Raw genomic sequence first — 55,204 nt, 5'->3', positions numbered from 1 at the left:
GTCCCCGGCGTCGGCGAGCGTGACCTCGCCACGGCTGTGGGTCGTCACGAGCCCGGCCATGAGCGTGAACCCGGTGCCCTCGAACGACATGTCGGGTTCGAGCATCGGCACGCTGAACGTGATCGGCTGGGTGTCGGGCACCTCGAGGGCGGGATCCGACTTCCAGAACCAATGACTCTGCGTGACCGAGCGATGGGGGGCGGGCGCCTCGACCGGCCGCTCGGTGCCGAAGATGACGGGCACCAGATAGTGGTCGTGGAGATTCTTGCCTACGGGAAGGTCGGCGACCAGCGGGATGCCGTGGTCGGCGAGCTGCTCGGCCGGGCCGATGCCGCTGCGCAGCAGCACCTCGGCCGAGCCGAACGTTCCCCCGGCCAGCACGATCTCATCCGCCGTCAGAACCTCGAGCTGACCGTCGAACTCGATCTCGAGCCCCGTGGCACGGCCGTCCGCCACGATGACCCGCCGCACGACGACCCCGGTGCGCACATCGAGCGTTCCGGCAGCGACGGCCGGGTGCGCGTAGGCGTCCCACGTGCTCACCCGGTCGCCGTCTTCGACCGTCACCTGCTGACGGGAGACACCCTCGATCGACCCCGAGTTGTAGTCGGGGTTGCGCTCGAGCCCCCACTCCACGGCGGCGTCGATGATCGACTCCTGAATCGGATGCATCGGCTGGTTTTCTTCGATCGGGAGCAACCCCTCTGTGCCGCGCGCGGGATCCGGCGCGCCGCGCCAGCCCTCGATGCGCCGGTAGACCGGTTCGACGTCCGCCCAGGCCCAGCCGGGGCATCCGTCTGCCGCCCAGCCATCGAAGTCGGACGGCAGGCAGCGCACCCAGATCGCGGCGTTCAGGGAATGGGACCCGCCGAGCACCCGCCCGCGCGGCAGATGGATGCGGCGGCCCGCCGCGTGCGCCTGCGGTGCCGTGTAGTAGTCCCAGTCACGCTCGGTGTGCCAGAGGTCGGGGATGTGACTGAGGTCCTGCACGAGCTCGGTGCGGTTGGAGGGGCCCGCCTCGACGATCAGCACCCGCTTGCCGGCGTCGGCGAGTCGGCGGGCGACGATCGATCCGGACGTCCCCGCGCCCACGACGATGTAGGGGTAGTGGGTCATGATTGCTCCTCTGCTTCGGTGAGTCGGTAGGCGGCCGCGAGCTGCTCGGGCTGATCACGCAGCGTCGCCGCGCTCTCACGGAGGGTGACCTCCCCCTGCGCGAGCACGACGGCCGAGGTCGCGAGATCGAGCGCGACATGGGTGAACTGCTCGATGAGAAGGATGCCGACGCCGCGCGCGGCGACGCTGCGCAGGACCGGTACGAGACGCGCGACGATCACCGGCGCCAGTCCGAGCGACATCTCGTCGATGACGAGGTATTCGGGGCGGGCGGCGAGCGCGCTTGCGAGCGCGAGCATCTGCTGCTGTCCGCCCGAGAGCGAGCCCGCCGCACGGTCGGCGAACCCGTGCATCTCGGGGAAGATGTCGAGCATCTCCTCGACGGCGGCACCGCGGTCGCGCCGCGGCAGGAGGAGAGCCGCGATCTTCAGGTTGTCGGCGACCGAGATGTCGGTGAAGACGCGGTGGCCCTCCTGCATGGTCGCGAGACCCGCCCGCCGCACCCGGTTCGGACGCAGCCCGCGGATCGCCCTGCCGTCGAGCTCGATGTCGCCGCGGATGTCGCGCAGCAGCCCCGCGACCGCCAGCACGAGCGAGGACTTCCCCGCCCCGTTCGCCCCGAGCAGCGCCGTCACCTCGCCGCGCGGGACGGTGAGATCGACACCGCGCACCACCTCGCGCCCGCCACGACGGATCGTGAGGTCGCGGATCGCCAGCTGCTCGCTCATGCCTTCTCCTCCTCGATACCGAGATACGCCTTGCGGACGTCGGGGGACGTGAGCACCTCGGCCGTTGACCCGGCCGCGATGCGGCGCCCGAAGTCGAGCACCGCGACGGTCGCGCACGCGGCACGCACGAGATCCATGTCGTGGTCGACGAGGAGGACCAGCGCGCCGGTCGTCGCCGGAATCCCGGTGATCACCCCGAGGAGCATCTCCGACTCGGCCGGATCGAGACCGGCGGCGGGCTCGTCGAGCAGCACGAGACGCGGCTCGCCGACGACGCAGCGGGCGATCTCGACGAGACGCCGTTCGAGGATCGTGAGGTCGCTCCCGAGCCGGTCCCGCCCATCCAGGCCCACGTAGTCGAGCGCGGCGTCGACCGACGCTCGGGTCGCGCCCGAGTTCTCCGCCGCGAGGAGGAGGTTCTCACGCACGGTCAACGACCGGATCACCTGCTCTTGCTGGAACGATCGGCGCAGCCCCCAGCGAGCGCGACGATGCCGCGGCACGGCCAGCAGCGACTCCCCGTCGAGGTGCACGCTCCCCTCCGCGGGGATGGCGAACCCGGAGAGCACGTTGAAGGTCGTGGTCTTGCCGGCACCGTTCGGTCCGATGATCCCGCAGACCCCGTCCTCGAACTCGAGGCTGACCGCGTCGAGCGGGGTGACGCCGCCGTAGCGCACGGTGACGCGATCGATGACGAGGCGGCTCATGCGGTCACCTCGCGTGCACGTGAGGCACGGCGCGGTGTTCGCCATCGACGCGCCAGCGCGGCGACCGAGCCGGCGATGCCGATCGGATTGGTCGTGATGGCCTGGATCGTGCCGAGGCCCAGGATGATGAACACGAGATCGCCGCTCACGCCCCACGCCTGGAGCAGCACGGGCACGCCGTAGAAGAAGATGCCGCCGATCACGGCGCCGCTCAGTGAGAACGTGCCGCCGATGAGCACCGTCGCGAACAGCAGCACGGACTGCTGCGCGCTGAAGGTCGTGCCGGTGGAGTCGAGCACCCCCGTGTTGGCCGCGAGGAGCGCCCCCGACAGACCGGTGATGAAGCTGGTGATCAGGAGGGCCAGAATGCGATAGCGCGTCACCGGGATACCGAGGGTGATGGCGCCCGCCTCACCCTGCCGGATCGCCGCCCAGGCGCGTCCCACCCGGGAGGACAGGAGCCACCAGACCGCGAGGAACACGACCGCGACGACCACCGCGACATACCGGAAGTAGGCATCGTCCGAGGCACCCCAGGTCGGCCGCGGCATGGTGTCGGGAACCGTGCCGGCGGGGAGACGCCCGAGGAGCCCGGTTCCGCCGTTCGGGAACCCGGTCGCCGTGATGACGACCTGGATGCCGCCCGCGATCATGAGGGTGACGATCGCGAGGGAGAGTCCCGAGAGCTTGAGAGCGGGAAGGCTCAGGAGCGTTCCGATGAGCGCCGTGACGACGGCCGCCGCCACCGCGACCAGCTCGAACGGCAGATCGGTCGCGTAGTAGAGGCGCAGCGTCACCCATCCGCCGACAGCGACGAGGGCGATCTGCATGAGCGACACGAGTCCGAGGCGCCCGTAGAGGATGCCGGCGGCGAGGGCGGCGAGCGAGTAGATCGCGCATGCGGTGAGCGCGAAGAGGCCGGACCCCTGGCCGATACCGGGGAGGAACGGGATGACCACCGCCAGCGCGAGGCCCACGAGGAGGCCGATCGCGCCGACACGGGTGTTTCGGCGGGCGAGGAAGGACATCATGAGCGCACCACTCCGATGGTCAGCACGCGACGTCGGCCGATGAGGATGACGACGGTGGCGATGAGGAAGGGGACGATCGTCGCGTAGGCGGTGATCGGCTCCCACGCCGACGCGAGGGTCTGCAGGACACCGATCACGAGTCCGCCGACCAGCGTGAGCCACAGTGAGGAGAAGCGTCCGATCACGACGGCCGCGAGCTCGGGGATGATGAGGAAGGTCAGGAAGGCGGGCTCCAGGCGGGTCTGGTTGGCGAGCAGGATGCCGGAGGCTCCGGCGATCGCGCCCGACAGCGCCCAGGCGACGTTCTCGACGAGTCGCACGTTCGTGCCGACGACCGAGGCGAGCTCGCGGTCGCTGGCGAGCGCTCGCATCGACATGCCGATGCTCGTGTAGCGGAAGGCCAGCACCGTGGCGACGACGACGAGCACGGCGAGCAGGAGGCAGATGATCTGCGTGAGGTTCACGCGGGTGCCGCCGACGTTGATCGCGATCGAGCTGGTGTCGAGCCGCAGAGTGCGGGCCTTGTCGTTCCAGGTGAACAGCAGCACGCCGATGATGACGAGGGCGAAACCGAGGGTGGCGATCGCCTTGCGCAGCTCGTCGATGCGCGCGAGATAGGGGCCGGCGAGCAGCCCGAACAGCAGGGCGGCCGCAGCCGCGATCAGGATGCACACGGCGATCCCGATCGCGGGCTGCAGACGTCCTTGGGTGGGAATCAGCTGCCACAGCAGCATCGCGGCCAACGCACCGATGGCGCCGTGGGCGAAGTTGAGGACGCCGGTCGTGCGGTAGAGCACGAGCACCCCGACTCCGGACAGGGCGTACACCGAACCGATCACGAGGCCGGCGACGAGGAAGGGCAGCAGATTCATGGTGTGATCAGTTCCCCGTCAGAAGACCCTGGGACTGCTCGGCCTGTTCGATCGAGTTCAGTTCGGGGTCCGTCACGTTCTGGCAGCCTTCGAGCTCCTGCCACTCGCCGTTGACGAGCTTTGCCATGCGGGTCGCGTGGTTGGCGTGATGCTGGTCGGCGACGCCGTAGTACCACGGGGCGCACAGGAGGTCGGAGGAGAAGCCCTTGATTCCGAGGAGCGCCTGCGAGACGGTGTCGCGGGTGATCTTCGACGGATCCGGGAACTGCTTGATGAGGGTGTCGGTGAAGATCTTGGCGGCGAGGAAGCCGGCCTGGCTGAACGTGTCGCGCGGCGCGTCGGCGGCCGCGTACTTGTCCATCACGGCCTTCCAGAGGGTCTGGTCGGCGCCGGTCGTGGTCGTGACGAGCTGCAGCTCGGAGTTGGCGACGAAGCCGTCCCAGTACTGGCCGATCTGTTGCCCGAACTGCTTGTCGTAGCAGGATGCCGTGCACGACCACTGGATCGACCCCTTCGCGTCCTGCTGCTCGGCCGCGGTGAGGATCGACGCGGTGATCGGCGCCGGGTCCGCGATGACGAGGCTCGTCGCGCCGCTCGAGGAGATCTGGCTCACGAGCGGAAGCCAGTTGCTCTCGTTCGGGTCGGAGAGCACATTGCCGACGAGGTCGATACCCTTCGACTTCGCGTAGGCCGAGATTCCGGATGCCACCCAGTCGCCGTTGCCCGGGGTGTTGATGCCGATCGCGAAGAACTTGCCGGCCTGCCCGGCGCGCTCGAAGTACTGCAGCGTGGCGAGGGCGGAGATGCGGGGTCCGGCGTTGACGGGCGCGAGGTTCGACGACGAGAAGCAGGACTGCGGAACCCCGACGCCGAGGATCGAGTAGAGCCCCGCCGCTTTGTAGGCGTCGTTCTGCTGCTGGCAGCCGACGAACGAGGCGTCGCCCACCGAGGCCACGATCGAGGAGTCGGACGCATAGCCGGTCGCGATCTGCGCCGTCTTGGTGGGGTCGAGGGCGTCGTCTCCGACCTGGTAGGAGATCGGGCGGCCGTTGATCCCGCCGTTGTCGTTGATGCAGTCGAAGTAGGCCTTGGCCGAATTCGGGGAGGACGAGAAGTCGACGCCGCCGGATTCGGTGGCGATGGCGACGACCTTGATCGGGGTTCCGGTGGCCTTCTGGCCGTTGCCGAGGCCGCACGCGGCCGCCCCGGCGGCCGCCGAGCCGCCGGATGTGGGGGACGCAGAGGTGTCGGCAACACATCCCGCGAGAGCGATGACAGCTGTTGTCGCCGCTACCGCGAGCAGTGCCCGCATGGTGCGATTCATGGGTGTACTCCTTCGTACGAGATGCGACGCGAGGGACAGCTGCGTCGCGGACAGCCTCGCAATACCGGCGCGGGGGCCGTTGAACGGCGAGGCACCCGCATTGCACGTGCGTGCACAACGTCTTCCAGGCGCCGTAGCCGCGACGTCGTCGGTCATATACGATGCAGACCACGCGGTCACCGGCGACCGCGACTCGTTGGAGGTAACCCCGAATGCTCCACGCCACCCCGAGCCCGCTCCACCACATCGACTCGTTCACGGCCTTCCGTGAGAACGTGCGCGATACGTTCGTCCCCCTGCAGGTTTCCAGTCGGCGCCCGCACCATTTCCACGCCGCGGCGCGCAGCGCCGAGCTGCGCGACCTGAAGATCGTCGAGATCGCCGCCGATCCGCATGTGGTCGAGCGCACACGCCGCCTCGTCGCCGAGTCGGAGTCCGAACCGAGCTACAAGGTGAGCCTGATGGTCGAAGGCTCCGGCTTCATCTGCCAGGACGGCCGCGACGTCGTGCTGTCACCGGGCGACATCGCCGTCTATGACACGACTCGTCCGTACACGCTCGCGTTCGACGACTCATCGATCCGCACGATCGTCGCCATGTTCCCCAAGCGGCTCGTCGACCTGTCCGACGATCGCATCGCCCGGCTGACGGCGACTGCGCTGGGCAAGGACGACCACCTGGGGAGCATGGTCGGCGGCGTGCTCCTGCAACTGGCCGGGCGACTCGAGGCGGTCAGCACCGCGACAGGCTGGCGATTGGCGCGCAATGCGGTCGACCTCGTCAACATCCTGCTGCGAGACTCGCTGCCGGCGACGGAGGGCGCTGGCGGCGAACGGCTGATCGATCGGATCTACTCGTACATCGACGCAGTGCTCGAAGACCCGGGCGTCACGCCGTCGCTCATCGCGGACGCCCATTTCATCTCGGTGCGCTATCTGCATTCGCTGTTCCAGTCCGAGGGGATGAGCGTCGGCTCCTACATCCGGCTGCGCCGCATCGAGCGATGCCGCGACGAACTCGCCGACCCGGACTTCGCGGACATGACCGTGACGGCGATCGCCGCCCGCTGGTCGTTCGCCGACGTGGCCCATTTCTCGCGCACGTTCAAGTCTGTCTACGGCGAGACCCCGTCCGAGTTCCGGTCCCGGATGACCCGCCGCTGACGTCGCCCCCGGGAGGGGCACACTGCGCGCCGATTCAACATCTGCGCGCTCCGACGCAACCGCCCCGCGTCCGGGCACGCGAGCCTTCACACAGCGGCACGACGATGCGCCGCGGGGAAGGACACTCGCATGAACGACGCGACCGGCACGGCGACGCAGGTCCTGTTCGTCGCTCCCGGCCTGATCGACACGGTCACCGGCCCGGCACCCGTGCCCGCGGCATCCGATGTCGTGGTCGCCGTCGACCGCGTCGGCATCTGCGGAACCGATCTGCACCTGCTCGACGGCGAGATCGGTGACCCGTTCCCGCTGGTGCCCGGTCACGAGTTCGTCGGAACGGTGATCTCGATCGGCACCGAGGCGGCCCGCCCGGGGTTGCGCGTCGGTGATCGCGTCGTGGTGGAGATGCTGCTGGCCTGCGGGCGGTGCGCGCGATGCCGCGAGGGTCGGCGCAACCTCTGTGAGCGGGACGATCCCGCGGTCTCACCTGCGGCGGGGCGCCAGATGGGCGTGAACATCCCCCGCACGCTCTCGCCCTTCACCGGCGGCTACGGCACCCACCTGGTGGTTCCCCCTGAGGGCGTCATCCACGTGCTTCCGCCCACACTCCAGAACGACGTCGCGGTGCTCACCGAGCCTCTCGCGGTCGCGGTGCGGGCGGTCGAGCGCGGTCGCGTCGGCCTCGGCGACGACGTCGTGATCATCGGCCCGGGCCCGATCGGTCTGCTCGTCGCAGCGGTGGCGTCGGCGGCCGGCGCCCGGCACGTCATCGTCGTCGGCGGTCGCCCCGAGCGGCGGGTGCTCGCACGCTCGTTCGGCGCGACGGACACCCTCGCAGAGCGCGGGGCCGAGCTCCACTCGCGGATTCGCCACCTGCTCCCCGGCGGTCCGGACGTGGTCATCGAGTGCGCCGGGAATCCCACGGCGCAGCAGGACGCGATCCGTCTGGTCCGGCGCGGCGGTCGGGTTGTGCTCGCCGGCGCATGTGGCGGCGGCGCGGCGCTCACGATCGCACCGGATGAGGACCTCCTCACCCGGGAGATCGACATCCTGCCGTCGTTCCTTGCCGCGGGGGGCTATGAACGCGCCATCACACTGCTCGATCAGGCGCGATTCCCGTTCGCCTCGCTCATCACCCACATCTTCCCGCTCGATGAGGCGAGCACCGCGCTCGCCGCCGTTCGCGGTCGTACGGAGGGGCTGATCAAGGCCGTACTCCTCATCCCCTCCCCCTCACCCACTCTCACCGGAGGTCACTGATGTCCCATTCCGAGAACGTCACCGTCTCGCGCACGACCCACGATGCCGACCAGGGCACGTGGAAGTCATACGACGACTTCGCGACCGGAATCGACACTTATCGGATGCCGCAGGCCGACCTCGCCGGACGATCGATCGCCTGGGAGTTCGACGGCGGCATCGGTCTCGCCGTGGACGTCCTGGCCGATGGCACCGCCCGGTGGCGGTCGGCAGCCCTTCTGAGCGCACCGGATGGCACGGTGGACCCGTACGACGCCGTGCGTGTGCGCGACGACGTGGTGTTCTTCAACCTGCCCCTCGCGTCGCGGTCTCAGGACGCGATCACGGTGTTCTGGTCGGAGACGACCGGTCGCGCACTGATCATCCACTCCGTGATCGGCGAGCCGCGACCGGGAATGCCGCAGGTGCAGCAGACGATCGCCGCGGGGCGTGTCGTCGGACAAGATGTGACGGGGGTGAAGCCCGCGCCCTCTCGTGACCTGATCGGTTTCCGCGAGCTCGTGCGCTACAGCCCTGTGCACCTGTACGAGCACGTGTTCCTCTCGAGCGAACGCTACTGCTGGCAGTGCCTCCACGGCGAGCAGCGCGGGCACGGCGACGTCGACATGTCGACGGTGTGGAAGTTCGACGACTCCGGCCTCTACCTGTTCACGTTCCGCGAGTTCGTGATCCCGGTCGCGAGCGTCTGGCTGCACGACCTGGGCTACGCCTTGCGAACGACGGGGATCTTCCTCGGCACCGCACCCGACGGCGGCGCCGATCACCGGCGCGCGGGCGGCCACATCTATCCGCTCGGCAACGTCGTGTACCCCGACGTCCAGCCCGTCTGACCCACCGAAAGGACACCGCCATGACTCGCGCTCATGACATCATCACGCGCCACTACGAGGCGAGCGCCGGCGGCGATCTCGCCGGGATGCTCGCGCCGATCGAGGCCGACACCACGTGGACCGAGGCGGCCGGATTCCCACGCGCGGGGACGTACATCGGCCCCGATGCCGTGCGCGTCAACGTCTTCGAAGCCCTCGCCCGCGATTTCGACGGCTATCGCTTCGACCTCGATGAGCTCGTCGATGCCGGCGATGTCCAGATCGGCATCGGCACCTACTCGGGTACCTTCCGCCAGACCGGGCGCCCGTTCACCGCGCGGGTCGCGCACGTCTGGCGACTGGCATCCGACCGGGTGGTCAGCTTCGAGCAGATCGTCGACAGCGCGCAGGTTCGGACAGCGATGACGCCATGAGCGCACCCGCCCGTCCCGCCTCGGCGAGCATCCCCCCGATCGGACTGGCGGTCGCGGGTGTGCGGGGCAGCGGCGGCATCCATATCGTCTCAGCGGCGATCGACGACGGCTTCCGCCTGATCGTCACCGACCCTGACTACGACAACGACGGCACGGTCGGCGCGGCGATTGCCGCGGCAGCCGTCCCGCGTGATCTCGTCACGGTCGCGACCCGGCTGCCCGCGAGTCGCACGAGCGCGAACGAGGCGACGAAATTCGTCGAGGAGTTCCTTCTACGCACCCAGCTGGAGCACATCGATCTCATGCTGGTGCCGTGGATCGGGGCGGCGCGCTCGGTGGCGGCCTGGCACTCGCTCGCGAAGGCCCGGGTGCGAGGCCTCGTCAGCCGCGTGGGTGTCGCGGGGTTCGGCGCGGCGGAGAGTGACGCCCTTCTCGAGGCGACCGGAGAACTGCCGGCCGTCGACAAGATCGTCGTGCACCCGCTCGCTCCCCAGCGCGAGTTGCGGCGCGACCTCGATGGCCGAGGCGTCAGGGTGCTCGCTGCGCATCCGACGGGCCTCGGAGACGGGGTGCTGCGGCATCCGGTGCTCGTGCGCGCCGCACGCGAGGAGGGTCTCACCCCGGCGCAGCTGGCGATCGCCTGGTCGGCGGCTCGGGGGATGATCCCGCTGCCGACGGCGAGATTCCCGGCCCGGCAACGCGAGAACCTCGCCGCGCTCGATCGACCGCTGGCGGAGTCGACGCTCGCCGTCATCGACCGCGTGTGCCCCGACGGCCCGTCGCGGATCGAGACAATCGCCGGGTGAGCTGCGCCGGGGTAGTCGCGTAGTGAGGGTTCGCATCGCAACCTCGCTGGTGGACCCGCCGCAGCGCGCGAGGTATGCGGCATCCCTATGGCGGATGCCGCGGCCCCGCGTCAGCCGCCGAGAGCCGTGATGACGGCGAGCGAGTCCATGTAGTCGCGCCAGCCGACGATGCGCCGATCGACGAGGGTGACGACGGAGCAGAACCGATTGTCGTACGCGCGGCCCGCGACCGTGCGTCCGTGCACCTCGTATTCGAGCGTCACGACGCCACGGTCGGCGTCGTGCGCGACCTGCAGCCCGTCGGCCCGCTCGATCTGCATGTCGTAGCCGGCGAACCAGTCCATGTAGGCCGCGCGCCCGCGGATCACAGGCCCGAACCCGGCGAAGACGTAACGGAACTCGAACTCGGCGTCCTCCGCCACGGCGTCCCAGAAGTGCTCACCGTCGACGAGATCACCCAGCCCCTCCCGCACGATCGCGTAGAACGGCTCGGCGTTCGGCCGGAACGCAGGGTGCGAGCGGTCGACGGGTTCGGGGTGGAGCGGCAGGGTCATGCGGACCTCGTTTCGGCGGTGCCCCTGCTGGGACGCTACTTGAATTCTGGCCAGGATGTGTTGAAGATACACAATCTGATCAAGAAAGCCCGGTCAGAGCATGTTTCTCGGGACCCGACGACGACGTCTGCTCGCGGACCGAGACGGCTCACGAAGGCCGTGAACGAGGAGATTGCTCGGCTCTACGTGGCCGGGATGCGTCCAGTGCAGATCGCCCGCGAGGTTGGCACCACAGAGTGGACCGTGCATCATCGGCTGAACCGAATGGGCATAGAACGTCGCCCGACCGGCCTCTCCCCCAACCATGTGCGTGAAGCATCGCGACTGTACGAGGAGGGTGAGTCGATCCGGCAGATCCGGCTGAAGATCGGGTTCAGTGACAAGACGATCAAGAAGGCTCTCCTCGAAGCGGGTGTCGATGTACGGGACGGGAGGCGGAATCACTAACGGAGTCTCTTCGTCCGCTTCGTCTTCGTACCCCCTCGCGATCCGCATACACGGCCGATCAAGGCCCGCAACCAAACCGTCCGGATTGATACGTGGATCGATCTCGACTGCCGAGAAGCATGCACGCGAAGTCCTATTCGCGGGAAGCCGAGGTCTGGAAATGAACGGGACGAGAGATCAATGAGCGCGGCGTGGTAGCCTGCCTCGAGCCGAGTCACGGCTCCTCTTGCGTCCCGCCAGTTCCGCCTCGATGTGGAGAAGCAGAACCTCTGACGCCCCGCCGACTCGGTGACGTTACTCCTCCGCTCGCGCTTCTTTTGCGTCTCATGCAGTCACGCGCCCCCCCTAGATCGACATGCACCCCCACACATCTGCCCCCGACCATCGCATCGTCTGGCGTCAAGCCGCGGACGACGTGCACGTCGCCACCGACGCCGGAGAGTACGCCGGCTTCGTCGCTGCGACACCGGACGGCTTCGAGGCTTTCGGCGCTCTCGGAGAGGACCTCGGCCTGCATCCAGCCCGGCGCATCGCTCTCGCGACGGTGGCCACGCATGTCGAGCACTCTCAGGGAACGACCATCCAGCCAAAGGTTCTCGCAGCCCCTCGGCCCCGGTCGCGCCCCACGCGTCCGTTCCGCGCACGCCGGAACGGCACACCCGGTCGCTCACACGGCCCCCGCACAAGAAGGAAGAACACGATGGCCACTGGCACCGTGAAATGGTTCAACTCCGAGAAGGGCTACGGCTTCATCGCCCCAGATGACGGCTCCGCCGACCTGTTCGCGCACTTCAGCGCGATCACAGGCGGGGGGTTCAAGGATCTCCGTGAGGATCAGAAGGTCGAGTTCGACGCGGAGCGCGGGCCCAAGGGCATGCAGGCAGCGAACATCCGCGCGCTCTGAGCCCGCAGGTCTCGCGCCCGGGGCATCGAGCCGGTCGCACGAGCGCGAGACGTTCCACACGACGCCCGAGCGAACCCGAGAAGCATGTTGCCTGTCCAGCGCCTGGGAGGTCTCGATGCATTCCGGTGCTGCCATGCGCACTGGCGTAGCCTGTGAGGAGCGATCGGCACCCGCCCTTGGCTTAGCCAGGCCCGAAGCGGTCACGATCGAAACCAGGTGTTCTCATCTCTTCCACCGCTCTGGAGCCGCGGCTCGGACCCATCCGGCAGACCTACGCGGGGACGACGGAGTTCCCGCCGTTGACCCGCGCATACACAGAAGTCGCACAAGTCGTCCGAGAGACCGGGCTGATGCGCCGTTCCCCGTGGTTCTACCTCACCGTGGCGGCTGCTCTCGCCCTCGGCTTTGGTGGCGTGGTGACCGGCTTCATCCTGCTCGGAGACAGCTGGTTCCAGCTGCTGATGGCCGGCGCGCTCGGGATCCTGTTCACCCAGGTCGCGTTCCTGTCGCATGAGGCCGCGCACCGGCAGATCCTCTCCTCCGGTCCGGCGAACGACCGTTTGGCGCGGGTCCTGGGCAACGGTGTGGTCGGGATGAGCTACTCGTGGTGGTCAAACAAGCACACCCGCCACCACGCGAACCCGAACCGTGTCGGCAAAGACCCCGACATCGAGATCGACACGATCTCGTTCCTCGACGTCGACGCCGCCTCCGCGCGAGGCATCCGCCGTTTCATCACCCGCCGGCAGGGCTGGTTGTTCTTCCCGCTACTCACACTGGAAGGGCTGAACCTCCACTACCTCGCATTCCGCCACTTGCTCGGCCGCGAGACGGTCAAAGAGCGCTGGCTCGAATTGAGTCTGCTCGCCGCCCGGTTCGCCGTGTTCGTCGTTCCCGTGTTCGTGTTCCTGCCCGTGGGGATGGCGTTCGCGTTCCTCGGCGTGCAGCTCGCGATCTTCGGCATCTACATGGGAGCAGCGTTCGCACCCAACCATAAGGGGATGCCCGTCATCGCCCCCAACGCGAAACTGGACTTCTTCAGCAAGCAGGTCCGCACCTCACGGAACATCGGCGGAGGCTGGTGGGCGACCTGGCTCATGGGCGGACTGAACTACCAGATCGAGCACCACCTGTTCCCCAGCATGTCCCGGCCCCACCTCGCCAAGGCGCGTGAGATCGTCCGTGACCAGTGCGACCGTCTCAATGTCCCCTACGCGGAGACGACGTTGTGGCGGTCATACGGCATCGTGATCGCCTACCTGAACCGGGTCGGGCTCGCCGCACGCGACCCGTTCGACTGCCCCCTCACAGCCCAGTACCGGCCCGTCTAGACGCGAAGGTCAGGCTGCGGGAGCCTGCGAAGCGATGTGCGTGGGCTTCTCCGACCGGGCCCGCTGCTCCACATCCCTGGTCGCCGTCTCCGGCGACGACGGAGAACCGTGCCAATGCGCCGCTCGCGCCGAGTCCCACTCCGAGGTGGCCGGTTCCCTATTCAATGTCATCATCCGACAGTAGACCCCCAACATGCGAGCCGACACAGGTACACCACGGGACCCGTCAAAAAGGGAGAGTGGCGCCCGACCGGCTTCCGGACGTCGCCCTGCTCCGCCTAAACGAATCCCGGCAGATCGCTACGCGTCGGGCCTGGTATCGGATTGGGGCTAGCGGTTGCCTCACATGGCGCGGTTCATCGGCGCATCAGTGGTCGTGGCCGTCGCAGTCGTGGTGTTCACGTGGACCGCCACCGCGAACGAGTCGGTCGCCAGCGAGTCCACTCAGTGAGGCGTCCGACATGATGAGCGCAGCCGAAGCGCTCAATGGCGTGGATTCGGATTGCAGCAACCCTCTCAACGTGTCGACTCAGTGCCCCTGGAGGGACTCGAACCCCCAACCGTTTCCTTAGGACGGAACTGCTCTTCCATTGAGCTACAGAGGCTGGCCCTCCGAGTCTAGCGGCGCCTCACCCGCCGGATTCGGATGCCGCGGCCCCCTGTGCGGCCGCGACGACGCCTTCCACGCTCTGCTCCAGGAACGCCACGATCTGCTCGACCGGGGTGCCGGTGCCGAGGGCGAGGTCGAGGAGCACTTCCTGGGCGAACACGACCCAGGAGTGGAGGGCGACCCGCAGCATCCGGGTGTCGCGATAGCCGAGCTCGCCGTAGACCTCCAGCAGGCGGGCGGCCTGCGCATCGCGGGCTTCGTCGACCACCCGGCTCGCCTCGGCGTCGCGGCTCGACGACCCGCGCACCAGGGAGGCGAAGACGCCGCTGTGCTCGCGCACGAACATGACGATGCGGGTGAGGGTGTCGTGCAGGCGCTCCCGCGGGGCGAGGTCGCGGCGCGGGGTGGTCGCGTGCAGCATGCCGTCGCGGGCGAGGGTGACGACGTCGCGGTGCAGGCCCTGCTTCGAGCCGAAGTAGTGGAAGACGAGGCCGCGGGAGACGCCGGCCTGCTCCGAGAGCACCTCGATGGTCAGCTCGTCGAGGGGGCGCGTGGCGAGGAATGCCACACCGAGGGCGGTGAGCTGCTCCCGTCGCTCCTCGGGCGTCAACCGCGTACGACGCACCCCGACCATGGCTATGACCATACTGTCGACACCTCCCCTCCTCCGGGCGTGGCATCGGCGTCGCACCCGGACTGTGAGGACTTTCTCACCAACGCGTCCACCTTATTGACAATTAGTCAATGGTGTCTATCATCGTGTCAGAACCACCCGCAGCACAGCCGCTGCACCCCGCAGCAATGACGCTGCACCTCACCCCCCGGAGGACACAATGAAGTTCCGCAACATCGCGCGCTCGCGCGCAGGACGTATCGCCATCGTCGCCGTCCCGGTCGCCGTCGTCACCTCGGTGCTCGCCGGCGGCGTCGCCCAGGGACAGGTGCCCGTCTCGTTCTCGGTCTCGGGCAGCTCGTTCCAGATCTCCGCCACCGAGCTCGCCGGCACTGGCTTCTCCCAGTACTCGGGCGTCGCCACCGACGCGAAGGGCGGCCAGCACAGCGTCGCGATCGCCAACATCAAGTCGGCGTCGCTCACGGCGCTCTGCCAGGCCGTCATCACCGACACCCCGCTCGGCAAGGTGGGCCTGCTGGTCACCGCCGGCGGCGAGGGCACCCCTGCCACCGCGACCGACCTGCAGATCGGCATGACCGACCTCAAGGGCGACTCGTCGTTCGGCAACATCCGCATCGGCGTCGACGCCTCGCAGGTGAACACGAACGCGAAGGGCACGGCGGGCGAGTTCGCCCAGGACGCCGACACCATCACGATCAAGAACCTGCAGCAGATCGCGTGGAGCACCCAGGCGGGCGTCTTCAACCTCGCCAACATGCACGTGCAGATCACCGACGGGTCGAAGGGCTGCTTCTGAGCAGCCCCATGACCACCGTTCCTCGAACCCGATCGGAGGCTGCTGCCATGTCCACTCGACGTGCCCGCTTCGCCGCCTGGTCCCGCCGGCGACCCCTCGTCGGCGCGATCCTCATCGCTGTCGGCGGCGTGGAGATGTTCTTCTCCGGTCAGCTCGACCTCGGCAACATCCAGGTGCAGCTCGGCTTCTCGGGGCTGCAGGCGACCATCATCCCGGTCGCCCTGGTGCTGTTGGGCGTGCTGATCGTCGCGATGCCCATGCATCGCATCTTCTACGGTGTGATCGCTCTGGCGATCTCGATCTACTCACTCGTCGGCGTCAACCTCGGCGGCTTCATCATCGGGATGGTGGTCTCCACCGTCGGTGGCGTGATCGCCGTGTCATGGGTGCCCGCCGACGGTGAGCGTCGCCTGCGCCGCCGCGAGGCGAAGCGGGCCGCCCGTCACTCCGAGGAGGCTGCGGCGGAGGAGGGCGATGCGGACGGCGCCACCGCCGATCTGACGATCGACGAGATCACGGCGGCGAGCCCATCATGATCCGCCATCGCCTTGCCATCGCGGCCGCCGCGGTGGTCGGATGCCTCGTGGTCGGCGCCGCGACCGTCGGTGCCGCCCGCTCCCCCGAGGCCCCGACCGGCCTGTGCATCCCACTGCTGATGAACTGCAGCACGCCGACGCCGACGCCGACGCCGACGCCGACGCCGACCCCGTCGCCGTCGCAGACCTCGGGTAGCTTGCTGCCGGGTCTGCCGTCACTGCCGGGTCTCGGCGGCGGATCCACCTCACCGACGACGCCGACCTCCCCGGGCACACCCACCACCCCGACGCAGACCAACGCGTCATGGGGACAGGCGATCTACGACCAGGGCGCACCGACCCTCACGAAGTACCCGGCGCAGCTGGGCGCGCAGGGTCTCTCGTTCACGGGGCTCAAGGGCATCGCACTCGTCACGGTGCGCACGGTCGACGGCACGCTCGAGCCGGCCATCCGCATCAGCGCCGACTCGGTGACGGTGCAGGGCTTTTCGCTCACGGTGCGCCAGTTCACCGGCCCGTCGCTCGCGACCACCGCCGACAGCATGACGCTCAGCGGCGACGCCCAGGTCTACCTGAGCTCACTGACGGCCGTGCTGCCGACGGGTCAGGCCATCACGATCGGGCAGGACACGCCGCCCCCGGCCGACGGCATCGCCTCGCTGCTGCGGGTGACGTTCGGTCTGCTGGGCGCCACGGCGCACAACATCACCTACCCCAACACCCACCAGTCGTTGACCGACGGCTGAGTCGCCCCGGGAGGGACGCGAGGGGGCGGATGCCGCGGCATCCGCCCCCTCGTGGTGTCACCGGAAGTCGCGGGACCGATGCTCGACGCCGACTCTCAGGTCTTCGAAACGGTCGGCGAGAATGTTCGCGACGCCCTCGGGCGACCGTTCGAGCATGCCCCGCACGATGAGGGCGGGAGCGTCGCGCGCGAGCGTGCGGTGACGGTTCCAGACGCCGACCGAGCAGATGACGTTGACGAGGCCGTGCTCGTCCTCGAGGTTGAGGAAGGTCACCCCCGACGCTGTCGCGGGACGCTGCCGGTGGGTCACGAGCCCCGCCACCTCGACCCGGCGACCGTCTTCGTGGGTGCGCAGCTCGGCGGAGGTGAGCACTCCGCGCGCGTCGAGTCCGGAACGGTAGTGGGTCATCGGGTGGTCGTCGGTCGAGATGCCCGTCGCCCACAGGTCGGCGGCGAGCGTCTCGTAGCTCGACGGGTCGGAGAACAGCGGCGGCTGCACGGCGACGATCGAGTCGGGCAGGTACTCGGGGCGATCCTGCGCGGCGGCGCCCGCACTCCACAGGGCGTCGCGCCGCGACATCCCGAAGCAGGCGAACACGTCGGCGGTGGCGAGTGCCTCGACCTGCGCCTCGGTGATGCTCGTGCGGCGCACCAGGTCGCGCATGTCGCGGAACAGCCCCCCGGCGTCGCGGGCGGCCACGATGCGCCCGGCGACGTCGGCGCCGATCCCGCGGATCGCCGCGAGCCCGAGCCGCACCGCGAACCCGCCGTCGCGACGGTGGGCGGCGCTCTCATCGGGGGCCGCCGGGTCGAAGGGCGCCACCGGCGGCTGGTCGCGGTGGGCGCACACGGGGCGCCCGGTCGGCGCGGGACGCGCGGCCGGTGCGGCGGGCACGCGATCGTCGGCGGGTGCGGGGCGGGGCGCGGCATCCGCCCCGGTGTCACCCGGGGGCGAGGCATCCGCCCCGGCGAGCGGCTCGAGCCCTGCCTCGACGCCCGAGAGCTGCAGGTCGGGCTTACGCACCTCGACGCCATGACGCCGGGCGTCGGCGGTGAGGGTCGCAGGCGAGTAGAACCCCATCGGCTGGGCGCGCAGCAGCCCGGCGAGGAACGCCCCCGGGTAGTGCAGCTTGATCCACGAGCTGGCGTAGACCAGCAGCCCGAACGACAGCGAGTGCGACTCGGCGAACCCGAAGTTCGCGAACGCCTGGATCTTCGCGTAGATCGCATCGGCATCGTCGCCCACGAGCCCGTGCTCGGCCATGCCGGCGTAGAGCTTCTCCCGCAGCGAGTCGATGCGCTCGAGACCCCGCTTCGACCCCATCGCCCGCCGCATGAGGTCGGCGTCCTCGCCGGTGAGCCCGCCGACGGCCATGGCCATCTGCATGAGCTGCTCCTGGAAGATCGGGATCCCGAGCGTGCGCGCGAGCACCGGCTCGAGCTTCGGGTGCGGGTAGGTCACTTTCTCGCGGCCCAGCTTGCGGCGCACGAACGGATGCACCGCCCCGCCCTGGATCGGCCCCGGCCGGATGAGCGCGATCTCGACGACGAGGTCGTAGAACGAGCGCGGCTGCAGCCGCGGGAGCAGCCCCATCTGCGCCCGCGACTCCACCTGGAACACTCCGATCGAGTCGGCCCGGCACAGCATGTCGTAGACCGCCGCCTCTTCTTTCGGCAGGGTCGCGAGCGTCCACTCCTCCCCCGTCGAGGCGCGGATCAGATCGAAGCAGTACTGCAGGGCCGCGAGCATGCCGAGCCCCAGCAGGTCGAACTTGACGAGCCCCATCCACGCGGCGTCGTCCTTGTCCCACTGGATGACGGTGCGCCCCGGCATCCGCGCATGCTCGATCGGCACGACCTCGCCCACCGGACGGTCGGTGAGCACCATGCCGCCCGAGTGGATGCCGAGATGGCGCGGCGCCTTCAGCAGCGCCGAGGCGTACTCGATGACCTGATCGGGGATGTCGTGCCCCTCCCCACTGTCGAGCGACGCACCCCACCGCTCGACCTGCTTCGACCAGGCGTCCTGCTGCCCCGGCGAGTAGCCGAGGGCGCGGGCCATGTCGCGCACCGCGTTCTTCGGCCGGTACTGGATGACGTTCGCGACCTGGGCGGCGTTGTGACGCCCGTAGGTGGAGTAGACCCACTGGATGATCTCCTCGCGCCGATCGGAGTCGAAGTCGACGTCGATGTCGGGCTCCTCGTCGCGCAGGCTCGACAGGAACCGTTCGAACGGCAGCCGGTAGAAGATCGCGTCGACGGCGGTGATGCCGAGCAGATAGCAGACGGCGCTGTTGGCCGCGGAGCCGCGACCCTGGCAGAGGATGCCGCGGCGACGCGCCTCCTGCACAATGCCGTGCACGATGAGGAAGTAGCCCGGGAAGTCCTTCCGCTCGATGACCGCCAGCTCGTTCTCGATGCGGCGGCGGTCGTCGTCGCCGAGCCGGGGATAGATGACGGGCACCGCATCCCACACCAGCTGCCGCAGCCACGACATGGGGGTGTGCCCGGGCGGCACCGGCAGCTTCGGCAGCGCCGGCTTCGCGCGACGCAGCGGGAACGCCAGCTCGTCGGCGAGCACGACCGAGCGGGCGACCGCACCGGGGTACCGGGCGAACCGGGTCGCCATCTCGGCGCCCGACCGCAGGAACGCGCCGCCGTGCGCCGGCAGCCAGCCGTCGAGCTCGTCCATGCTGCGATTCGCCCGCACCGCCGCGACGGCGGCCGCGAGGGTGCGGGTGCGAGGGTCGGCGTAGTGCACGTTGCCGGTCGCGACCGTCGCGAGCGACCGGTCGGCGGCGAGCGCGGCGAGCAGGTCGTTGTCGGCGCTGTCGCGCACCCCGCCCTGGTCGAGCAGCTCGACGACGACCTGGTCGGCGCCGAACAGGTCGACCAGCGCGTCGAGGGCGTCGGCCGCCGCCCGCGCACCGCCCGCGGCGAGTGCGGAGCGCACGGCGCCCTTGCGGCATCCGGTCAGAATCGTCCAGGCGCCGTCCGCCTGCTCGGCCAGGGTCGGCAGGTCGTAGACGGGCTTGCCCTTCTCGGCCCCGATGAGCTGACCATGGGTGAGGGCGGCGGCGAGCCGGTGGTAGCCCTCCTGTCCGCGCGCGAGCACCAGCAGGTGGGTGCCCTCGGGGTCGGCGCGACCGTTCTGCACCGCGGTGAGCTCGAGCGACAGCTCGGCCCCGAACACGGTGCGCACGCTGCGCTGCTCGGCGGCCTCGGCGAACCGCACGATGCCGTAGAAGCCGTCGTGGTCGGTGATCGCCAGCGCGTGCAGCCCCAGCCGCTCCGCCTCCTCGACGAGCTCCTCGGGCGATGAGGCGCCGTCGAGGAAGGAGTAGGAGGAGTGCGCGTGCAGCTCGGCGTAGGGCACGACCGTCTCAGGCCGCTCGATCGGCGGGGCGACGTAGGGTCCGCGCTTGTGCGACCAGGCCGGGCTGTCACCGCCGTCGGCGCCGGGCGGGGTGCCGCGGGGGCGCCGCCGGTCGCTCAGCGCCCGCTCGAGCTCCGACCATGGCACGGCCGGGTTGTGCCAGCCCATCAGTCGTACCGCCCCTCGACCGACCAGACCCCCGCCTCGCACACCAGCAGCCACGCGCTCTGGCGGGCGTCGACGATCTGGAACCGGTGCGCGATGCGGCGGCGTGCGGCATCCCATTCGCGTTCGATCACCGGCCACGGCCCCGCCCACGACGTCACTCCGAGTCGGCGCCCCTCGACCGTGAGCTGGTGGGGAACGGCGGAGAGGATGCCGCGCTCGTCGACGCCGACCGTCTCACCGTCGACGTCGACGACGGCCGCCGCCCGCTCGGGACGATAGACCGTCGCCGGCAGCGGCGAGGGCAGCGACCCCGGCCAGGGGCGCCCCCGTTCACGGGCGAGCACCACCCGGTCGCCCCACGGCACGAGCACCTCGCGCTCGGCGAGCCAGCGCCCGCCGCCGAGCGTCGGGGTGAGCACGCCGCGGTGGCCGAGCATGGCCTGCACGCGCGAGAGCGCGTGGTGCACCCGTTCGTCGGGACCCGAGCCGAACCCGGCGAGGCGCGGCGCATGGTGGGAGGCCTGTTCGACGGCGGCGGGCTCGAGCCGCACGAGCGCGACCCCGCTCGCGAGGGCGTCGTCTTCGGCGAGCTGCCAGCGCACCCGGTCGATGACCGCCGCGGCGTCGAACGACCCCGGGTGCAGCCACACCCGCTCGCCGTGCTCGCCGCGGTCGCCGGTGAGCGCGACCCGCAGCTCGGTGCAGACGAGACGCTGGTCGTCGAGGCGGGCGATGAACGCGTCGGCGGTGCGGCGCAGCGCGAAGCCGACCTGCTCGGCGATCTCGAGCGGCGGGTCGAAGGCGATCTCGGCGTGCAGCTCGGCGGGCGGTGTGCGCGGCTGCACGACCCGGGAGTCGAGCCCGGCGGCGAGCGCGTGCAGCCTCTCGCCGACGGGACCGAGGCGTGCCGCGACCCGCTCGACCTCGAGCGCGGCGAACTCTCCGAGCGTGTGCACCCCGAGGCGTGCGAGCAGGTGCACGATCTCGGCGCCCGTGTCGGCGGCGTCGGCGAGCACCGTCGCGGGCAGCGGGGCGAGGAAGGCGGCGGCGGCCCCGGCGGCGACCACCCGCACCGGGTCGCGCGCCGTGGTCGCCGCGCGGGCCGCCCGCTCAGCGGTGAAGGGACCGTCGGCGACCCCGGCGCGCACGTCGGCGACGCCCGCCTCACCGAGGGCCGCGCGCAGCACCTGCGCGGCCCGTTCCTCGCCCTCGTAGTAGCGTGCGGGGCCCCGGGCGCGCAGCGCGCACAGCCCCGCCCGCACGATCTGCACTCCGGGGGCGAGCTGCTCGACGCGGCTCACGAGGGGCAGGAACAGCCGGTTGTCGCGGGCGTCGTCGGCGGCGACCACCCGCAGCGCGGGGCACCGCGCCTGGGCGTCGCGCCGTTTCATCCCCCGACGCACCCCGTCGGCGCGGGCCGCCGCCGAGCAGGCGACGACGAGGTTGCCGGCGACGATCGCGACGGCCCCTTCCTCCCCGGGCGGAGTGCCCTCCTCGCGGGCGAGCGCGGCGACGGGCCAGTCGGGGACCCACAGGACGAGGCTGCGCGCGGGGGCCGCCATCATCCCACCGCCCGCAGCAGCGGCACCGCCGCCGGCTCCCGCTCTGCGACCACCCCGTCGGGTGCGGCCACCGCCCGTTCGGGCGCGATGCCGGCGAGCGCGCCGGCGGGGTCGGGCAGCAACAGCCGCGCCCGCCGCGGCACGCCCGCCTGCCGGGTCTGCACCGACACGGTGAGCGCACGCGAGCGCAGATAGCCGTCACCGGCACCGAGCCCGCTCCACTCGGGGGATTCGAGACCGATGGATGCCGCGGCCTGCGGCCACACCCCCTGCACGAGCAGCACCGCGTTGCGTTCGCGCAGCCGGGCGCCGAACCGCGACGCGTCGGCGTCGGACACCCTCCCGATAGGACGCACCGCGACGACCGGCAGCACGTCGGCGAGGGTGGCCGCGACGGCGAGCCAGCGGGGCCCCGGATCGGGCACGAGCACGAGTCGCGACAGGTCGACGCCGAGGTCGGATGCCGCCTCCGCCCCCAATTCGGGAACCCCCACCACCGCGCACCATGACCCTGTCTGCGAGGGCGCGGCCAGCAGGGAGAGCAGGAGTGAGGTGGAGGGGCCGAGCGCATAGGCTGCGCCGGCACGGAGTCCGCCGCCGGGCAGGAGCCCGGCGAGGGCGGAATGCGTGGGCAGGATCGGGGCGTCGAGCGAGCGACCCTGCATGCGGTCGAGTTGCGCGCGGAGCCGCAGCACCTCGGCGGCGGCGTCTTCTCGCACGATGACCTTCACTCCGACAGATTAGAACGTATGTTCCATTCCTTCAACGTCGTTTTCGAAGATATGAGCGACCAACGACATCCGCTCGCCCCACCACGTCGCGCCCCGAGGAGACCCCGAAGTGGGCGGCTCGACCCTACGTCAGAGCCGGGACACGACGGCGTCTCGGCGGGAGCGACCCCATCACGACCCCGCCCAGCACGAGCACGAGACCGGCGATCTGCGCGAGGCCGAAGGCCTCGCCGGCGAGCGCCACGCCGAGCACGACCCCGGTCACCGGGTTGAGCAGTCCCACGACCCCGACGACGCTGCCGGGCAGGCGGGCGAGCCCCGTGAACCAGGCGGCGTACGCGAGCACGGTGGCCACCACGATGACGTAGGCGAAGCCCGCGATGGCGGGCGGGTCGAGCACCGGCGGCGCCCCCTCGACGAGGATCGCGAACGGCAGCACGACGATGGATCCCGCCACGAGCTGCCAGGCGGTCATCGTGACCGGCGGCACCCCCGCGCCCCATTTCGCGGTCAGCACGAATCCGAGGGTTGACGAGAGCATCGCCCCGATCGAGGCGACCACACCCCAGGGGTCGACCGGGCCGCCGCCCGGCCCGAGCATGATCACGACGCCGACGATGCCGACGAGGGCGCCGATGACGGCGATCACCCGGGGGCGCTGGCCCCGCAGCATCCACGACAGCAGGATCATGAAGGCGGCCGACGTCGACATCAGGGTCGCAGCGAGGCTCGAGGGGAGCCGTTGGCCGACGATGTAGACGAGCACGTTCAGGCCGCCGACGGTCAGGGTGCCGAGCACGAGCGAACGCCACCACCACGAGCCGCGCGGCAGCACTCGCACGAACGCGAGCACGACGAGGCCGGCGGGGAGGCATCGGATCACCCCGCCCCAGAGCGGGATGTCGGGCGGCAGCAGATGCCGGGTGACGACGTAGGTGCTCCCCCAGGCGATGGGCGCGATCGCGGTCAGGAGGATCCAGCGCCATCTTTTATCTTCCACGGAAGATAATCTACCGCGATCTCGACGTTCCCCTTCCATGGAAGATAAAGTCGCGTCATGGATGCCGCCCCCGACCGCGTCGCGCAGATCCAGGCCGACTGGCGGCGCGAGCGACCCGATCTCGACCCGTCGCCACAGGGAGTCATCGGACGCCTGCATCGCCTCGCGCTCGCCCTCACCGCCGAGCTCGTGCCGGTCTACGCCGCCCACAGCCTCACCGAGGCCGAGTTCGACCTGCTCGCGAGCCTGCGCCGCATCGGCGCCCCCTACGAGCTGCCCGCCGGAGAGCTCGCCGCCCACACCATGGTCACCACCGGCGGACTCACTAAGCGCGTCGACCGGCTCGTGCAGCGCGGCCTCGTCGCCCGCACCGGCTCCGCCGCCGACGCCCGCCGCCGCCTCGTGCGCCTGACCCCTGCGGGCGTCGCCCTCATCGACGCCGCCTTCACCGACCACATGCACAACGAGCGCCGCCTCGTGCAGCTGCTGAGCGACACGGATGCCGCGGCCCTCGAGTCCGCCCTCACGCACTGGCTCGCCGCGCTCGGCGGCGACGATCCGACCACCCCGGGCGCTCCCCCGGCACGCTGACCCGAACGCTCGCTGACCCGAGCGCGCGGGACGACGCGGCCACCCCCGGTGGCCGCACCCGCCCGTGCGGGGCTACGCGGCGAGCGCCAGGTACGGCTCCCACCGCGGATCGGCCCGCTCGGTGCCGCGCACGGTCCACTGCGCGCCGCGCGGGGCGCCCGGCTCCATGCGCAGCGTCCACGCCATCTCCTGCGGCGTGCGGTCGCCCTTCACGTTGTTGCACCGCAGGCAGCAGGCCACGAGGTTCTCCCACGTGTCCTTGCCCCCGCGCGACCGCGGCTGCACGTGATCGATCGTCGACGCCGCCTTCCCGCAGTAGGCGCAGCGGTTGCCGTCGCGACGCAGCACGCCTCGGCGGGTGACCGGCACGCGGCGCGCGCCGGGCACGCGCACATAGCGGCTCAGGATGATCACGGCGGGTCTGTCGCACGCGCCGCGCAGCCCCACGACGGGGTCTCCTTCGACGCGTTCGACGACCGTGGCCTTCTCGTTCATCACGAGCACGAGGGCTCGTTTGAAGGAGACCACGGCCAATGGCTCATAGCCGGCGTTCAGCACCAGGGTGCGCATATCTCGTGTCCTCTCGAATCGCCGGGACGGCTTCGCGGATATTCGATTCGTGACGCGAGGGAGAGTCTTCAGGGCATGAAAAAAGGCGCTGTCTCACAGACAGCGCCTTGGACGCACGGCGACCCCGTGGCATCCGCTCACATGATGCCGAAGGACGAGCAGACCGAGCGCGTCCGTGGTGCGGATGCGAGGTATGCAGCCCATCGGCTTCCTCCGAATCTCTCTCGGCGTCGAGTCAGAGAATAACCCACCACGACACGCCCGGGCGCACAACGGCCCTGAACACGAGGTTGCGTGTCGGGGAACGAGAGAGCGGATGCCTCGCTCAGCCCGCGTTCTGCTGCAGCCAGGCGTACGGGTCGACGTAGTTGCCGTTGATCTTCACCTCGAAGTGGAGGTGGTTGGCGGTCGACTGCCCGGTGGAGCCCATGAGGCCGATGATCTGTCCCACCTGCACCTGCTGGCCGGGCTGCACGAGCACGCCGCCGTCCTCGAGGTGGCCGTAGAGGGTGCTGACCTGCTGGCCGTTGATCACGCTGTCGATGACGATCGCGTGTCCGTAGCCGTAGTAGTAGTTGCCCGCGGCCGCGACGCGCACGGTTCCGGCGGCGGCGGCGAAGATCGGGGTGCCCTGGGCGTTGAGCAGGTCGACGCCCATGTGGGTGCCGCCGCGCGAGAGGAAGCCGTCGCCGACCCTGGTGCCCGCCATGTCGACCGGCCAGCGCACGATCCCGCTGCCGGGGGCGACGAGGCTCAGGTTGACCGACGCGACGCGGCTGACGACGCTCGCCGACTTCGCGCGGGCAGCGGCCGCCTCGGCGGCCTTCTTCTTCGCGAGCTCATCGGCGGTCGTGGCCGAGTAGCTGTCACGCGTGATGCTCGACTGCGAGGCATCCGAGGCGATCACGAGCGACTGGGCGTTCTCGGCGGCGAGCTGCTGCACGGTCTGGGTTCCATCGCCCGAGGAGAACGCGCCGTAGGCGGGGAGGGCGACGGTCGCGACCAGACCGCCGACCATCGTCAGGATGACGACGCTGCGCACGGGGCCGGCCGCGCCCTTGCGGCGGGGAGCGCTGGAAGTGGGGCGCACGGCGCTCGCCACCTGCTTCACCTTTCCCTTGGCCGCCTCTGCGGCAAGACGTGCGCCCTCTCGGGTGCTGCGCCTCGTGGCGGGGGCCCTCGCGGTCTCACCGCTCTCGGGGGTAGGCGAAATGTCGTTGTCGGTCACTCAATCCTCCGGCGCCCCTGGCGGCGTGCGCCCGGCTCGTCGGCACTGTGTGTTTCGGGCACGTGGTGCGGGTCGCGGAGGGAAGGACGAGCCGATGGGGCGATTCACTCCGGGTCCGTCGGCGGGATTGTCGCCTGTGGACTGTGACAGGCTACCCGACGGTAACGAACATGTCACGTCGATCTGACGGCGCGTGCGGATGCCGCGGCATCCCGACCCGCGGCGTCGGCGCCCCCGGGCGCCGACGATCAGGCGCGGTCGTCGACGAGGAAGATGTGCGCGGCGACCTCGATCGGCAGCTCCAGCCCCTCGTCGGAGCCGTCCATCTGCACGAGCACGTAGCCCTCGCTGTAGCGATAGGTGCCGGATGCTCCGGGCACGACGCCCGCGCCGCGCAACTGCTGCAGCAGCTCGGGGTCGACCTGGGCGGGCTCGGCGAGTCGGCGCACGGTGCCGGTGACGGGCTCGTCGCTGTCGCCGAGGCGGCGCACGAGTCCGACCACACCCTGCTCGAACGTGGTCGCCGGGCTGTCGCCGAGCTGATCGAGGCCGGGGATCGGGTTGCCGTAGGGCGACTCGGTGGGGTGACCGAGCAGCTGCACCAGTCGACGCTCGACCTGCTCGCTCATCACGTGCTCCCAGCGGCAGGCCTCTTCGTGCACATAGGCCCAGTCGAGGCCGATCACGTCGGAGAGGAGGCGCTCGGCGAGACGGTGCTTGCGCATCACGTCGACGGCCTTCTGGCGCCCCGCGCCGGTGAGCTCGAGCGACCTGTCGTCGGCGACGACGACGAGGCCGTCGCGCTCCATGCGCCCGACCGTCTGCGAGACCGTGGGGCCGGAGTGCCCGAGCCGCTCCGAGATGCGGGCACGCAGCGGGATGATGTTCTCCTCCTCGAGCTCGAGGATCGTGCGCAGATACATCTCGGTGGTGTCGATGAGATCGGTCATGCGGAGTCCTCGGGGCGCAAGAAGGGAATGAGGAAACCCTATCCAATCCCCGCCGACACCGGGCCGCGCGGCGGGGCGATCGCGTGCGTCATGGGGGCGTCGCGGCATCCGTCGCGCCTTTAGGATCGGTGTCATGCCCCATGTCGTGCTGCCCCGCGAGATCCTGCCCACCGACGGACGCTTCGGCTGCGGGCCGTCGAAGATCCGCGCCGCCCAGCTCGAGCACCTCGTGGGCCCCGGTGCGAGCATCCTCGGCACCTCGCACCGCAAGTCGCCGGTGAAGAACCTCGTCGGCAGCACGCGCGCCCGCCTTGCGGAGCTGCTGCGCCTGCCCGCCGGCTACGAGATCATCCTCGGCAACGGCGGATCGACCGCCTTCTGGGATGCCGCGGCATTCGGTCTGATCGAGCGCCGGGCGCAGAACCTCGTGTTCGGCGAGTTCGGCGGCAAGTTCGCGAGCGCCGCCGCGGCACCGTGGCTCGAGGCGCCCGATGTGCGCAAGGCGGAGCCCGGAACGTCGCTCGTCGCCGAGGCGGTCACGGGCGTCGACGTCTACGCGTGGCCGCACAATGAGACCTCCACCGGCGTGGCCACAGAGATCCGTCGTGTGCACGGCGACGAGGGCGCGCTCACCGTCATCGACGCGACGAGCGCCGCGGGCGGCATTGACTTCTCCGTCGCCGAAGCAGACGTCTACTACTTCGCGCCGCAGAAGAACCTCGGCTCCGACGGTGGGCTCTGGTACGCGGCAGTCTCGCCCGCCGCGATCGAGCGCATCGAGCGGATCGCCGCCTCGGGCCGCTACATCCCGGAGTTCCTGAGCCTGAAGAACGCACTCGACAACTCTCGCCTGCAGCAGACGCTCAACACCCCCGCGGTCTCGACCCTGCTGCTGCTGGACTCCCAGCTGGAGTGGATCCTCGAGAACGGCGGGCTGCAGTGGGCCGACGCCCGCACCCACGAGTCGTCGCAGGCGCTCTACGACTGGGCCGAGGCATCCGAGGTCGCAACCCCGTTCGTCGTGAACCCCGCCGACCGCTCGCCGGTGGTGGCGACGATCGACTTCGTCGAGGGGGTGGATGCCGCGGCGATCTCCGACAGCCTGCGCCACAACGGCATCGTCGACACCGAGCCCTACCGCAAGCTCGGCCGCAACCAGCTGCGCATCGCGACGTTCGTCTCGATCGAGCCGGACGACGTGCGCCAGTTGATCCGCAGCATCGACTACACGCTCGAGCACCTCTGATCCGGGGCGTGCCCCGACGGCACGTCAGGGTTCGAGGTGGGCGGCGAGGTTGGCCAGCGACGAGGTGATCCCCGTCGCGTGGTCGCGCGCGCGGATGCCGGGCGGCACGTCGCGCGCCTCGATCGTGACCTCGGCGCCCTCGGGAGTGTCCCGAACGCACCATTCCATGGTCATGACGCCGGCGATCCCCGTGTCGTCTCCGACGAAGGTGACCGCCTGCACGATCCGCTCGCCGGGCACGACCTCGATGATGCGCACGTCGCTCACGTCGGCATCCGCCGTCGTCTTGCCCGGCGCGCCGGACGGATCGTCGTAGGTCAGCACGAGCCGGTAGCCGCCGCCGGCGCGCAGATCGAAGCGCTCGAACCGGCCGCGCATTCCGGCCGGGGGCAGCCAGGTGAGCAGTGCATCGGGGTCGATGAGCGCCCGGAACGCCTCGGCCGGGGAGACATGCACGAGCAGGCTCGCGCGATCGGTGCGCCGCATGCTCGCAGGCTACTCGCGACGCTCGCGCCGCGGGTCAGCTCGTTCTAGTCGCGGCCCTCGTCGGCGGACGTCGCCGCATCGGCGTCGTCATCCCGGTCGTCGGCGTCATCCGCGTCGTCGATGTCGAGATCGTCGTCCGTGTCGTCGTCGAGCTCGTCGGCGTCGTCGTCGCCCGCGAGGTCGTCGTCGCCCTCGAGGTCGTCGGTGTCGAGATCGTCCTCGTCGATGTCCACGCCGTCGACGTCGCCGGCGTGGAGCAACGACTCGTCGGCGTCGAAGTCGTCGTCCTCATCGTCGTCGTCCGCGTCCTCATCGAGGTCGTCTTCGTCATCCAGGTCGTCGTCGAGATCGGCATCGTCATCGGCCTCGTCCAGCTCGTCGGCATCGGATGCCGCGGCGAGCTGCGCCTGCTGCTCCTTGTACTCGGCGAGGCGCACCGCCCACGGCACCCAGTCGGGCGCCAGCAGCGCGTCATCGCCCGGAAGCAGCTCGACTTCGAGCACGGTCGGCTCGGCGTCGGCGACGCGGGCGAGGGACACGTTCCAGAACCAGCCCGGATAGCCCGGCTGCGTCGTCGTGAACAGCAGCGTGATCACGCCGCCGGGCTCCGCACGATATCCCGCAGGCTCGCCGATGTTCGCGGCCGGGGTGATCTCGGCGAGCGCGGCGCGGGCCAACTCGACGCTGTTCAGCAGTTCGGGATCGGGGTCGACCTCCGGCTCCGCGGCCAGCTCGGCACTGTGCTCCGGCTCGACCGCGACATCCGGCTCGGCCGCGAGCTCCGGCTCGCCCGCGGGCTCAGGCTCGGCCGCGCCGGTCGGCTCGACCACCGCATCGGTCGGGATCGGGGCATCCCGATCGTCGACGCCCTCGATGTCAGGCATCGAGGTCGTCCGCGACCTTGCGCAGCACGGCGGCGACCTTCTTGCCGTGCGAGCCGCTCGGGTAGCGGCCGTGACGCAGATCGGCGCCGATGCCGTCGAGCAGCTTCACGAGGTCCTCGACGATGACCGCCATGTCGTCGGCGTTCTTGCGCGAGCGCTTGGCGAGGCTCACGGGAGCTTCGAGCACACGCACCGACAGCGCCTGCGGTCCGCGCTTGCCGTCGGCGACGCCGAACTCGACACGGGTGCCGGTCTTGGGCGCCGCGGAACCCGCCGGCAGCGCCGTGGCGTGGAGGAAGACGTCCTGACCGTCGTCGGTCTGGATGAAGCCGAAGCCCTTCTCCTCGTCGTAGAACCTGACCTTGCCGGTGGGCATGGGAGAACCTCGCTGAATCGGCCCCGCAGGGCGGGGTGGGAACGTGTGCTGGCGCGGTGCGCCATCCCCTCAGCCTAGGCCACGCGTACCCATTAGGCTGATGCCGATGAGCAATCGCACTCAGGGGAACGACGTCCCCGTCCGCAGGATCGACCGGGTCCTCGTGTTCATGTCGCTCGGCATCCTTGTGCTGTCGATCCTGTGCTTCTTCGCCGTGATCATCGGCACGTGGCTCGGCATGCACCAGGCCGATTTCCTGACGGGCGCATGGCCGGTCGTCGCGGTCCTCCCCCTCATCGGGCTGCCGATCGCCTTCGTGCTGATGATGGTCGTCATCATCATGTCGTTCGTGCGGAGGGCTCGGGCCAACCGGGGGAAGTGACCCGTGCCTCGGTCCTCTGACGAACGCGCGCTCGCGAGCGCCCTCGCAGAGCTGACCGATGCCCAGCTGGTCGTTGTGCTCGACGCCCGGCAGCTGCCTGCCGCGGGGTCCTGGGACGACTTCTTCGACCTCGCCGACACCCTCCTCGACGACGCCGCCGTGACCCGCACCCTCGCCGCCCTCACCCGTGCCGAACTGCACGACCTCCACGCGGCGGGCACCTCCCCGCTGCCGACCACCGCCTCACCGCGCCTGCGGGAGCTGGCCCTTCTCGACGCCGACGGCGCCCCGCTCTCCTCCGTGGCGGCCAAGGCCGCCGAGGCGACGGATGCCGCGCCCTTCTCCCTCACGGACGCACCGCCGCCGAGCAGCGCCCTGGCGACGGGCACGGCGGCCGAGCAGGCGATGACCTCCGCAGCCGCCCTCGCCGACCTCGTCGTCTGGTCCTCGTCGAACCCCTTGGCCCGCACGGCGACGGGGGCTGTCACCGCGACGGAGCGAAAGCGACTCATCGAGGCGGGCGCGATCACCGACGCCGCCGAGCTCGACGACCTGGTCGCGCTCGGCGCGACGGCCGGTCTCCTCACGGCCGTCGACCGCGAATGGCTCGCGACCCCCGACGGCGCCGAATGGCTCGAGCTCGGCACCGTCGACCGGTGGCGGCGCGTGGCGGAGGCGTTCGCGCGGGCCCTGCCCCGCGGCATCCGCACACCCGACGGCGGATACGCGGCATCCACGGTGTGGCCGGGTGCCTACCCGCGCGACACCGCCTGGCCCGCCGCCGCGGCGTCCCTCGTCTCGCAGGCCACCCGATGGGGACTGATCGCCGCCGACGGCTCGGAGCCCGCGTGGGCCGCGCCGCTGCGCGCCGGCGCTCCCGCCGACGTCGCCGCACTCGCCCAGCATCTCGCCCCGGAGATCGACCGGGTCTATGTGCAAGCCGATCTGTCGGTGATCGCGCCCGGCACGCTGGTGCCGGCCGTCGAGCTGCGCCTGCGCGCCATGGCCCACCGCGAGACGCGCGCGCAGGCCTCGACCTACCGGTTCAGCGCCGAGACGCTGCGTGCCGCCGTCGCCGCCGGCGAGACGGCCGACAGCCTCCGCGCATTCATCGCCGGCATCTCGTTGACCGGCATCCCGCAGCCGCTTGACTACCTGATCGACGAGGCCGCCGACCGTCGCACGGTGGCGCGGGTGGGAATCGACCCCGTGTCGGGGCACACCGTCGTCTCCGCCGACGATCCGCAGATGCTCGCCACCATCGCCGTCGACCAGGCCGTGCGACCGGTCGGCCTCGTGCGCGACGGAGACCGGCTCGTGTCCCGCGTCTCGCGCGACGCGGTCTTCTGGACCCTCGTCGACGCCCGCTACTCTGCCGCCGCGATCGACGCGGGCGGCGATGTCGAACGTCTGCGGCGCCGAACCGCGAGCCCGGCACCGGTCGCGGCCGTCCCGCCGACCGAGCGCTACGCGCCCCTCATCGCCCGACTGCGCGCCGCCCACAGCGAGAATGCGGATGCCGCGTGGCTCGAGCGCGAGCTCGAACAGGCCGTCAAGACACGGGCGACGATCGAGGTCGCCGTCGAGCTTCCGGATGGCGACCTGCGCTCGTTCACGATCGAGGCGACGGGCCTCGGCGGCGGTCGTCTGCGCGGCCGTGACCGCGCGGTCGACGTCGAGCGCACCCTTCCCGTCTCGAGCATCCGCAGCGCCCGCCCCGTCTGAACGCAGCCGCCGCGCCTGCTCCGGGCGGTAGACTGATCGGCTATGTCAGACGGCCCCCTCATCGTGCAGAGCGACCGCACCGTGCTCCTCGAAGTGGCGCATCCCGCCGCGGAGGACGCGCGGCACGAGCTCGCGGTGTTCGCCGAGCTGGAACGCGCACCCGAGCACATTCACACCTATCGCATCACCCGCCTCGGGCTGTGGAACGCGCGCGCCGCGGGGCACGCGGCATCCGACATGCTCGCGACCCTCGACCGCTGGTCGCGGTTCCCGGTTCCGCCGTCGGTGTCCACCGACATCCGCGAGACCGTCGAGCGCTACGGGCGCCTGGTGATCGAGCGTGACGACGTGCCCGGCTACGAGGACGCCCTGGTGCTTCGGTCGACGGATGCCGCGGTGCTCACCGAGGTGGCCCGCAACAAGCGCATCCAGCCGCTGCTGATCTCCCACCCCGACGCCGGCACGTACGTGATCGACGCGTGGGCGCGCGGGCACATCAAGCAGGAGCTGCTGAAGATCGGATGGCCCGCGGAGGACCGCGCCGGCTACACGCCGGGCACGCCGCATCCCATCGACCTCGATGAGGGCCCGTGGCATCTGCGCCCCTACCAGCGCAAGGCCGTCACGACCTTCGCCGAGGGCGGGTCGGGCGTCGTGGTGCTCCCCTGCGGCGCGGGTAAGACGCTCGTCGGCGCGGCGGCGATGGCCGAGACCAAGACCACGACCCTCATCCTCGTGACGAACGCCGTCAGCGCCCGGCAGTGGCGCGACGAGCTTCTCAAGCGCACGACCCTCACCGCCGAGGAGATCGGGGAGTACTCCGGGCAGGTCAAGGAGGTCAAGCCGATCACGATCGCGACCTATCAGATCCTCACCGCGAAGCGGAAGGGCGAGTACGCCCACCTGTCCCTGCTCGATGCGCTCGACTGGGGCCTCATCGTCTACGACGAGGTGCACCTGCTGCCGGCCCCGGTCTTCAAGCTCACCGCCGACCTGCAGGCCCGCAAGCGCCTCGGCCTCACCGCCACCCTCGTGCGCGAGGACGGCCGTGAGGGCGACGTCTTCAGTCTCATCGGCCCCAAGCGCTTCGACGCGCCGTGGAAGGAGATCGAGTCGCAGGGCTTCATCTCCCCCGCCGCCTGCTACGAGGTGCGGGTCGACCTTCCGGCAGGCGACCGGCTCGAGTACGCGGCGGCCGCCGATGAGGAGCGCTACCGTCTCGCGGCGACCGCGCCCGCCAAGATCGACGTCGTGCGTCGCCTCGCCGACCGGCACGTAGGCGAGCAGATCCTCGTGATCGGTCAGTACCTCGATCAGATCGACACCCTCGCCGAGGCGCTCGACGCCCCGAAGATCACCGGCGCGACCCCGGTCGACGAGCGCGAACGGCTCTACGCCGACTTCCGCGAAGGCCGCATCCCGCTCCTCGTGGTCTCGAAGGTCGCCAACTTCTCGGTCGATCTGCCCGAGGCATCCGTCGCCATCCAGGTGTCGGGGTCGTTCGGCTCCCGCCAGGAGGAGGCCCAACGGCTCGGCCGCCTGCTGCGCCCGAAGACCAGCGGTCACACGGCGAGCTTCTACACGCTCATCGCGCGCGACACGGTCGACCAGGACTTCGCCCAGAACCGTCAGCGCTTCCTCGCCGAGCAGGGCTACGCCTACACGATCCTCGACGCCCACGGCATCGCGGCCTGAGACGTTCGGGGCGCGCATCGGCGTGTTTCCGGATGTCTCAGCCCCCGCACGGGCGCAGATCACCATAATGGGGGCATGACTGCTGCAAGCATCCTCGTCGTCGACGATGAGCCCAACATCCGCGATCTGCTGGTCACGAGCCTGAACTTCGCGGGCTTCCAGGTCCGGGCCGTCGCCAACGGGGCGCAGACCATCTCGGCCGTCCTCGAAGAGGAGCCCGACCTCATCGTGCTCGACGTGATGCTGCCCGACATGAACGGCTTCAGCGTCACCAAGCGCCTGCGCGAGGCCGGCTACACGGCCCCCATCCTGTTCCTGACCGCCAAGGACGACACCGAGGACAAGATCACCGGCCTCAACGTCGGCGGCGACGACTACGTCACGAAGCCGTTCTCTCTCGACGAGATCGTCGCGCGCATCCAGGCGATCCTGCGCCGTACGATGCAGGCCGACGAGGAGTCGGTCATCCGCGCCGGCGAGATCACCATGGACCAGGACACCCACGACGTGTTCGTCGGCGACGCCACCATCGAGCTCAGCCCCACCGAGTTCAAGCTGCTGCGCTACCTCATGCTCAACCCCAACCGCGTGCTCTCGAAGGCCCAGATCCTCGATCACGTGTGGGAGTACGACTTCAACGGCGACGCCGGCATCGTGGAGAGCTACATCTCCTACCTGCGCCGCAAGATCGACCCGCACGCCAGCGAGCCGCTCATCCAGACCAAGCGCGGCTTCGGCTACATGCTGAAGGCCGGCAAGTCGGCCTGACCGGTGCGCGCTGCGCACGCGGCGGCGTGATCGTCAGATGAGCGCCGCCAAGAGGGATCCGCTCACCGCCTGGTGGCGGAACATCAGCCTGCGGGCGAAGGTGACCGGGGTCACCGTCGCCGTGCTCGTCATCGGGCTCGTCGCCGCCGGCTTCGGCACGATGGTGTTCCTGCGCACGACGCTGCTCACGAACCTCGACACCACCCTGCTGCAGCTCGTCGGGCCCACCGGCGTCAACCAGCTCATCACGGTCACGACGGATGACGGCGCCGCGACCTTCGAGCGCAACAAGAGCGCCGTCGCGACCGACTACTTCGTCGCCATCTACGCCCCGGGCACGGGCGAGCGGCTCATCACCGCCGGCGGCGAGCCCGGCGCGCCGCAGCCGAACTTCCCGGCGACCTTCGCGCTCGACACCGCCTACACGCAGCAGGAGACGGTCTTCGAGCTGACCGGCGAGGACGACACGCACTTCCACGCGACGGTCTCGGTCACCCAGGTGCCCGGCACGAGCGCCTTCTACACGCAGATGGTCGTGATGCCGCTGGCTCCGACCGACCGTGTCGTGGCGACCTACCTCGGCATCTTCTCCCTGCTCGCGATCTTCATCGTGATCGCGAGCGCGTTCCTGGTGCGCTGGGTCGTGACCCTCACCTTCCGAAGCCTCGGCGCCGTGGAGCGCACGGCCGAGCTCATCGCCGCCGGCGACTTCAGCCAGCGCATGTCGGACGTCGAGTCGGAGACAACGGAGGTCGGGCGTCTCAAACGCGCGCTCAACGCCATGCTCGGCCGAGTCGACGAGTCGCTGTCGCAGCGCGACGCCACGGTGCGGCAGATGCGCCGCTTCATCGGCGACGCGAGCCATGAGCTGCGCACTCCGCTGGTGACCGTGCGCGGCTACGCGGAGCTCTACCGCATGGGAGCGATCCCCGAGGGAGCATCGACCGCGCAGGCGATGGAACGCATCGAGAAGGAGGCCATGCGCATGGGCGCCATGGTCGAGGATCTCCTCGCGCTCGCCCGGCTCGACGAGCGCCGCGACATCGAGGTGGTGCCACTCGACCTGCGCCCGATCGCTCGCGACGCCGCGCTCGACGTCGGGGCGTCGGCCCCCCAGCGAACGGTCACGGTGATCGACACGACGGCGGCGCACACGCGGATCCCGGATGCCACGCATCCGACGCCGGGCGAGGCGCCCGAGCCGGAGACTCCCGCCGCCAAGCGGCGCGGGCGGGCTGCGGCATCCGCTCGCACCCGAGCCGCGGGAACGCTGGCACGCCTGCGCCGCCGACCCCGCACCGGCGAGGACGTCGGCACGGGCGAGCTCGCGGTGATGACCGAGCCGGTGTACGCGATGCCGCCGATCGTGATGGGCGAGGAGAATCGCGTGCGACAGGTCGTGGCGAACCTGCTCGGAAACGCGCAGAGGTTCTCCGCCACTGACTCGCCGATCGAACTGCGGGTGGGCACCGACGAGACGGCCGGCCTCGGGTGGATCGAGGTCATCGACCACGGCGAGGGCATCCCCGAGCAGATCCGCGAGCAGATCTTCCAGCGGTTCTGGCGGGCCGACACCTCCCGCGCGCGCGAGACCGGCGGGTCGGGTCTCGGACTGTCGATCGTCGCGTCGATCGTCGATGCGCTGCACGGCTCGGTCGAGGTGAGCGACAGTGCGGGCGGGGGCGCGACATTCCGGGTGTCGCTGCCGCTCGCTGTGCATCAGGATGTCGCGGCGCACCTGCTGATCGAGACCCAACCGCTCCCCCGTCTCAGCCGCGGGGACTGACGCGCGTCCTCCCCAGGCGGGCGTGCGCATGCGCTCTCCCCCGCGTGGTCGTCCCGTCAGCGGCCGCGCTGCCACGGCGCCCTAGCGTGGGGGCACCAGACGAAAGGAGCCTCCCATGGCCGTGTTCTCCGCCGACAGTGACCAGATCCTCGCCGCCACCGGTGCCGTGCGCGGCACCATCGACCGGCTGCAGGGCGAGGCGGCCACGCTTCTCGCCCAGCTCACGCACCTGCAGGCCAGCTGGACGGGATCGGCCGCCCTCGCATTCCAGGGCAGCATCGATGGATGGCAGGCGACGTACCGCACGGTGGAGGAGAGCCTCGCCGGCATCAACGCCTCGCTCGCGCAGGCCGGCCAGGCCTACGCCCAGACCGAACAGCTCAACCTCGCACTCTTCCGCTGAGCGGGCGACGAGCCACATTCGCTCGCCACCGATGCGAAACGGCGGATGCCCCGGACCGTGAGGTCCGGGGCATCCGCCGTTTCGCAGGCGTCAGGACTCAGAAGTCCATGCCGCCGGTCGGGTCGCCCGCCGGAGCGGAGACCTTCTCGGGCTTGTCGGCGACGACGGCCTCGGTCGTGAGGAACAGGCCCGCGATCGACGCGGCGTTCTGCAGAGCCGAGCGGGTCACCTTGGCGGGGTCGATGATGCCCTGCGCGAAGAGGTCGCCGTACTCGCCGGTCGCGGCGTTGAGGCCGTGACCGGTGGGGAGCTCCGCCACCTTGTTCGCGACGACGCCGGGCTCGAGACCGGCATTGAGCGCGATCTGCTTGAGGGGGGCCTCGATGGCGACCTTGACGATGTTCGCACCGGTCGCCTCGTCGCCCGTGAGCTCGAGGCTTGCGAACGCGATCTTGCCGGCCTGGATGAGCGCGACGCCGCCGCCGGGGACGATGCCCTCCTCGCCGGCCGCCTTCGCGTTGCGCACGGCGTCCTCGATGCGGTGCTTACGCTCCTTGAGCTCGACCTCGGTCGCCGCACCCGCCTTGATGACGGCCACGCCGCCGGCGAGCTTGGCGAGGCGCTCCTGGAGCTTCTCGCGGTCGTAGTCGCTGTCGGTGTTGTCGATCTCGCGACGGATCTGGGTCACGCGGCCCTCGATCTGCGCGGGGTCGCCGGCACCCTCGACGATGGTGGTCTCGTCCTTGGTGATGATGACCTTGCGGGCGCGGCCGAGCAGGTCGAGGGTGGCGTTCTCGAGCTTGAGACCGACCTCCTCGGTGATGACCTGGCCACCGGTGAGGATGGCGATGTCCTGCAGCTGGGCCTTGCGGCGGTCGCCGAAGCCGGGGGCCTTGACGGCGGCCGACTTGAAGATGCCGCGGATCTTGTTCAGCACGAGCGTCGCGAGAGCCTCGCCCTCGACGTCCTCAGCGATGATGAGGAGCTCCTTGCCGTCCTGGATCACCTTGTCGACGACGGGCAGAAGGTCCTTGATGTTCGAGATCTTCTGGTTCGCGATGAGGATGTACGGGTCCTCGAAGACCGCCTCCTGGCGGTCGGGGTCCGTGACGAAGTAGGGGTTGATGTAGCCCTTGTCGAAGCGCATGCCCTCGGTGAGCTCGAGCTCGGTGCCGAAGGTGTTGGACTCCTCGACGGTGACCACGCCCTCCTTGCCCACCTTGTCGATGGCCTCGGCGATGAGCTCGCCGATCGCCGGGTCGGCGGCCGAGATCGACGCGGTGGCGGCGATCTCCTCCTTCGACTCGACCTCCTTGGCCGAGGCGAGCAGAGCGTCGGTGACGGCCTTCACGGCCTTCTCGATGCCCTTCTTCAGGCTGATGGGGTCGGCGCCGGCCGCGACGTTGCGCAGGCCTTCCTTGACGAGCGCCTGAGCGAGCACGGTCGCGGTGGTCGTACCGTCACCGGCGACGTCGTCGGTCTTCTTCGCGACCTCCTTGACGAGCTCCGCGCCGATCTTCTCGTACGGGTCGTCGAGCTCGATCTCCTTGGCGATCGAGACACCGTCGTTCGTGATCGTGGGAGCGCCCCACTTCTTCTCGAGCACGACGTTGCGACCGCGGGGGCCGAGCGTCACCTTGACGGCGTCGGCCAGGGTGTTGAGGCCGCGCTCGAGGCCGCGGCGGGCCTCCTCGTCGAAAGCAATGATCTTTGCCATTGTGTGTCGTCCCTCCCGGACGGGCTAGGTCTTTAGCACTCAGTCTGATCGAGTGCTAAATCATTCTGGCACTCACCCCCGGGGAGTGCAAGCCGGTCGGAACGGGGCGTCACACCTCCCGACATGCGTCGACGCCGCCCCGAAGGACGGCGTCGATGTGAGAAGTGTGACGGGGATGCCGCGGCTCAGGCGACGACGCGCACGGCTTCCGCTTGCGGGCCCTTCTGGCCGGAACCGACGGTGAACTCGACCGCCTGCCCCTCTTCGAGCACGCGGAACCCGTTCATCTCGATGTTGGAGTAGTGCACGAACACGTCCTGGCCGTCGGAGACGGTGATGAAGCCGTACCCCTTCTCAGCGTTGAACCATTTGACAGTGCCGTGGGCCATGATGCGTACTCCTGAAGCTGTGTGACGCGGCCATCGTATCCACGCCGATAGGCGCGGATTCGCGGAGAACGCAACTGCTTACACGCGCGCATCGAAGTGTTTACGCCGCGGAAACACGGCCCGGGAACCGCCGCTCGACGGCCTCAGGGCGCGGGCGCGGGCGTGGCCGTGCCGAGCTGATAATCGGCGCCGAGCACGATCGTGAGCTGCTTGGTGCTCGCCGAGGTCGCACCGGGACTCGGCGTGCCGGAGGCACCGGTGTAGGCGTTGCTCTGCACGATGGAGCCGGCATTGAGGAGATCGGCGAGGCCCTTGGCGGCACCGAGGTCCGCGTCGGATGAGTAGTAGACGGTGGTCGTGGCGAAGCTCGTCGTGGAGGCGGCACCGGCGATCACCTTGTCGGCGGTCCACCCGGCAGCCTCGAGCCGGGCTACAGCATCCGTCGACGCAGCGGGATTGGCCGTGCCGTTGAGCACCAGGATCGAGTACGACGTGTCGCGCACGGCGGGAACCTCGGGGGTGTCGGAGTAGCTCGGCGCGGTCTGCGGCGTGAGGTCGATGCGGCCCGTGTAGACCATCGACGCGAAGATGCCGGCGACCAGGAGGACGACCGTTGCGATCGCGCCCCAGAAGAGCACGAGGCCGGCGCGCATGCGCGGGTTCTCGGCGCGGTGAGCGCCGACGCGGCCGGACGCGGCGGAGACGCCGTCGAAGCGATCGCGAGGGTAGGTCTGCCTGGACACCAGTGCATCGTACAAGTACGGTGCCCTCACTCCGCTCGACGTTCGCCGTGCGAACGTCAGGCCGACAGCCCGGAGGTGCGCCGGGCCCGGGCATCGACCCGGGCTGTGCGCAGGCGCCGCAGTCGGGCGACCAGCATGGGCTCCGCGGCGATCGCGTCGTCGGTGTCGATCAGGCGCCCGAGGAGTTGGTAGTAGCGCGCCGGGGCGAGCGAGAGCTCCGCTCGGATCGCCTCCTCTTTGCCGGCTCCGTGCCGCAGCCACCGCGCCTCGAAGTCGAGGATCGACCGGTCGCGTTCGGAGAGGGGCACGGCGTCAGATTACGGCGCGGATGCCGCGGCATCCGCCCGCCACTCCACGAACCCGCCGAGCGGGTCGACGGCCGCGAGCACCTCGCCGTCTCGGGACAGCGCGAACCGGCCAGCGGGCCACGTGGCGGGATCGATCGGCGCGTTCCAGCCGTCGTGCAGCCCGGGGTCGTCGAGGGTGATCCAGGTGCCCGCGGCCCGAGCCGCATCGATGACGAGACCTCGGCGAGCGCGCGGCACGTGCGCGAGCACCCCGGGGGTCGTGACGACGAGGGTGGCACCGGTCGGCGCGAGCGCCGCCAGCTCGCCGATGGCGCCGTCCGCGGCATCGGCGGCGCGCAGCAGGGGCGGATCGGCGGCGGCGATGTCGAGCGCCCGCTCGATGCGCTCCGCACGCCCGCTCTCGCCGGGCCAGACCAGCGCGGTCAGCCAGCGGCGGGTGGAGGCATCCCGAGGATCCAGGGGATTCAGGTCGATCCCTGCCCGCCAGACGACCTCGGGCAGGCGCAGGCGCGGCATGTTCCCCCGCCACGACGCGCGGAGGAGGACGGGGCTCTCGCCGCCGGCGGGATCGACGGCGACAACCCCGTCGGGCGTCTCGTAGCGGTAGGAGTAGCGGTCGGGGTAGAGGCAGAGCCCGGCGCTCGCCCCCACTTCGAGAAGCGCGATGGGGCCGTCGACGGCGCTGAGGGCCGGGAGCAGCGCCGCGCAGCGCAACGGCTCGTTGGTCTGGATGCTGCGGCTCTCGCAGCCCATGACGAGGTCCTCGATGTGCGCCCTCACCCATTCAGCCCACGACGCGAACCCCGACTCGGGGGCGCCGAGCAGACGGGAGACGGCGAAGACGAGCGGCGGCTGCCGACGGGTGTCACGGATGCGGGCGATCAGCGCCGCGACACGACGATCCTCCGCGATGCCGCGCGCCCACTCCTCGTACAGCGCCGACCGGCCGGGGGCCTCGTCACGGGCGAACCGACCGTAGCGGTTGACGACGGCATCGGTCTGGTCGGACATGGTCACATTCTCAGGCACGCGCGGAACAGCCCTGGCGCCGACGCGGTTGAATGAGGTGACGCAAGGAGAACCCGATGTCGTACAACGTGAACAAGACCGACGCGCAGTGGCGCGAGGAGCTCAGCGACACCCAGTTCGCGGTGCTGCGCCAGGCCGCGACCGAGCGGCCGTGGACCGGCGAGCTGCTCGACGAGGACCGCGCCGGCCTCTATACCTGCGCCGCCTGCGGTGCGGAGCTCTTCCAGAGCGGCACCAAGTTCGACTCGCACTGCGGGTGGCCGAGCTTCTATGAGTCCGTGCGGCCCGAGGCCGTCGAGCTCATCGAGGACCGCACCCACGGCATGGTGCGCACCGAGGTGCGCTGCGCGAACTGCGGATCGCATCTGGGCCACGTCTTCCCCGACGGGTTCGGCACTCCCACCGGCGACCGGTACTGCATGAACTCCATCGCCCTCGACTTCACTCCGGCCGAGGAGGCGTGAGCGCGCGCGAGGCGATGCTCGCGCGGCGCAGCTGGTCGAAGCTGACCGAGGCGGCCCCCTCCGACGAGGAGCTGGCCGCCCTCGTGTCGGCCGCGGGACGCGTCGCCGACCACGCGTCCCTGCGGCCGTGGCGCCTGGTGACCCTGCGCGGCGACGACCGTGTGCGCCTGGGCGAAGCGATCGCGGCGGCGACCGGGGCGGACGAGCCGTCGCCGAAGCCCCTGCGCGCGCCGCTGCTGGTCGCGGTCGTGACGAGCGTGCGCGCGAGCGAGAAGGTGCCGGCGTGGGAACAGGAGGCCGTGGCATCCGGTGTCGGACACGCCCTCTCGCTGCTGCTCGACGAAGCGGGCTGGGGCGTCATCTGGCGCACGGGCGGCTACACGCGCTCCCGGGAGGTCGCGGCCCTGCACGGGCTCGGTCCCGAGGAGCACCTGCTCGGCTGGCTGTACGTCGGCGGCAAGCCCGAGGCGAGTGACCGCACCGGTCACGAGCGGGGCGTCGACCCCGCCGAGGTTCTGTCCGCGCTGCCTCAGGCCCGCTGACGGCGGCGCGCGGCGGCGATCACGACACCGGCGAGAGCCACCACGACACCGGCGAGGGCGATCGCCGGGTTCGGACCCGACTCCGGGGGCCAGATCGCATCGAGCGTGACGGATGTCGCGAGCAGTCCCACGACCGATCCGAGACCGAGCAGCAGCACCCCCGTGTGCCGCACGAGTGCGGCCGACAGGAAGATGTAGACGACGCCGATCGCACCGCCGAGGTAGAGCCAGCCCGCCCCGGGAACCGTGACGTGCAGCCCCGAGATCGCCCCGTGCACGCCGCCCGCGATCGCGAGGGCGGCCGTGCCGCCGGCGAAGTTCACCAGCGTCGCCATGAGCGGAGACTCCACGGCCTGACGGAGGCGCCCGTTCGTGGCCTGCTGCCACGCGATCCCGGCGCCGGAGACGAACGGGAGGAGCAGCATCCACCAGGGGACGGCCGTCGTTCCCTCCGAGCTCACCAGCACCACGACCGCCGCGAGCACGACGGCGCCGCCGATGATGCGCCCCCATGTCAGGGGAACGACCCCGGCGGGACCGTAGCCGACCCGGTCGAGCACGAGTCCGTTGACCGTCTGCCCCGCGACGACGCCGACAGTGAACAGCGCCACTCCGATGATCGCGACGGTGAGGCCCTGCGTCGCGACGGTGAGGGCGCCGGCGAGGCCGCCGAGCAGCATCCATATGGGCACGTGACCGTGCCGCACACCGGTCGCGAGACGCCGAAGGCCGGCACGGCCCGCGGGGAGGGCGAGCGAGAGCACGACGAGGATCACGAACCCCGACGAGAACGAGACGAACGCGGCGACGAAGCCGTCGCCCATCTCGTGACCGAGCGAGCCGTTGACGCGGGCCTGCAGGGCCGTGAGGATGCCGACCGCCACCGCTCCGCCGAGGGCGACGGCCCGCGGCATCCGCCGGTGTTCGGGGATCACCGGCTGCGTCGCGCTCACCCTCCGATCGTAGGCGGTGCGCTCAGCTGCCCCAGATCTCGGCGACGAGGTCGTCGAGGAGCTGCTCGGGCACGACGTTCGACGTCTCGAGGTAGATCCACACGTCTCCGCGCGCATACGCGGTCTGCGTGACGGTGACCGGGAACTGCGTGCTCTCCTTGGACAGCTGGCAGACCTCTTCGCCGACGTCCCCGACCGTGCACGTGTAGCCCTGCGCCGGAAGGGTCGACTGGGCATACGAGACGGCGGCATCCGGGTCGACCGTGCTGATCAGCAGCAGCACCCCGGTCGCGTCGCCCTCGATCCAGTTGCAGCCGAGAGCGAGCGTCGCGCCCGTCGGCGCCGGGCGGACGAAGCCCTTGCCGTCGCCCTGCAGCGACATCTGGTCGAGCGTCGACGACCGGGTGGCATCGGAGCCGACCTTCGCGCAGTCGGTCGGCAGGGACGCGGTCGCGGTGGGCGAGGTGCTCGGGGTCGCGGATGCCGACGTGCCGGCGGATGCCGTCGTCGTCGGCGTCGGCGTCACGGCGCCCCCGCTCGGCCCTCCGCATCCGGCGAGACCGAGAATGAGGACGAGAGCAGCGGATGCCGCGGCGTTGCGTGCGCGCATAGGTGACTCCGAGGTGTGCAGGTGCTCGGATCATGGCGCGACACGCCTGTGGCCGTCAAGAGGCGGAGCGCACGGCCTGCGCCGGCCGGCTCCCCCCGGGCGGCACGGTCACGCGTGGTAGCCGAACCCGTCCGCCGGCACTGCGGGACGCGACGGGGTGGTGCCCGGCATGATCGGGAAGCCGGGAGCGAACTCGACGAGCGCTCCCCCCAGGGCGAGGAACGCGCTCGGGTCGCCCTCGAGCGTCGCCCGACCGGCGGCGAGCAGCTCGGGGGCGGTCGTGGCACCGACCATGAGGTCCTCGAGCGCGGCGCGCGTGACCGTGAGAGTCGCATCCGGCGACGCCGACTGGAATCCCTCGACGCTGGTGAGCGTGCCGTTGCTCACCTCGACGACGAACTCCTCGCCGATGTCGGTCACCCGCAGGTTCAGGATGCCGCGAGCCTCGCCCGCCGCGGTGCTGTCGAGTCGGATGGCGAGGTAGTCGAGGAACTGCTGCGTGCTGAGCGCCCGCACGAGGTCGGGGCTCGTCGCGTTCGCCGTCTGGCCCTCGGGGATGCCCGAGCGCAGCTCGAACGCCGCCGCCAGGAAGCTGTTGCGCACACTCGGGCTCTCCTGCTGGTAGCCGATCTGCTCGAACGCCTCGGCGAGGAGATCGCGCGCGGCCTCGTTCGCCGGCTCCGCGTAGACGAGCTTGTTCAGGATCTCGACGGCCAGGAGGTCGTCGCCCGCGGCGATGAGCTCGTGGGCGCGCGCGAGGATGCGCTCCGCACCGCCCATGAGCTCCACGTACAGCGGCGCGGACTCGCGGGGCGCGAGCGGGATGAGGGTCGAGGGGTTGCCGTCCCAGTAGCCGAGGTAGCGGTTCACCACCGCGCGCGCGTTGTGCGCCACCGAGCCGTGGTAGCTGCGCGCCGCCCAACTGCGCTGCAGCGAGTCGGGCACCTGGTAGACCCGGTGGATCTCGTTGATCGTCACGCCCTGGTTGGCGAGGTGCATGACCCCGTTGTTGAGGTGCGCGTACGTGTCGCGCTGGGTGCGCATGACCTCCTGGATGCGCTCGTTGCCCCAGCGCGGCCAGCTGTGGGAAGCGAACATCACCTCCGCCTCCTGCCCGAACAGGTGCAGCGCCCGGTTGATCTGACGCGACCACTCCAGCGCATCGCGCACGAGGGCCCCGCGCAGCGTGTAGATGTTGTGGATCGTGGCGACGATGTTCTCCGCCGCCCAGAAGGCCTTGAGGTCGGGGAACCAGGTGTTCATCTCGGCGGGAGCCTCGGTGCCCGGCGTGTTCTGGAACACCATGCGCACGCCGTCGATCGTGAGCTCCTGGATGTCGTCGACGATGTCGACAGTGGGTGCGATGAGGCCGACGGTGCCCGCGGCGACGCCCTTCCCAATCGCCTGGTCGACGTGACCGAACGGTCCGCGCTCGAGGAGCGTGCCGTACTGGTAGAACATGCGCCGCACCATGGCGTTGCCCGCGTACACGTTCTCCGAGACCGCGTGCTCGAGGAAGCCGACGGGGGCGATGACCGGAACCGCGCCGCTGTGCACGTCCGCGACATCCACCACGCCATGAGCGCCGCCGAAGTGGTCGCCGTGCGAGTGGGAGTAGACCACGGCGACGACCGGACGCTCGCCCAGGTGCTCGTTGACGAGAGCGAGGGCGGCGGCGGCCGTCTCCTTCGCAGTCAGCGGGTCGAACACGATCCAGCCCGTGTCGGAGCGGATGAACGAGATGTTCGCCAGGTCGAACCCGCGCACCTGGTAGATGTGGCCGGGCACCACCTCGAACAGGCCGTACTCCATGTTCAGCCGCGCCTGACGCTGCAGCGACGGGTGGATGGAGGCGAAGTCCTCATCGCCGAGCAGGAAGTCGTAGTCCCCGATGTTCCATGCCACGTGCCCCGCCTCGGCGAGGATCTGCCGATACTCGGGAGCGGCGAGGAACCCGCGTCGAGCCTCCGCGAGATCGCGGTCGTCGTCGAACGGCAGCTGTGCCGCCACCTCGTGGCGTCGGCGCAGCGTCGCGTCGGTCGGCTGCTTTCCCCGCGGATGGGCGTGGTCGTGCGTCATGTCGGGTTCCCCTCTCCCACAAAGCCCCTGCTGCGCAGGATAGCCCTCCGAATGATGGCGCACCCGCGCACGGACAGCCACCGCGGGAGCAGGGAAAAACAGTGCGGGAATCAGGAATGGAGCCGACAGCGGGACTTGAACCCGCAACCGCCCGATTACAAGTCGGGTGCGCTACCAATTGCGCCATGTCGGCAGAGCCCACAGTCTATCCGTGGGGCCGGCGAGCTCAGTCGAGCGGCGTGGAGCTCGGGCTGGGTGTCGGAGTGGGCGTGCTGTAGTACTTCTCGCTCGCGCTGGTCAGAACGAACTGCGCGAACTCCTTCGGGTCGTCGAGCGCCCCGGTGTACGGCTTGCCGTTGACCAGGATCGTCGGCGCGGCGGTGAGCTTGAGTCCATCGGTCGCCGGCAGCGACTTCAACGCGGCATCGGTCGCGTCCTTGACCCAGGCCATGTACTTCTCGTTCTCGATGCAGTCGCTGACGGTGTCGTCGGATCCGGCGCCGACGGCGACGCTCGCGAGCTGCTGATCGCTCAGGCCGTCGGAGTCGACGGACGGCTGCTGGCTCAGCAGGCTCTGGGTGAAACTGAAGAGCGAATCCGGCTGCTGCGTCGCCACGCACACCGCGGCGCTGGCTGCACGGAGGGAGTACTTGGTGCCGTTCGACTTCGCGGCGAGCATCGCGACCGGGTAGTAGGTGAGCGTGGCCGCCCCCTGCGAGACCCAGGTCGACAGCTGCTGCGCGTTGGCGAGCTGGAACTCCTTCGACCCCGGCGCAAGGTAGTCGATGTAGATGCGGATGTCGACGTTCGACGCCGACGAGGAGCTCGGCGACGGGCTCGCCGCAGCGGCCGCTGCGTCCGTGGAGGGCGAGGGGCTGGCCGTCGAGGCGATGGCCGCCCGCGCGCTGACGTCGGACACCCGGAACCCGGAGTCCGTCGCATTCGGCGGGGTGAGCTGCGGCTTGCCCGACGGCGTCACCAGGGCGATCGCGATACCGGCGCCGATGGCGGCGACAACGACGACGGCGAGGGCGCTGAGCAGTGCGATGCGCCACCGGCGCGCACGGGATTGACGGGCGTGGACCAGCTGCGCCTTCTCACGGACTGCGCTGCGACGGTCCACCGACGAATCGGCGGGCACCGCGGCATCCGAAGAATCGTTGCTGGACATCACACCTCTGCACACACGAAGAACCGGCGTCAACCGGGGGCAGTCACGCGGGATTCGCGACCTCGTCGATGCTAGTCAGGCACCCTGTGAAATGCCCAGACGGAACACCAACGAATGCTCATCCTGCACTATGTGCGCACCTCGCGGGGTCGAAGCGTCGCGTGCCATACTCGAATCACGCCCAACGGTGGGCGTGCGGGACAAGCCCCCGCTCATTCCATCACTACGGATCGTCCGGCACGTGCCTGCCGGTGAAGGAGAAGAGAACATGGCGTCCGTCACCTATGACAACGCGACCCGCTTGTACCCCGGAGGCACTCGCCCCGCGGTCGACAAGCTCAACCTCGAGATCGGCGACGGAGAGTTCCTCGTGCTGGTCGGCCCGTCGGGTTGCGGCAAGTCCACGTCGCTGCGCATGCTCGCCGGCCTCGAGGAGGTCAACTCCGGTCACATCCGCATCGGCGACCGCGACGTCACCGACGTGCCCCCGAAAGATCGCGACATCGCGATGGTCTTCCAGAACTACGCCCTGTACCCCCACATGACCGTCGCGGAGAACATGGGCTTCGCGCTCAAGATCGCCGGCGTCGGCAAGGAGGAGCGGGCGCAGCGGGTGCTCGAGGCCGCGAAGCTGCTCGACCTCGAGCAGTACCTCACCCGCAAGCCGAAGGCCCTCTCGGGTGGCCAGCGTCAGCGCGTCGCCATGGGCCGTGCGATCGTGCGCCAGCCGCAGGTGTTCCTCATGGACGAGCCGCTGTCGAACCTCGACGCGAAGCTGCGTGTGCAGACCCGCACGCAGATCGCCTCGCTGCAGCGGCGCCTCGGCGTCACCACCGTGTACGTCACCCACGACCAGACCGAGGCGCTCACGATGGGCGACCGCATCGCCGTGCTCAAGGACGGCCTGCTGCAGCAGGTCGGCACCCCGCGCGACCTGTACGAGAAGCCGAACAACGTGTTCGTGGCCGGCTTCATCGGCTCGCCCGCGATGAACCTGTTCCCCGTCGACCTCACCGAGGGCGGCGTGCGCTTCGGCGACCTCGTGGTGCCGGTCGAGGCCGACACGATCGGCAAGGCCCACGGCAGCGAGGTGACGATCGGGGTGCGCCCCGAGGACATCCAGATCGTCGGCGCCGGCGAGAAGGGCCTGTCGGTCACCGTCGACCTCGTCGAGGAACTCGGCGCCGACGGCTACCTGTACGGCCACGCCGACATCGCCGGCAAGCGCACCGACATCGTCGCCCGCGTCGACGGACGTCGTCACCCGAACGCCGGCGAGACCGTCGTGCTCGCTCCCGTTCCGGGCCACGTGCACGTGTTCGACCTGGAGTCCGGCGAGCGCCTGACCGACAAGGCCATCGCCGCGGCCTGATCGCATCACACCGCAGTGCAGCGGCGCGGGGGCATGCTCCCGCGCCGCTGCCGTTTCTGAGGGGCATCCGTGCCGGAGTACCTGAGCATCACCGCGAGCGACATCGACCCGGGGCTGCTGTCGCTGCCCTGGAGCCTGCCGCTGTCGGACTGGCCGTCGTCCTCGATCGTGTACCTCCCCAAGGGCCTCTCACGGCACCTGGTGAGGTTCGCGAACCTGTCCGGTCGCGTCGTGGCCATCAAAGAGACCACCGAGGAGATGGCGCGCCGCGAGTACGACATGCTCGGCAACCTCGCGCGGCTCGACGTGCCCTGTGTCGAGCGCGTCGCGGTGATCGGCGGGCGACGGGATGGCGCGGGCGCACCGCTTCCCGCCGCCCTCGTGACCGCGCATCTGAAGTTCTCGCTCCCCTACCGGGCGCTGTTCACGCAGGTGCTGCGCCCGCACACCGCCACACGACTCGTCGACGCGCTCGCCGTGCTGCTCGTGCGCCTGCACAACGTCGGCTTCTTCTGGGGCGATGTGTCGCTCTCGAACACCCTCTTCCGGCGCGACGCGGGCGCGTTCGCGGCCTATCTCGTCGACGCCGAGACCGGCGAGCTGCACGAGAGCGGCCTCACCCGCGGACAGCGCGAGCACGACCTCGACGTCGCGCGCACCAACATCGCCGGCGAGATCATGGATCTCGCCGCCGGCGGGCGGCTCGAGGGCGGCATCGACGCGGTCGCGGTAGCCGATGGCATCCTCTCGTCGTACCGGTCGCTGTGGGCCGCCCTCACCGATCAGGAGAGCTTCAGCGCGAGCGAGTCCTGGCGCATCACCGAGCGGGTGCACAAGCTCAACGCGCTCGGCTTCGACATCGGAGAGATGTCGATCTCGACCACCGGCGACGGCACTCGCGTGGCGATCCGTCCGAAGGTCGTGGACGCGGGACATCATCAGCGGCGTCTGCTGCGCCTGACGGGCCTCGACGTCGAGGAGAACCAGGCACGGCGGCTGCTGAACGACCTCGACGAGTTCCGCGCGCGGGCCGCCCGCCCCGGGCAGGACGAAGACATGGTCGCCCACGAATGGCTGACCCGCATCTTCGAGCCGGTCGTGACCTCGATCCCGTTCGATCTGCGCGCGAAGCTCGAGCCCGCCGAGGTGTTCCACCAGGTGCTCGAGCATCGCTGGTACATGTCGCAGGCACGGGGGGTGTCGGTCCCCCTCGCGGAGGTCGTGTCGTCGTACATCGACGACGTGCTGCGTCATCGCCGCGACGAGGCCACCGTGATGGGTCCGCCGACCGAGACGATGTCGCTTCCCGTCATCCGTCTCAACGACGACGATGAGGATGACGACGGGTCAGACGAGATCGACTGGCGCGACCTCGTCTGACCCGGAGGCGTCGGTCAGTACCCGATCGTGAAGCGCCCGCGGTGGTGCGCCGGGGTCTCGATCTCATCGACCACCGCGACACCCAGGTCGGCGCCGGAGATGTACGACTTGCCGTTCTCGTCCGAGACGAGCACGTCGCCGCCGTCGCGGTAGGCCCCCGTGCGCTCGCCCGGCGCCCACGCGCCGAACTCTGCAGCCGGGTGCACGAAGAACCAGTCCTTCGCGGCATCCGTCGCCTGGAGGTCCTCGAGGATGCCGATCGCCTCGAACGCCTCCGCCTTGTACTCCTCGGGGAACCCGCTGTCGATCAGGCGCGGGCCACCCGGGGCGACGAGGCTGCCGCCCGCGCCGCCGATGACGCCCAGCCGCACGGAGTCCGGCAGCGCCGCGAGCAGCTCGGCCGTCGCGGGCCGGAGCTTGCCCGCCATGTCGCCGCGCGGCGCCGCGGCCGACACGACCACGTCGACGCCCTGCAGCTCGGCGACGAGCGACGGCACGTCGAGCAGCGTCCCTTCGACGTAGGTCGCGCCCTCGACGCGCTCGGCCGGCACGGAGCGGGCCACGGAGATGACGGTGTGTCCACGGCTCACCGCCTCGCGCACGATGTGACTTCCGGCGTAGCCGGTTCCTCCGATGACGGCGATGCGGGCCATGACGTTCCTTTCGGTGTGGTTCGACAGGCGCAACGCGCCCGCGGGATCCATCATTCCGGGGGCCGCGGCATCCGTCAGCGTGTCACACGAGCAGCGACAGCGGGTGCTCGATCCTCCGGACGAATGCGGCGAGCCACTGGGCGGCGAGCGCTCCGTCGAGCACGCGATGATCGGCGGACAGCGTCACGGTCATGACCGTCGCCACCGAGAGCTCGCCGTCATCGTCGATGACCGGCCGCCGCGTCGCGGCGCCGACGGCGAGGATGCCCGAGTGCGGCGGATTGATGATGGCCGCGAACTCTGCGGTGCCGTACATGCCGAGGTTCGAGACCGAGAACGATCCGCCCTCGAGCTCGCTCTGCTTGAGGCGCCCCGCCCGCGCCCGCTCGGCGAGTTCGCGGATGACCGCGCCGAGACGCCCGACCGGAAGCGTGTCGACCCCGCGGACGACCGGGGTCACGAGTCCGCCCGGGATCGAGACTGCGATCGCGAGGTCGACGCCGGAGAAGCGCCGGGTGACCTCCGGGAGCCAGATGGCGTTGGCCTCGGGCACATCGAGGAGCGCGGCGGCGACCGCCTTGACGACGAGGTCGTTGACCGACACGCGCGCATCGGCGGCACGTCCCTCGTTGATGCGTGCGCGCAGATCGAGGAGGGCGTCCACCCGGCAGTCCGCCCGCAGGTAGATGTGGGGGATCTCGGTCTTCGCCTCGGTGAGCCGACGCGCGATGGCGCGACGCATGCCGGTGTGCGGGATGTCCTCAGCGCCGGCCGGTGCGGGAGCCTGAGCTCCCCCGGGGGCGGGCGGCACGGGCGTCGAGACAGGGGCCGTCGCCGCCGGGGCCACGGGTGCCGGCGCGGGCAGATCGTCGAGGTCGCGCCGCACGACGCGCCCGCGCGGGCCCGAGCCGCGCACGGCGGCGAGATCGATGCCGCGCTCGCTCGCGAGTCGACGCACGAGCGGGGAGGCGAACACGCGCCCAGCCGAGGAATCGGGGCCTGCGTCCTCGTCCGCCGGCGCATCGGGCGCAGGCGGTGCGGGCACCGATTCGGCAGCCGATTCCGGTGTCGGCACGGGCTCAGTGACCGCCGTCGGCACGGGCTCGGACGCCGTGACGGGTGCGGCCGCCGTCGTCGGCGTCGGCGTCGGTGCAGGCGCAGGGGGAACCGCGTCGGCGGGCGGGCCACCGACGGCGACACCCTCCGCCTCCGCGGCGGCAAGGGCATCGGCGCGGGACTCGCCCGCCTCGGCGACGACGGCGATCGGCGCACCGACGGCGCCCGCTTCCCCGGCCGGGAGGAGGATCGCGGCGAGCTCGCCGGCGACCTCCGTCTCGTACTCGACGACGGCCTTCTCGGTCTCGATCTCGACGATCGGCTGGCCGGCGGCGACGGCCGTCCCGACCTCGACGAGCCACGTCTGAATCGCCGCCTCGCCGGTGCCCGTGGCGACCTCCGGCATGCGGATCACGGCGGCCATCAGCGACCGCCCCAGGCGCGACGCATGGCGTCGATCTCGGTGACGATCTCGGGGGTCCCCGCAATCGCGGCGCGTTCGAGGATGCGGGAGATGCTCGGGCTCGCCTCGCCGCCGGTGACCCGCTCGACGGGCTGGTCCAGCCAGTCGAAGAACCGCCGCTGGATCTCGTCGGCGAGCCACGCGCCATACGACGGGCCGCGCGAGCCCTGCTCGACGATGAGCACGTTGTTGGTCTTGCGGATGCTCTCCCCCACCGTGTCCCAGTCGAAGGAGGCCCGGTCGAGCCAGCGCAGATCGATCACCTCCGCATCGACGCCGGTCTCGGCGACGGCGTCGAGCGAGGACTGCACCATGGAGAGGTAGGTGAGCACGGTGAGCTCCGCGCCCTCCCGGCGCACGGCTGCGCTGCGAGGCGGGATGACGTAGTCGAGCGGCGCATCGGGCACACGGTCGGCCTGGCCATAGAGATCGACGTGCTCGATCACGAGCACGGGGTCATCGAGTTGCAGCGCCGCGTTCATGAGGCCCACGTAGTCCGCCGCGGTCGAGGCGGCGACGATGCGCCAGCCGGGCTGGGTCGCGAAGATGCCGGCGGGGTCCATCAGGTGCTGCGATCCGTAGCCGGATCCCATGGCGACCTTGGTGCGCAGCACGAGCGGCACCGTGTTGTTGTCGCCGAACATGTGGCGGGCCTTACCGACCTGGTTGAACACCTGGTCGGCCGCGACCCACATGAAGTCGGGGTACATGAACTCGACGACCGGCCGGAACCTGCCGTCGAGCGCGATGCCTCCGGCGAGCCCGAAGAACCCGTTCTCGCTGATGGGGGTGCCGATGACCCGCTCGGGTCCATATGCCTTCGCGAGCCCCTTCGTGGCGCCGTTCGTGCCGCCGTTGAGTCGGTGGACGTCCTCGCCGAGCACGACGATGCGCTCGTCCTCGGACATGCGCCGGTCCATCACCGCGGCGACGGCGTCGACGAAGCGGATGTCCCGCCACGGCCCGTCGAACACGATCGGGTCGGATGCCGCGGCATCCGCGAGTTCGGACTCGTCGCCGCGGATGCCGGTGTCGACCACTGCCGGGTCGGGCCAGAGCTCGGGGCGGATGCGACGACGACCGGCGTTATCGGGGTCGTCCTCGACGAGCGCCGCGACGGCGTCGACCATCGCCGCGACGGCCTGGTCGCGCACGGCATCGAGCTCGGCGTCGGAGGCGATGCCGAGCGAACGGAGCCTGCCGCCGAGGAGGGCGATCGGATCGCGCTCGCGCCAGCTGGCCTCCTCGTCCTTCGTGCGGTAGCCGAAGGCGCTCCCGGGGTAGGGGCCGTTCTGGTGGAAGAAGCGGTAGACCTCCGCCTCGACGATCGCAGGACCGTCGCCCGCGCGCATCCGCTCGGTCGCCTCGGTCATCGCGAGGTGCACGGCGAGGGGGTCCATGCCGTCGACCCGCCACGACGGGATGGAGAACCCCTGCCCGCGCACCGAGAAGCGGGCGTCGGCGCTGGCCTCCGAGGCATGGGTCGAGACCGCGTAGAGGTTGTTCTCGATGAAGAACGCGACCGGAAGGCGCCAGGTCGCGGCGAGGTTGAACGACTCGAGCACCGAGCCGATCTGGCTCGAGCCGTCGCCGAAGTAGTTGACCGAGACATCCGTCGTGCCGGCGTGCTTCTGCGCCCACGCGTGGCCGGCGGCGATGGGGGCGCCGCCGCCGACGATGGCGTTCGTGCCGAGCGCGCCCGCCTCGAGCCACTGCAGGTGCATCGACCCGCCGCGTCCGCCCGAGAACCCCTGTGCGAGGCCGAGGATCTCGGCGAGCGTACGCTGGAGCAGCGCGTTCAGCGCCGGGTCGACGAGGGCGCCGAGGTCGAGCCGACCGCCGGCGACGTAGGTGATCGCCTTCGCGAGGAACTGGTGGTGTCCGCGGTGGGAGCCGTTGACGGCATCGGTGGGACGCAGGCCGATGATCGAGCCGACGGCGCCGCCCTCCTGACCGATGCTCGAGTGCGCGGGACCGTGCACGAGGCCGGCGGCGGCGAGGTCGAGCACGGCCTCCTCGAAGGCACGGATGAGGTGGAGCTCGCCGTACATGGCTGTCAGCAGCTCCGGGTCGGCGGCTTTCCAGTCGGCGGCGGTGGTCGACAGCGAGATCCAGTCGACTCCCGTCTGCAGACGACGACGTTGGGGCATCCCATCTCCTTCGACAGTGCGCCACTCGTCAGCGCTCGCTCACGGTAACGCATGTTTGGATCCAATTTCAAGAACTTCTTGCGTTCAAAGCGAGAATTGACGCACACTGGAGCCGAAACTGGATCCAGACGACGAGGAGGTCGATCGATGACAGGAATCCCCGGTCTGCGCGGCTCCGACCACCTCGGCATCACCGTGCCCGACCTCGAGGAGGCCGAGCGCTTCCTGGTGGACGTGCTCGGCGCCGTGCCCGTCTACACGCTGGGCGCGAAGCGCGCCGACGACGACTGGATGTCGCGCCAGCTCGGGGTTCACCCCCGGTCCGTGATCACCGAGATCCGCTTCTACCGTCTCGGCAACGGCACCAATCTCGAGGTCTTCGCCTATGAGACGCCCGACGGGCAGTCCCCTCCCCCGCGCAACAGCGACATCGGTGGACACCACCTCGCGCTCTACGTCGACGATATGGATGCCGCGATCGCCCACCTGCGCGCGTACGACGTCGAGATCATGGGCGACCCGATCGCGAGCGCCGGTGCCGCCGCCGGTCAGCGATGGCTGTACTTCCGAGCCCCCTGGGGCATGCAGTTCGAACTGGTCAGCTACCCCGACGGCAAGGCCTACGAGGCCGACTCCCCCGTCATCCTGTGGCATCCGGCCCGCCCGGCAGAATGAAGGCGAGCCGAGGGGATCATCGATGACCGCACAGACCGCGTCGACGCATGCCGACGACACGCACGCCCGCCCCCGCGACGGAGACGCCGGACCGCGCATCGCCGACAGCATCCGCGGCGGCATCGTCGGCGGCGACTATCCGCCGGGCATGCGTATCCGCCAGGAGGATCTCGCCGCCCGCTTCGGTGCGAGCCGTGTGCCGGTGCGGCAGGCGCTGCAGCAGCTCGAGTACGAGGGGCTCGTCACGGTCGTCGCGAACACCGGCGCGTGGGTCTCCCACCTCTCCCTCGCCGAATGCGAGGAGGTGTACGAGATGCGCGAGCGGCTCGAACCCCTCCTGCTGCGGTACTCGGCGCCCCGACTCGACGCCGGCGCCATCGAGGAGCTCTCCGCCCTCGCCCACCGCATCAGTGTGGTCGGCGCCGACACGGACGCCTTCCTCGAACTCGATCGCGCCTTTCACCTCGGCACCTACGCGGCCGCCGACACCGTGCAGCTCGGCGCCCTCATCCAGAAGCTCTGGAACACCACGGCGCCGTACCGCCGCGCGTACGTCACGTCGTGGGAGCCCGAGTCACGCCGCATCGCCTACGAGGAGCACCACCTGATCGTGGCGGCCCTGCGCGACGACGACATCGAAGAGGCCGAACGTGTGCTCGCGGGTCACATCCGCCGCACCCGTCGCCAGCTCGCCCGCACCCCCGACATCTTCCGCC

The 55,204-nt window shown here is 70.4% G+C and carries 55 protein-coding genes and 2 tRNA genes (1 of these 57 cut by a window edge); 25 read left to right on the top strand and 32 right to left on the bottom strand.

From position 1 onward, the window contains the following. The 6 genes in view from FFS51_RS07660 to FFS51_RS07635 are tightly spaced (at most 7 nt apart) and all read right to left on the bottom strand, a layout consistent with a single transcriptional unit that may run on beyond the window. Positions 1–1,116, bottom strand: partial view of a GMC family oxidoreductase gene (locus tag FFS51_RS07660; protein WP_137877979.1) — the 5' portion only. 429 nt of this gene lie to the left of the window's left edge; only the first 1,116 of its 1,545 coding nucleotides appear in the window; the start codon lies at positions 1,114–1,116; the stop codon falls past the left edge of the window. Then, positions 1,113–1,844 carry an ABC transporter ATP-binding protein gene (locus FFS51_RS07655; RefSeq protein ID WP_045248587.1) on the bottom strand — a complete coding sequence of 244 codons (732 nt, stop codon included), beginning with the start codon at positions 1,842–1,844 and terminating at the stop codon, positions 1,113–1,115. The genes FFS51_RS07660 and FFS51_RS07655 overlap by 4 nt, the downstream gene beginning before the upstream one ends. Continuing rightward, the gene (locus tag FFS51_RS07650) at positions 1,841–2,551 is read right to left on the bottom strand and encodes an ABC transporter ATP-binding protein (protein ID WP_045248586.1); all 711 of its coding nucleotides are present in this window, start codon (positions 2,549–2,551) and stop codon (positions 1,841–1,843) included. Before FFS51_RS07650 ends, FFS51_RS07655 begins: the two co-directional genes overlap by 4 nt. Continuing rightward, positions 2,548–3,582, bottom strand: a complete 1,035-nt coding sequence (locus tag FFS51_RS07645) for a branched-chain amino acid ABC transporter permease (protein ID WP_137877978.1) — start codon at positions 3,580–3,582, stop codon at positions 2,548–2,550. The genes FFS51_RS07650 and FFS51_RS07645 overlap by 4 nt, the downstream gene beginning before the upstream one ends. Continuing rightward, positions 3,579–4,454, bottom strand: a complete 876-nt coding sequence (locus FFS51_RS07640; protein WP_137877977.1) for a branched-chain amino acid ABC transporter permease — start codon at positions 4,452–4,454, stop codon at positions 3,579–3,581. The genes FFS51_RS07645 and FFS51_RS07640 overlap by 4 nt, the downstream gene beginning before the upstream one ends. Before the next feature lie 7 nt (positions 4,455–4,461). Further along, positions 4,462–5,778 (bottom strand): ABC transporter substrate-binding protein, encoded by a 1,317-nt coding sequence (locus FFS51_RS07635; RefSeq protein ID WP_171006139.1) that lies wholly within the window; start codon positions 5,776–5,778, stop codon positions 4,462–4,464. A 212-nt stretch (positions 5,779–5,990) separates the two neighbouring features. On the opposite strand from FFS51_RS07635, the gene FFS51_RS07630 reads away from it, so the two are divergent. The 5 genes from FFS51_RS07630 to FFS51_RS07610 all read left to right on the top strand — a co-directional run bounded on the left by FFS51_RS07630 (position 5,991) and on the right by FFS51_RS07610 (position 10,250). Further along, positions 5,991–6,941 (top strand): AraC-like ligand-binding domain-containing protein, encoded by a 951-nt coding sequence (locus FFS51_RS07630; protein ID WP_137877975.1) that lies wholly within the window; start codon positions 5,991–5,993, stop codon positions 6,939–6,941. Between the two features lie 129 nt (positions 6,942–7,070). Then, a complete protein-coding gene (locus FFS51_RS07625; protein ID WP_137877974.1) occupies positions 7,071–8,201 on the top strand; it encodes a zinc-dependent alcohol dehydrogenase in 1,131 nt (376 codons plus the stop codon). Continuing rightward, positions 8,201–9,031 (top strand): MoaF C-terminal domain-containing protein, encoded by an 831-nt coding sequence (locus FFS51_RS07620; protein WP_137877973.1) that lies wholly within the window; start codon positions 8,201–8,203, stop codon positions 9,029–9,031. Before FFS51_RS07625 ends, FFS51_RS07620 begins: the two co-directional genes overlap by 1 nt. A gap of 20 nt (positions 9,032–9,051) precedes the next feature. Continuing rightward, on the top strand, positions 9,052–9,444 hold the full coding sequence (locus tag FFS51_RS07615; protein WP_137877972.1) for a nuclear transport factor 2 family protein: 393 nt from the start codon (positions 9,052–9,054) through the stop codon (positions 9,442–9,444). Next, positions 9,441–10,250 carry an aldo/keto reductase gene (locus FFS51_RS07610; RefSeq protein WP_137877971.1) on the top strand — a complete coding sequence of 270 codons (810 nt, stop codon included), beginning with the start codon at positions 9,441–9,443 and terminating at the stop codon, positions 10,248–10,250. Before FFS51_RS07615 ends, FFS51_RS07610 begins: the two co-directional genes overlap by 4 nt. Positions 10,251–10,360: 110 nt before the next feature. Here the strand turns inward: FFS51_RS07610 and FFS51_RS07605 are convergent, their stop codons facing one another. After that, the gene (locus tag FFS51_RS07605) at positions 10,361–10,804 is read right to left on the bottom strand and encodes a nuclear transport factor 2 family protein (RefSeq protein WP_137877970.1); all 444 of its coding nucleotides are present in this window, start codon (positions 10,802–10,804) and stop codon (positions 10,361–10,363) included. Between the two features lie 159 nt (positions 10,805–10,963). Here FFS51_RS07605 and FFS51_RS14830 point away from each other — a divergent pair, with 159 nt between their 5' ends. From FFS51_RS14830 to FFS51_RS07590, 3 genes are all read left to right on the top strand, one after another. Further along, a complete protein-coding gene (locus FFS51_RS14830; RefSeq protein WP_137877969.1) occupies positions 10,964–11,251 on the top strand; it encodes a hypothetical protein in 288 nt (95 codons plus the stop codon). A 700-nt stretch (positions 11,252–11,951) separates the two neighbouring features. Continuing rightward, positions 11,952–12,155: a cold-shock protein gene (locus tag FFS51_RS07595; RefSeq protein ID WP_137877968.1), complete on the top strand. Its 204-nt coding sequence runs from the start codon at positions 11,952–11,954 to the stop codon at positions 12,153–12,155. Positions 12,156–12,379: 224 nt separating this feature from the next. Further along, a complete protein-coding gene (locus tag FFS51_RS07590) occupies positions 12,380–13,486 on the top strand; it encodes a fatty acid desaturase family protein (protein ID WP_137877967.1) in 1,107 nt (368 codons plus the stop codon). Positions 13,487–14,019: 533 nt separating this feature from the next. Here FFS51_RS07590 and FFS51_RS07585 read toward each other — a convergent pair. Both FFS51_RS07585 and FFS51_RS07580 read right to left on the bottom strand, forming a co-directional pair. Beyond that, a tRNA-Arg gene (locus FFS51_RS07585) sits at positions 14,020–14,091 on the bottom strand. A 24-nt stretch (positions 14,092–14,115) separates the two neighbouring features. Beyond that, a complete protein-coding gene (locus tag FFS51_RS07580; RefSeq protein WP_048809431.1) occupies positions 14,116–14,742 on the bottom strand; it encodes a TetR/AcrR family transcriptional regulator in 627 nt (208 codons plus the stop codon). A 187-nt stretch (positions 14,743–14,929) separates the two neighbouring features. Between FFS51_RS07580 and FFS51_RS07575 the strand changes: the two genes are divergently transcribed. From FFS51_RS07575 to FFS51_RS07565, 3 genes are read left to right on the top strand one after another with little or no spacing between them, the layout of a single operon-like run. Next, positions 14,930–15,526, top strand: coding sequence for a DUF6230 family protein (locus FFS51_RS07575; protein ID WP_045246099.1), 597 nt, complete (start codon positions 14,930–14,932; stop codon positions 15,524–15,526). A 47-nt stretch (positions 15,527–15,573) separates the two neighbouring features. Next, positions 15,574–16,062 carry a DUF6114 domain-containing protein gene (locus FFS51_RS07570; RefSeq protein WP_181004989.1) on the top strand — a complete coding sequence of 163 codons (489 nt, stop codon included), beginning with the start codon at positions 15,574–15,576 and terminating at the stop codon, positions 16,060–16,062. After that, positions 16,059–16,808 carry a hypothetical protein gene (locus FFS51_RS07565; protein WP_137877966.1) on the top strand — a complete coding sequence of 250 codons (750 nt, stop codon included), beginning with the start codon at positions 16,059–16,061 and terminating at the stop codon, positions 16,806–16,808. The genes FFS51_RS07570 and FFS51_RS07565 overlap by 4 nt, the downstream gene beginning before the upstream one ends. A gap of 57 nt (positions 16,809–16,865) precedes the next feature. Here the strand turns inward: FFS51_RS07565 and FFS51_RS07560 are convergent, their stop codons facing one another. From FFS51_RS07560 to FFS51_RS07545, 4 genes are all read right to left on the bottom strand, one after another. Next, positions 16,866–20,351, bottom strand: a complete 3,486-nt coding sequence (locus tag FFS51_RS07560) for an error-prone DNA polymerase (RefSeq protein WP_137877965.1) — start codon at positions 20,349–20,351, stop codon at positions 16,866–16,868. Continuing rightward, the gene (locus tag FFS51_RS07555) at positions 20,351–21,913 is read right to left on the bottom strand and encodes a DNA polymerase Y family protein (protein WP_137878030.1); all 1,563 of its coding nucleotides are present in this window, start codon (positions 21,911–21,913) and stop codon (positions 20,351–20,353) included. The genes FFS51_RS07560 and FFS51_RS07555 overlap by 1 nt, the downstream gene beginning before the upstream one ends. Further along, entirely contained in the window at positions 21,913–22,644 is a 732-nt protein-coding gene (gene imuA' / locus FFS51_RS07550; protein ID WP_212742792.1) for a DnaE2-dependent mutagenesis accessory factor ImuA', read from the bottom strand. The genes FFS51_RS07555 and imuA' overlap by 1 nt, the downstream gene beginning before the upstream one ends. Positions 22,645–22,768: 124 nt before the next feature. Then, the gene (locus FFS51_RS07545) at positions 22,769–23,644 is read right to left on the bottom strand and encodes a DMT family transporter (RefSeq protein ID WP_249352681.1); all 876 of its coding nucleotides are present in this window, start codon (positions 23,642–23,644) and stop codon (positions 22,769–22,771) included. 57 nt (positions 23,645–23,701) lie between these two features. On the opposite strand from FFS51_RS07545, the gene FFS51_RS07540 reads away from it, so the two are divergent. After that, on the top strand, positions 23,702–24,235 hold the full coding sequence (locus tag FFS51_RS07540; RefSeq protein WP_045246727.1) for a MarR family winged helix-turn-helix transcriptional regulator: 534 nt from the start codon (positions 23,702–23,704) through the stop codon (positions 24,233–24,235). Positions 24,236–24,307: 72 nt separating this feature from the next. Here FFS51_RS07540 and FFS51_RS07535 read toward each other — a convergent pair whose 3' ends face one another. The 3 genes from FFS51_RS07535 to FFS51_RS07525 all read right to left on the bottom strand — a co-directional run bounded on the left by FFS51_RS07535 (position 24,308) and on the right by FFS51_RS07525 (position 26,983). Then, positions 24,308–24,805, bottom strand: coding sequence for an HNH endonuclease (locus tag FFS51_RS07535; RefSeq protein ID WP_045246728.1), 498 nt, complete (start codon positions 24,803–24,805; stop codon positions 24,308–24,310). A 325-nt stretch (positions 24,806–25,130) separates the two neighbouring features. After that, complete coding sequence (locus FFS51_RS07530) at positions 25,131–25,907, bottom strand: M23 family metallopeptidase (protein ID WP_249352680.1); 777 nt, start codon at positions 25,905–25,907, stop codon at positions 25,131–25,133. Positions 25,908–26,281: 374 nt separating this feature from the next. Next, entirely contained in the window at positions 26,282–26,983 is a 702-nt protein-coding gene (locus FFS51_RS07525) for an iron-dependent transcriptional repressor DtxR (RefSeq protein ID WP_045246729.1), read from the bottom strand. 133 nt (positions 26,984–27,116) lie between these two features. On the opposite strand from FFS51_RS07525, the gene serC reads away from it, so the two are divergent. Continuing rightward, a complete protein-coding gene (gene serC, locus FFS51_RS07520) occupies positions 27,117–28,229 on the top strand; it encodes a phosphoserine transaminase (RefSeq protein ID WP_137877964.1) in 1,113 nt (370 codons plus the stop codon). Between the two features lie 24 nt (positions 28,230–28,253). Here serC and FFS51_RS07515 read toward each other — a convergent pair whose 3' ends face one another. The 3 genes from FFS51_RS07515 to FFS51_RS07505 are packed head-to-tail and all read right to left on the bottom strand — an operon-like array spanning position 28,254 to position 29,975. Next, the gene (locus FFS51_RS07515; protein WP_137877963.1) at positions 28,254–28,715 is read right to left on the bottom strand and encodes an SRPBCC domain-containing protein; all 462 of its coding nucleotides are present in this window, start codon (positions 28,713–28,715) and stop codon (positions 28,254–28,256) included. A gap of 44 nt (positions 28,716–28,759) precedes the next feature. Next, entirely contained in the window at positions 28,760–29,599 is an 840-nt protein-coding gene (locus FFS51_RS07510) for a DUF3027 domain-containing protein (RefSeq protein ID WP_137877962.1), read from the bottom strand. Continuing rightward, positions 29,592–29,975 (bottom strand): cold-shock protein, encoded by a 384-nt coding sequence (locus FFS51_RS07505; protein ID WP_045246732.1) that lies wholly within the window; start codon positions 29,973–29,975, stop codon positions 29,592–29,594. Before FFS51_RS07505 ends, FFS51_RS07510 begins: the two co-directional genes overlap by 8 nt. A 106-nt stretch (positions 29,976–30,081) precedes the next feature. Between FFS51_RS07505 and FFS51_RS07500 the strand changes: the two genes are divergently transcribed. The 6 genes from FFS51_RS07500 (at position 30,082) to FFS51_RS07475 (ending at position 36,734) form a co-directional block, all read left to right on the top strand. Next, on the top strand, positions 30,082–30,357 hold the full coding sequence (locus tag FFS51_RS07500) for a hypothetical protein (protein ID WP_045246733.1): 276 nt from the start codon (positions 30,082–30,084) through the stop codon (positions 30,355–30,357). 3 nt (positions 30,358–30,360) lie between these two features. Further along, on the top strand, positions 30,361–32,082 hold the full coding sequence (locus tag FFS51_RS07495; RefSeq protein ID WP_137877960.1) for a helicase-associated domain-containing protein: 1,722 nt from the start codon (positions 30,361–30,363) through the stop codon (positions 32,080–32,082). A gap of 42 nt (positions 32,083–32,124) precedes the next feature. Then, positions 32,125–33,777, top strand: a complete 1,653-nt coding sequence (locus FFS51_RS07490; RefSeq protein ID WP_056210242.1) for a DNA repair helicase XPB — start codon at positions 32,125–32,127, stop codon at positions 33,775–33,777. A gap of 75 nt (positions 33,778–33,852) precedes the next feature. Continuing rightward, on the top strand, positions 33,853–34,545 hold the full coding sequence (locus FFS51_RS07485; protein ID WP_137877959.1) for a response regulator transcription factor: 693 nt from the start codon (positions 33,853–33,855) through the stop codon (positions 34,543–34,545). 37 nt (positions 34,546–34,582) lie between these two features. Beyond that, positions 34,583–36,331 carry a sensor histidine kinase gene (locus FFS51_RS07480; RefSeq protein WP_137877958.1) on the top strand — a complete coding sequence of 583 codons (1,749 nt, stop codon included), beginning with the start codon at positions 34,583–34,585 and terminating at the stop codon, positions 36,329–36,331. A gap of 115 nt (positions 36,332–36,446) precedes the next feature. Further along, positions 36,447–36,734, top strand: coding sequence for a WXG100 family type VII secretion target (locus FFS51_RS07475; protein WP_137877957.1), 288 nt, complete (start codon positions 36,447–36,449; stop codon positions 36,732–36,734). 97 nt (positions 36,735–36,831) lie between these two features. On the opposite strand, the gene groL is transcribed toward FFS51_RS07475, so the two are convergent. The 5 genes from groL to FFS51_RS07450 all read right to left on the bottom strand — a co-directional run bounded on the left by groL (position 36,832) and on the right by FFS51_RS07450 (position 40,902). Then, complete coding sequence (gene groL, locus FFS51_RS07470) at positions 36,832–38,451, bottom strand: chaperonin GroEL (RefSeq protein WP_045246738.1); 1,620 nt, start codon at positions 38,449–38,451, stop codon at positions 36,832–36,834. Between the two features lie 185 nt (positions 38,452–38,636). Then, positions 38,637–38,840, bottom strand: coding sequence for a cold-shock protein (locus FFS51_RS07465; protein ID WP_045246739.1), 204 nt, complete (start codon positions 38,838–38,840; stop codon positions 38,637–38,639). 143 nt (positions 38,841–38,983) lie between these two features. Further along, positions 38,984–39,583, bottom strand: coding sequence for a LytR C-terminal domain-containing protein (locus FFS51_RS07460; protein WP_249352679.1), 600 nt, complete (start codon positions 39,581–39,583; stop codon positions 38,984–38,986). Between the two features lie 56 nt (positions 39,584–39,639). Then, a complete protein-coding gene (locus tag FFS51_RS07455) occupies positions 39,640–39,891 on the bottom strand; it encodes a DUF3263 domain-containing protein (protein WP_056210249.1) in 252 nt (83 codons plus the stop codon). 9 nt (positions 39,892–39,900) lie between these two features. Next, positions 39,901–40,902: a DUF2332 domain-containing protein gene (locus tag FFS51_RS07450; RefSeq protein ID WP_137877956.1), complete on the bottom strand. Its 1,002-nt coding sequence runs from the start codon at positions 40,900–40,902 to the stop codon at positions 39,901–39,903. A 74-nt stretch (positions 40,903–40,976) separates the two neighbouring features. Between FFS51_RS07450 and msrB the strand changes: the two genes are divergently transcribed. Together msrB and FFS51_RS07440 are read left to right on the top strand one after the other, a co-directional pair. After that, complete coding sequence (gene msrB / locus FFS51_RS07445; RefSeq protein WP_045246743.1) at positions 40,977–41,384, top strand: peptide-methionine (R)-S-oxide reductase MsrB; 408 nt, start codon at positions 40,977–40,979, stop codon at positions 41,382–41,384. Positions 41,385–41,398: 14 nt separating this feature from the next. After that, positions 41,399–41,926 carry a nitroreductase family protein gene (locus FFS51_RS07440; RefSeq protein WP_056210381.1) on the top strand — a complete coding sequence of 176 codons (528 nt, stop codon included), beginning with the start codon at positions 41,399–41,401 and terminating at the stop codon, positions 41,924–41,926. Here the strand turns inward: FFS51_RS07440 and FFS51_RS07435 are convergent. From FFS51_RS07435 to FFS51_RS07415, 5 genes are all read right to left on the bottom strand, one after another. After that, positions 41,914–42,879 carry a DMT family transporter gene (locus tag FFS51_RS07435; protein ID WP_349303921.1) on the bottom strand — a complete coding sequence of 322 codons (966 nt, stop codon included), beginning with the start codon at positions 42,877–42,879 and terminating at the stop codon, positions 41,914–41,916. The genes FFS51_RS07440 and FFS51_RS07435 overlap by 13 nt on opposite strands. Positions 42,880–42,901: 22 nt before the next feature. Continuing rightward, on the bottom strand, positions 42,902–43,489 hold the full coding sequence (locus tag FFS51_RS07430; RefSeq protein WP_137877955.1) for a DUF3558 domain-containing protein: 588 nt from the start codon (positions 43,487–43,489) through the stop codon (positions 42,902–42,904). Positions 43,490–43,597: 108 nt separating this feature from the next. After that, the gene (locus tag FFS51_RS07425) at positions 43,598–45,568 is read right to left on the bottom strand and encodes an alkyl/aryl-sulfatase (RefSeq protein WP_137877954.1); all 1,971 of its coding nucleotides are present in this window, start codon (positions 45,566–45,568) and stop codon (positions 43,598–43,600) included. A gap of 117 nt (positions 45,569–45,685) precedes the next feature. Then, a tRNA-Thr gene (locus tag FFS51_RS07420) sits at positions 45,686–45,761 on the bottom strand. A gap of 33 nt (positions 45,762–45,794) precedes the next feature. After that, a complete protein-coding gene (locus FFS51_RS07415; RefSeq protein ID WP_045246745.1) occupies positions 45,795–46,739 on the bottom strand; it encodes a DsbA family protein in 945 nt (314 codons plus the stop codon). A gap of 268 nt (positions 46,740–47,007) precedes the next feature. Between FFS51_RS07415 and FFS51_RS07410 the strand changes: the two genes are divergently transcribed. Continuing rightward, positions 47,008–48,111 carry an ABC transporter ATP-binding protein gene (locus FFS51_RS07410; RefSeq protein ID WP_045246746.1) on the top strand — a complete coding sequence of 368 codons (1,104 nt, stop codon included), beginning with the start codon at positions 47,008–47,010 and terminating at the stop codon, positions 48,109–48,111. Between the two features lie 69 nt (positions 48,112–48,180). Further along, entirely contained in the window at positions 48,181–49,491 is a 1,311-nt protein-coding gene (locus FFS51_RS07405) for a DUF4032 domain-containing protein (RefSeq protein WP_137877953.1), read from the top strand. Positions 49,492–49,505: 14 nt separating this feature from the next. Here the strand turns inward: FFS51_RS07405 and FFS51_RS07400 are convergent, their stop codons facing one another. The 3 genes from FFS51_RS07400 to FFS51_RS07390 form a co-directional block, all read right to left on the bottom strand. Further along, positions 49,506–50,144 (bottom strand): NAD(P)-dependent oxidoreductase, encoded by a 639-nt coding sequence (locus tag FFS51_RS07400; RefSeq protein WP_056210383.1) that lies wholly within the window; start codon positions 50,142–50,144, stop codon positions 49,506–49,508. An 82-nt stretch (positions 50,145–50,226) separates the two neighbouring features. Continuing rightward, positions 50,227–51,624, bottom strand: coding sequence for a 2-oxo acid dehydrogenase subunit E2 (locus tag FFS51_RS07395; RefSeq protein ID WP_137877952.1), 1,398 nt, complete (start codon positions 51,622–51,624; stop codon positions 50,227–50,229). After that, positions 51,624–53,813, bottom strand: a complete 2,190-nt coding sequence (locus FFS51_RS07390) for an alpha-ketoacid dehydrogenase subunit alpha/beta (protein ID WP_137877951.1) — start codon at positions 53,811–53,813, stop codon at positions 51,624–51,626. Before FFS51_RS07390 ends, FFS51_RS07395 begins: the two co-directional genes overlap by 1 nt. Positions 53,814–53,960: 147 nt before the next feature. On the opposite strand from FFS51_RS07390, the gene FFS51_RS07385 reads away from it, so the two are divergent. Together FFS51_RS07385 and FFS51_RS07380 are read left to right on the top strand one after the other, a co-directional pair. Then, complete coding sequence (locus FFS51_RS07385; protein ID WP_137877950.1) at positions 53,961–54,488, top strand: VOC family protein; 528 nt, start codon at positions 53,961–53,963, stop codon at positions 54,486–54,488. Between the two features lie 22 nt (positions 54,489–54,510). After that, the coding region (locus tag FFS51_RS07380; protein WP_137877949.1) for a GntR family transcriptional regulator at positions 54,511–55,204 on the top strand (694 nt) is incomplete at its 3' end.

The organism is Microbacterium sp. 4NA327F11 (genome assembly GCF_005503465.1).
Classification (GTDB): domain Bacteria; phylum Actinomycetota; class Actinomycetes; order Actinomycetales; family Microbacteriaceae; genus Microbacterium; species Microbacterium ginsengisoli.
Note: the sequence above shows the minus strand (reverse complement) of the source record. Positions and strands in the feature narration are given on the sequence as shown.

What these genes read in the sequence shown, in the direction of transcription:
- FFS51_RS07640 (WP_137877977.1), bottom strand. Translation starts at nt 4,454, where the DNA reads ATGAATCTGCTGCCCTTCCTCGTCGCCGGCCTCGTGATCGGTTCGGTG.
- FFS51_RS07515 (WP_137877963.1), bottom strand. Translation starts at nt 28,715, where the DNA reads ATGCGGCGCACCGATCGCGCGAGCCTGCTCGTGCATGTCTCCCCGGCC.
- FFS51_RS07535 (WP_045246728.1), bottom strand. Translation starts at nt 24,805, where the DNA reads ATGCGCACCCTGGTGCTGAACGCCGGCTATGAGCCATTGGCCGTGGTC.
- FFS51_RS07565 (WP_137877966.1), top strand. Translation starts at nt 16,059, where the DNA reads ATGATCCGCCATCGCCTTGCCATCGCGGCCGCCGCGGTGGTCGGATGC.
- FFS51_RS07500 (WP_045246733.1), top strand. Translation starts at nt 30,082, where the DNA reads ATGAGCAATCGCACTCAGGGGAACGACGTCCCCGTCCGCAGGATCGAC.
- groL (WP_045246738.1), bottom strand. Translation starts at nt 38,451, where the DNA reads ATGGCAAAGATCATTGCTTTCGACGAGGAGGCCCGCCGCGGCCTCGAG.
- FFS51_RS07540 (WP_045246727.1), top strand. Translation starts at nt 23,702, where the DNA reads ATGGATGCCGCCCCCGACCGCGTCGCGCAGATCCAGGCCGACTGGCGG.
- FFS51_RS07570 (WP_181004989.1), top strand. Translation starts at nt 15,574, where the DNA reads ATGTCCACTCGACGTGCCCGCTTCGCCGCCTGGTCCCGCCGGCGACCC.
- FFS51_RS07620 (WP_137877973.1), top strand. Translation starts at nt 8,201, where the DNA reads ATGTCCCATTCCGAGAACGTCACCGTCTCGCGCACGACCCACGATGCC.
- FFS51_RS07595 (WP_137877968.1), top strand. Translation starts at nt 11,952, where the DNA reads ATGGCCACTGGCACCGTGAAATGGTTCAACTCCGAGAAGGGCTACGGC.
- FFS51_RS07490 (WP_056210242.1), top strand. Translation starts at nt 32,125, where the DNA reads ATGTCAGACGGCCCCCTCATCGTGCAGAGCGACCGCACCGTGCTCCTC.
- FFS51_RS07505 (WP_045246732.1), bottom strand. Translation starts at nt 29,975, where the DNA reads ATGCCCACCGGCAAGGTCAGGTTCTACGACGAGGAGAAGGGCTTCGGC.
- FFS51_RS07450 (WP_137877956.1), bottom strand. Translation starts at nt 40,902, where the DNA reads ATGTCCGACCAGACCGATGCCGTCGTCAACCGCTACGGTCGGTTCGCC.
- FFS51_RS07655 (WP_045248587.1), bottom strand. Translation starts at nt 1,844, where the DNA reads ATGAGCGAGCAGCTGGCGATCCGCGACCTCACGATCCGTCGTGGCGGG.
- FFS51_RS07610 (WP_137877971.1), top strand. Translation starts at nt 9,441, where the DNA reads ATGAGCGCACCCGCCCGTCCCGCCTCGGCGAGCATCCCCCCGATCGGA.
- FFS51_RS07555 (WP_137878030.1), bottom strand. Translation starts at nt 21,913, where the DNA reads ATGGCGGCCCCCGCGCGCAGCCTCGTCCTGTGGGTCCCCGACTGGCCC.
- FFS51_RS07635 (WP_171006139.1), bottom strand. Translation starts at nt 5,778, where the DNA reads ATGAATCGCACCATGCGGGCACTGCTCGCGGTAGCGGCGACAACAGCT.
- FFS51_RS07575 (WP_045246099.1), top strand. Translation starts at nt 14,930, where the DNA reads ATGAAGTTCCGCAACATCGCGCGCTCGCGCGCAGGACGTATCGCCATC.
- FFS51_RS07485 (WP_137877959.1), top strand. Translation starts at nt 33,853, where the DNA reads ATGACTGCTGCAAGCATCCTCGTCGTCGACGATGAGCCCAACATCCGC.
- FFS51_RS07560 (WP_137877965.1), bottom strand. Translation starts at nt 20,351, where the DNA reads ATGGGCTGGCACAACCCGGCCGTGCCATGGTCGGAGCTCGAGCGGGCG.
- msrB (WP_045246743.1), top strand. Translation starts at nt 40,977, where the DNA reads ATGTCGTACAACGTGAACAAGACCGACGCGCAGTGGCGCGAGGAGCTC.
- FFS51_RS07625 (WP_137877974.1), top strand. Translation starts at nt 7,071, where the DNA reads ATGAACGACGCGACCGGCACGGCGACGCAGGTCCTGTTCGTCGCTCCC.
- FFS51_RS07410 (WP_045246746.1), top strand. Translation starts at nt 47,008, where the DNA reads ATGGCGTCCGTCACCTATGACAACGCGACCCGCTTGTACCCCGGAGGC.
- FFS51_RS07480 (WP_137877958.1), top strand. Translation starts at nt 34,583, where the DNA reads ATGAGCGCCGCCAAGAGGGATCCGCTCACCGCCTGGTGGCGGAACATC.
- FFS51_RS07425 (WP_137877954.1), bottom strand. Translation starts at nt 45,568, where the DNA reads ATGACGCACGACCACGCCCATCCGCGGGGAAAGCAGCCGACCGACGCG.
- FFS51_RS07385 (WP_137877950.1), top strand. Translation starts at nt 53,961, where the DNA reads ATGACAGGAATCCCCGGTCTGCGCGGCTCCGACCACCTCGGCATCACC.
- FFS51_RS07390 (WP_137877951.1), bottom strand. Translation starts at nt 53,813, where the DNA reads ATGCCCCAACGTCGTCGTCTGCAGACGGGAGTCGACTGGATCTCGCTG.
- FFS51_RS07650 (WP_045248586.1), bottom strand. Translation starts at nt 2,551, where the DNA reads ATGAGCCGCCTCGTCATCGATCGCGTCACCGTGCGCTACGGCGGCGTC.
- serC (WP_137877964.1), top strand. Translation starts at nt 27,117, where the DNA reads ATGCCCCATGTCGTGCTGCCCCGCGAGATCCTGCCCACCGACGGACGC.
- FFS51_RS07645 (WP_137877978.1), bottom strand. Translation starts at nt 3,582, where the DNA reads ATGATGTCCTTCCTCGCCCGCCGAAACACCCGTGTCGGCGCGATCGGC.
- FFS51_RS07440 (WP_056210381.1), top strand. Translation starts at nt 41,399, where the DNA reads ATGCTCGCGCGGCGCAGCTGGTCGAAGCTGACCGAGGCGGCCCCCTCC.
- FFS51_RS07430 (WP_137877955.1), bottom strand. Translation starts at nt 43,489, where the DNA reads ATGCGCGCACGCAACGCCGCGGCATCCGCTGCTCTCGTCCTCATTCTC.
- FFS51_RS07630 (WP_137877975.1), top strand. Translation starts at nt 5,991, where the DNA reads ATGCTCCACGCCACCCCGAGCCCGCTCCACCACATCGACTCGTTCACG.
- FFS51_RS07465 (WP_045246739.1), bottom strand. Translation starts at nt 38,840, where the DNA reads ATGGCCCACGGCACTGTCAAATGGTTCAACGCTGAGAAGGGGTACGGC.
- FFS51_RS07400 (WP_056210383.1), bottom strand. Translation starts at nt 50,144, where the DNA reads ATGGCCCGCATCGCCGTCATCGGAGGAACCGGCTACGCCGGAAGTCAC.
- FFS51_RS07605 (WP_137877970.1), bottom strand. Translation starts at nt 10,804, where the DNA reads ATGACCCTGCCGCTCCACCCCGAACCCGTCGACCGCTCGCACCCTGCG.
- FFS51_RS07415 (WP_045246745.1), bottom strand. Translation starts at nt 46,739, where the DNA reads ATGTCCAGCAACGATTCTTCGGATGCCGCGGTGCCCGCCGATTCGTCG.
- FFS51_RS07510 (WP_137877962.1), bottom strand. Translation starts at nt 29,599, where the DNA reads ATGCCTGACATCGAGGGCGTCGACGATCGGGATGCCCCGATCCCGACC.
- FFS51_RS07525 (WP_045246729.1), bottom strand. Translation starts at nt 26,983, where the DNA reads ATGACCGATCTCATCGACACCACCGAGATGTATCTGCGCACGATCCTC.
- FFS51_RS07395 (WP_137877952.1), bottom strand. Translation starts at nt 51,624, where the DNA reads ATGGCCGCCGTGATCCGCATGCCGGAGGTCGCCACGGGCACCGGCGAG.
- FFS51_RS07580 (WP_048809431.1), bottom strand. Translation starts at nt 14,742, where the DNA reads ATGGTCATAGCCATGGTCGGGGTGCGTCGTACGCGGTTGACGCCCGAG.
- FFS51_RS07475 (WP_137877957.1), top strand. Translation starts at nt 36,447, where the DNA reads ATGGCCGTGTTCTCCGCCGACAGTGACCAGATCCTCGCCGCCACCGGT.
- FFS51_RS07615 (WP_137877972.1), top strand. Translation starts at nt 9,052, where the DNA reads ATGACTCGCGCTCATGACATCATCACGCGCCACTACGAGGCGAGCGCC.